This is a genomic window from Chryseobacterium sp. S0630 (assembly GCF_024158915.1).
Classification (GTDB): domain Bacteria; phylum Bacteroidota; class Bacteroidia; order Flavobacteriales; family Weeksellaceae; genus Chryseobacterium.
Genome location: NZ_JAMZGF010000039.1, coordinates 1 through 49,420 on the forward strand (window position 1 = coordinate 1; position 49,420 = coordinate 49,420).

The following is a 49,420-nucleotide window of genomic DNA, read 5'->3' on the forward strand; positions in this document are numbered from 1 at the left end:
AAAAAAAACAAATCAAAATATATAAAAATTATTTACTTTTTAACAAGAAAAACCGCCTCAGTTGTGAGACGGCTTCATTTGTTTTATAAAGAAATAGAATTTAGAAATCCAGTGTGATTGATGCTCTGGCAGCTGCTCCCATAATAGGTCTTGCCATAATGATTCCGTCTCCATTAGGTGACCCAGCTCTTGGATCTCCTTCTGTAATACCAATAGTGTTAAAGATATTGGTACCGTCCACTGCAAAGCGTATTTTTCCTAGCTGATAAGACATTCCCGCTCCAAATTCTGTAAAAGACGGTAAGGTCTGGACATTTTTCTCATCCTGGAAACGTTTTCCATAATAATTCATACTTACATAGGCTCTCCATGACTTGGTAATATTCACAGCCGGTGAGATATTAAAATAAAACTTCGGCATTCTTCTTACCACATTTCCTTCAAGTACACTTCCCGCTTCAAGGTTTTTATATTTTGGACTTTGAACGGTTCCGTTGAATGCAACTTCTAAAATATTATTGAATAAACGGGCATACCCTTCAAATTCAACTCCATAGTTTTGGGTATTCGCAAAGGTATTTTCAGATTTTCCATCAGAGAATATATCTGTAAATGACAGGTTATTCAAGGTAGAATAGAATGGAATCACCGCTATGTCAAAAGTACGCGAGTAATATTTATATCCTACTTCCAGCTGATTGGTGGTTACTGATTTTAAAGGTTTATCAGGGTTTGGAGTAGAGAAATAATTGTAATAAGCTTCTTCATTCGGAGATCTGAAACCATTGGAGAAACGGGCATACACTGCATTTTCTCTATTGATTTTATAATTGGCAGCTAATGTAAAAGATACTTTATCCACATTAAAGTTCCAATAGGTGTATTTATTTCCCAATACACTCATATTATCATCAGCCGTCGTGGTGTTGAAACCGTGAGTTCCATCAGTAGTTAACCCAGAATTATTTAAATTGGCAGTCGTCGTATTGACAAAATTTCCTTTATAGTAATCATGGCTGTAACGAAGACCTCCATTCACACTTAAAGCATCGGTAATATTATAGTCTAAGTTTACATACAGATCATTCAAACTTCCCTGAGTCTGAGTATCTCTCTGTAAAAATGTCATATTGGTAACTCCGTTATACGTTTTGGAATATCCAGCGTCTGAAGGACTTAAAGAAGTATCTACCAGATTCAGTAACTCCGGTCTGTCTGTAGCTGTAGTCAGGATATTACTCCAGTTCCAGTATTGATGGGATTTCCAGTTAGATTTATAAAAACCTGCAGTAATATTTCCCTGGTCAAATTTATAATTGAACTGCAGATCATTAACAAAATTATTCATCTGCTTGTCAATTGCCCAGAACCCTAGTTTCTGTACATATTCAGGATTAACCACAGCTCCGTTGCTCACCCGTGAATACTGATATTTGTTGCCGGCAATTCCGTTGCTTTTAGCAAATTCGGCCATTGTCTGCGGACCTCCTGCAGGGAAAATCCCTGTATAATTCATGTTGATATTGGTATATCTGGTCTTATTTAAAACGCTGAAATTGTTTCCAAGATCATATTTAAACTCAGCTCCCAATACATCTACTTTAGGATGGATTCCGTCTTCAAGATTCCTGTTGAAAAATCCGCCTCCGGCCTGTGGTATATTCAGCTGGCTGATGGCTCTGTAGCTGTATGTTCCGTAATTAGGATCAAAGCCCTGGAATCCTTTCAGCTTGTTGCCGTTTTGCACCAAAGGAATAGGAAGAAAGAATGTATTTCTGTCATCCAGTTTTTTGTAATATACTTTTACATAGCCTTTATCAAAGACATATTTCAGATTCATTCTGATTTGTCCTCCATTATTGGCTTTGAAACCTGTTTTTCTGATTCCGTCATCTGTTCTGTAAAAACCACCGACATTGAAAAACAATTTATCCTGAACCAAAGCTCCACCTACATTCACATCAGTTCGCATCAATCCATAGGTACTTGTTTCCAGTTTTGCCGTACCTCTGAAATCATTGGTTCCTTCTCTTGTAATAAAGTTGATCAAACCACCAGGAGAATTGGTTGCAAAAATAGAACCTGAACCTCCTCTCAAAGCTTCCATACGGTTTACCGAATTATCTACACGGAAAAAATTATCAGCATTAGCAAACTGAAGCGCTCCGTCTTCAAAAACCGGAAGACCGTCTTCCTGTACCTGTACAAATTCATAAGCTCCTGCGGAAGGAATTCCTCTTGCGAAAAGGTTGTTTCCTACTTCTCCTCCTGAAGTTTCCACCGCAAATCCCGGAACTCTCTGCAATAAAGCAGCCGCACTGATCGGGTTCTGTTTCTGAATTTCTTTGGAGCTAAATGTAGAAATTGCTGTACTGGATTCTATTTTTTTCTTAGGGCCGGAATTTCCGGTAATGACAATCTGATCTATAGAAGAAACCTTTGCAGAATCCTGCGGTGTTCCCTGGGCATAAGCATTATTAAAGTATAACGTAGCTGTTGCGGCGATTAAAAAGATCGATTTTTTTTTCATAGCCATATCTTTTATTGTTAGTTTCAGTTTTGTTGTAATTGTAAATACACTCCATTGGTCCAACCGAATCCGTCCTGATTAGGGTATTCCCCGCCGCCTGCTATTGTTTCTGTGTCTAATGCATTGTATTTTTCCATCAGTTTCCCGGTATTTTTGTAGACCCTTTCTACATTGGAACACCAGTTATTTTTAATTTTTTCTGCCAGCTCATCAAAGCCGTAATTTTTCATTGCTTTAAATCCTAACCATTGATAAGGAGCCCACGCATTGGGAAGATCCCACTGCTGGCCTGAGTTTTTGGTTGTCGTAACAAGCCCTCCCTGATAAAGGAATTTTTCGGCAATAATTTTAGCAACTGCCCCAGCCTGCTCCTGGTCTGCAATTCCTAGGAATAAAGGGTAAAGAGCAGCAATATGTTCAGACGGTGTTTTTGTGTTTTTTTTTGTGTGATAATCTTTATAATTGTTAGTATTTCCATCCCAGAAATATTTATTGATCATCTGTCTTCGGCTTGCTGCTCTTTCTGAAAAATAATTTTCTTTTTCACTCAGATTCTGAAGTGCTGATGATGTAGCCAAAGTGATTTCCAAATGCCACAAAAGGCAGTTCAGATCAACCTGTGCAAGGTTCAGCGTTTCTATCGTCTGTATATTTTCTCCGTCTGCAAACCATCTGCTGGAAAAATCCCAGCCGGATTCACAGGCGCTTCTTATATTTCTGTAGAATTCGTCTCCTGAAGTGGTCTCATGATCTTCAATATCAATGAGATAACTTTCGGGACGTGGTGCATTTTCTGCATCGTAATAACGGTTCAGGATATCTCCGTCTTTTGTTCTAACCACTCTTTTTACACTGGATCCGTTTTCAAGCCCTTCTTCACCATTCATCCAGAAAGCATATTCTTTCTCCAGTGTTTCGTGATATTTCGTATAAATTTCCTCATCTCCTGTGGTCTCAAAAAGAAGATCCAGCATTAATGAAAAATAGGGAGGCTGAGATCTGCTCAGGAAATGAGTTCTGCTTGCATTTGGAACAAATCCTACATTCTGGATCAGATACGAGCAGTTTTCAACAATGTTTTTCATCATTTCCACTCTGCCGGAAACCTGTAGTCCAAGCATGATAAAATAGCTGTCCCAATAGAAAAACTCATTGAAACGACCTCCCGGAACGATGTACGGCTTTGGTAATTTTAAAAGAGTTCCTTTTTCTTCATAGGCTGTACGGGTCAATTCGTCCCAGAGTTTTTCAATATGCTCACCAATCGGAAGCTGTTCTTCTCTGTGTACAGAAACTCTGGCTCCTAAAAAGTCAAAATGAGTCATCACAAAATCTTTCAGATCAAAACCTTCCGTATTTTTGGATTGTTCATAATCCTCATTGATCTTTGCAATTGGAAACAGAGGAACTGCATCCGTCATCATTTTCTGATCTTCAAAAATTTCAGATCTCTGTACCTCATCAAACAGACTTTGAATTTCGTTTATATAAAGCTGATTACTCATTGTTATTTTTTAGGATTAATTTTTAATTTATTCATGAAAACCGCGGAAGTGATCAGTAATGAAAGCGGAATCAGGGAAAGGTAAAATGCCTGCTGCCCACTAAACTCCTGAAACACAAAACCGGTAATAATAGAACCTATCGTTCCTCCGATTGCTGAGAAAACAACGATCAATCCTGACATCGCACTGTGAAGATATTTCGGAATTGATGCCAGAATCACAGAATTGATACTTGGATAAATAGGTGCCAGCAAACCTCCCATCAAAGGAAATAGATAGACAACTACAGGTGCATTCATCCAGTTTGTATTCGTATCAATATGAATATTATGGGTCAAGGGTAAAACCAACAGTAAACTAATGGCAAAACCCACCACACAAAAAGAAACTACATAGATCCAGCTGAATTTTTTAGAGAAGAATCCTGATAAAAATCTTCCCAACGCAAAAGCTCCTGCTAAAACCGCTCCCGCCTGAATACTCATGGAAGTAGGCACTTTTAAAATTTCTTTATAAAATGTTGGTGTCCAGGTCTGAAAACTTTGTTCCACCAGTACAAAAAGGAATGCACACAATAAGAAACACAAAACCTTTTTATAACTGAATAAACTCACACTATTTTTTAAATCTCCCAATAAATCTGTTTTTTCACTTTTAGCTTCCTGTTCGTTCAGTTTTGAAAAGAACAGAAACAAAAAAGATAAAGTTGAAAGTCCACCCAGCACCCAATACACATTCAGCCATTCTGTAGATTTCGGATTGTGATCATCAATATAGAGACTGAATAAAACATTGCCGGCCAGTACTCCAATCATGAAAAATCCTTCCAAAAATCCCATAAAGCTGGAATGTTCTTTATCTGTTTCCGTTACCAGCCCAATAGAAGTAAAAACTGATATTTTGATTAATGCAAAAGAAACTCCTACTGTTGCAAATAATAATTTGAATACCCAGAAGTCATTGGTAAACGGCATTACAAAACACATACAGCTTACCAGAAATAAAGCAATCAGCATTGATTTTTTGATTCCTATCTTCGGAAGAAATGAAGCCAGAATGAAAGAACATATGGCGATTGGAAGATCTTTGAAACCTTCCAAAACACTGGCCGAAGACTTTGAAATCCCAAAATTCTGCTGTACCTGTAGAATAACTGTTCCTACAGAATTCAGAAGAATGGCGAAGACAAAATAGTTTAAAAATAAAACGGCCTTGATGTTAAGATTTTTCATTCAGGTTATTTCTTGTGGCTAAGATAGAAGCATTTCTGTTAACGATAATTTAACACAGTAAACCAATATTTGAACTATATTAATATATTTAGTATTTTTAATGAATAAATATGATTAATTAGATGAAAGTTACTTTTGAAAGGGTTATCCCTAATGAAAAGAGTTCATTCCGTACCATACACAATAATTCTCCCATTTCAGAATTCAAGTGGGAATATCATTACCATCCCGAAATTGAGTTGGTATGTGTCATTTCCGGGAACGGAACCCGCCACGTGGGTTATCATAAAAGTAATTATACGAATGGCGATCTGGTGTTAATCGGTTCTAATATTCCCCACTCCGGATTTGGACTGAATTCTATTGATCCACATGAGGAAATTGTACTTCAGTTCAAAGAAGAAATCCTTCAGTTTCCTGAGCAGGAAGTAGAATCAAGATCCATCAAAAATCTGTTGGAACTTTCTAAATATGGGATTCATTTTCATCAAAAAGTTAAAAAAGTAATGCTTCCCAAACTGAAACTGATGTTGGAATCAGAAGGCTATAAAAGATACTTATTGCTGTTGGAAATTCTTTTTGAACTTTCGAAATGTGAGGATTATGATCTTTTAAACAAGGAAATCATGCCCTACACCATTATTTCTAAAAATAAAACCCGTCTTGAGAATATCTTCACTTACGTAGAACATCATTACGACAAGGAAATTGATATTGAAGAAGTAGCAAAACTAGCTAACCTGACTTTACCAGCTTTCTGTAATTTCTTTAAAAAAGCAACTCAGATTACGTTTACAGAATTTGTGAACCGATACAGAATTAATAAAGCATGTCTGCTGATGGCCCAAGACAGATCTATTTCAGAATGCAGCTATCAATGTGGTTTTAATAATGTGACGTATTTTAACAGGATGTTTAAAAAATATACGGGGAAGACTCCTTCTGAGTTTATCAGGAATTATTCTCATAATAAAGTGAGTGTAGATCTGAAGGTTGAAAAGGAGGTTAAAACCAAAGTAAGTTTTTAATAATTTGGCTCTTGTTTCAATTTCCGCGGTTATACTAAAGGTTCTATTTGTCCATTCCGTAGGAATCTAGACTTACTTTTCAGAAGTTTACAATAAAAGAATGCAAGTTGTGTTGAGACTCCTACGGAGTGACAAAGTGGATGGAGAAATTTATTAGGAATTAAAAATCTGCGTCATCTGCAAAATCTGCGAGAGAAAATAATCCAACAAAAAAGCCACCCTAAAAGAGCAGCTTTGTATTATTGAGTAAAAACCAGTAACTAAATAAACCAGTAATTATTTCCATTTAATATTGCATCCCATGCTAGGTCTCTGAATTTCTTCCTGAGCTTCCCCAGCCAAAAGATTTTCAAAAGCAATAATCAGATCCTCACCAGTTACATCTTTATTATTTCCAGGTCTTGAATCATCCATCTGACCTCTGTATACAAGATCAAGCTTATCATCAAAGAAATAAAAATCTGGTGTGCAGGCTGCATCGTAAGCTTTTGCTACTGCCTGGCTTTCATCAAAAAGATAAGGGAAATCAAATCTTCTTTCAATCTGGAATTCGATCATTTTTTCCGGAGAATCTGCCGGATATTTTTCAATATCATTAGCATTGATGGCGATGAATTCAATTCCGCGCTCGTTATAATCTTCGTATAGTTCATTGATCTTGTCAATGACGTGAAGAACAAACGGACAATGGTTACACATAAAGATCACCAAAGTACCTTTTTCTCCTTTCAGTTCATCCAAAGACTGAAGTTCATTCGTTTTTGACGGGTTAGGAAGTTCAAAAAACGGAGCTTTTGTTCCTAATGCCAACATATTTGAGGGAGTATTCATATCCTTATTTCTTTACTGGCAAAGATAATTATTTCTTTTGTTAATTAGGAAGAAGACATTTTCATTTTTAATAAAGTAAGGAGGCTGGAAGCTGGAGGTGGGAAGATTTTAAGCCCTCAAAAATAGTTATAGCCAAATTCTATTATTGCATTATTCAACCTTAAAAATAACTTCCAGCCCCCATTCTTCCTGCATCCAGCCTTTAATTTATTTTTCTTTAAATAATCGGCAGATCTATAAAACTCATAATATCCTTTGGAAGTTATAGTAAAAAGTTTGTAGTTTTGCTAACGCTGTTAGTAAATAAATATCATGGGTCTACATGAACGCCGTCAACGAGAAAAAGAATCCATCCGTGCAAATATTTTGCAGGCTGCTTTTACGTTGGCGAAAACTGAAGGCTGGGGTTCGCTTTCTATGCGTAAGATAGCAGATGCTATTGAGTATAGTGCTCCCGTTGTATATGATTATTTTGAAAATAAAGAAGCTATTCTATTTGAAATTTCTTTAGATGGCTTCCACAAGTTACATATAGAACTTTTAAAAGCTCAGCAAAAACACGATACTCCGGAAGAGCAACTTGTTGCCATTGTGGATGCGTACTGGAACTTTGCTTTTAAAAACAAGGAATATTACCAGCTGATGTTTGGTCTTGGAATGCAGTGTTGCGGAAAAGGTCAGATGAAAAAGGAATTCTCATCATTTCAGGAGCTTATCTATGAATGTACTTATGAGATTATTAAGAAAAACGGATCCAATCCTGACAATGCCTGTCATATGTCTCACGCTCTGTTTTCTGCCGTACACGGTATGATCTCTATTATGATGATGCGTACAGCTGATATCCCTTCAACAATGAATAAGACCACATTGGACGAAACTGTTTCGGCTTTTATTAAGTCTTTGTAATTTTTTTTTGAATTAAAAATTAACACCGTTAGGAAACTTAACACTGAATTAATATAAATGATTCTGTTATTCCTGATTAAAAACTCAATCTTTTATGAAACCATTCATCATATTCAGTTGTTAAAATTAGTCATTTTTTACTTATAAATTAACACTGTTAGTAAAATTAACACACCTTACACCAACATTATACACTTCAATACATTAAAAAACAATTTTCAATTATGGAAACAATCGACCTCATCGGACATTAAAAATTCTGTAATTTTTTTTGAACTAATTATTAACACTGTTAGGAAAAAATACAGCATTTATCAAAACACTTTACTTACCTCTAACACTTCATTAAAAAAATTAAACCAACAATGAAATTACCTGGAAAAACAAGGTTTATTGTACTTATTGCAAGTATAATTCTTTTACAGAGCTGCACAAAAGCCGCAGAAGGAACCAATGCCGCACCTCCAGCTCCAGAACTTCCGGTTTATACCGTTATCACCTCACCCGCTACTACATATCAGGAATTCCCAACTGCTCTGGAAGGGAAAAACAACGTAGAAATCAGATCTCAGGTAGATGGTTACCTGGATAGAATCTATGTAGAAGAAGGAGCATATGTAAGAGCAGGACAACCGTTATTTAAAATAGATTCAAGAAGTTACGGCGAACAGATGAATATGGCTCAGGCTAATCTTCAGGCTGCCAATGCCAATATCCAAAAAGCAAGAGTGGAAGTAGACAGACTTCAGCCACTGGTTGCTGCCAAAGTAGTTTCTGATGTACAGCTTAAAACTGCAAAAGCCAATTATGAAGCGGCTGTAGCAGCAGCTGCACAAGCGAGAGCCTCTGTAGGAAGCGCCAGAATCAACGTAGGATTTACCACCATTACAGCTCCTGTAAGCGGTTATATCGGAAGAATTCCTTACAAAAAAGGAAGTCTGATTTCAAGAACAGATGTAAATCCATTGACTTTATTATCTGATATCAGCGAAATCTATGCATATTTCTCTTTAAGCGAACTTGATTTCATTGCTTTCCAGAACAAATATCCGGGAGCAAGCCTAGAAGAAAAACTGAAAAATATGCCAATGGTAGATCTTGTGATTGCCGATAACAGTACTTACCCTGAAAAAGGAAGATTAAGTATTGTAGACGGACAGTTTGATAAAACTACCGGAGCTATCAGTGTACGTGCCGTTTTCCCTAATGCCAACGGAACTTTAAGAACCGGAAATACAGGAAGAGTACGTATGCCTCAACTGATCTCGAATGCAGTGGTTATTCCACAGGAATCAACCTTCGAAATTCAGGATAAAACCTATGTTTATGTAATGGGTAAAGATCAGAAGGTAACCGGAAGACCGATCAAAATATCAGGAAAAACGGATAGCTATTATTTTATTTCTGAAGGGCTTTCGCCTGGAGAAAAAATTGTATTCACAGGAATTGGAAACTTGAAAGACGGTGCTTCTATTAAGGCGAAAAATATTTCTTCCGACAGCTTATTAAAAGCAAAACCATTATAGTCCTTTCCGAATACAGAAGACTTAAAAAAATAAACTTCTTATGTTAAAACAATTTATAGAAAGACCGGTCCTTTCAACGGTCATCTCCATAATACTTTTATTATTGGGAGCTTTGTCTCTCTTTAATTTACCGATTGCTCTCTTCCCGGACATTGCTCCACCAAGCGTTCAGGTTACGGCATTCTATCCTGGAGCAAATGCTGAAGTGGTAGCACGTTCAGTGGCTACTCCTATTGAGGAAGCAGTGAACGGGGTTGAGAATATGACCTATATGACTTCCAACTCCAGTAACGATGGTACTATGACCCTGAGTGTTTTCTTCAAACAGGGTGCTGATGCTGATAATGCAGCGGTAAACGTACAGAACCGTGTATCGAAAGCGATGAGTCAGCTGCCTCAGGAAGTAGTACAAGCCGGGATTTCAACCCAGAAGGTTCAGAACAGTATGATCATGTTCATGGGATTAACCAGTGAAGATGAGAAACAATACGATGAATTATTCCTTCAGAATTACCTGAAAATCAATGTTATTCCACAGATACAGCGTATCCCGGGAGTTGCACAGGCTCAGGTATTCGGAACAAGGGATTATTCTATGAGAATCTGGCTGAAACCGGATCGTCTGGCTGCTAACAATCTTTCTCCACAGGAAGTTTTGGGAGCGATTAAAGATCACAATCTTGAAGCAGCCCCAGGCCGTCTTGGACAGGGAAGTAAAGAGACTTACGAATACATCCTTAAATATAAAGGAAAACTGAACAAGGATGAAGATTATGAAAATATCGCCATCAAAGCCAATAGTGATGGATCTTTCCTAAGATTGAAAGATGTTGCACGAGTAGAATTTGGTTCTTATACCTATACTGCGACCAACAGAGTGGACGGAAAACCAGTTGCCGGATTTGCTATTCTGCAGACAGCAGGTTCTAACGCCAACGAAATCCTGACCGAGATTGAAAAGCAGGTGAAAGTAATGGAAACCACTCTTCCAAAAGGAGTGAAACCGATTATCATGTATAATTCCAAAGACTTTCTGGATGCTTCTATCCATCAGGTTGTTGAAACGCTTGTTATTGCTTTCGTTTTGGTATTTATTGTAGTATTTATTTTCCTTCAGGATTTCAGATCTACATTAATTCCGGCTATTGCCGTACCGGTAGCGATTATCGGAACATTCTTCTTCCTGCAGTTATTTGGTTTCAGTATCAACATGCTTACCCTGTTTGCATTGGTGCTCGCCATTGGTATTGTTGTGGATGACGCCATTGTAGTGGTAGAAGCCGTCCATTCCAAAATGGAACAAACGGGAATGCCTGTAGAACATGCTACGATGCACTCAATGAGTGAAATTTCAGGTGCCATTATTTCCATTACATTGGTAATGTGTGCCGTGTTTATTCCGGTTGGATTTATGCAGGGACCTGCGGGAGTTTTCTACAGACAGTTTGCTTTCACATTAGCGATTGCCATCTTAATTTCAGCAGTAAATGCATTGACATTGAGTCCCGCATTATGTGCAATGTTCTTAAATGATCCTCAGGGAGAACATGGAGAGCACGGTCATAAAAAGGGTTTTGGAGCAAGATTCTTCAATGCTTTCAATGCCAGCTTCAACAGCATGACCAGAAAATATATCTATAGCCTTAAGTTTTTAATTAAAAACAAATGGGTTGCGATAGGAGGTCTTGTTATCATCACAGCAGCAAGTGTATTTTTGATCAAAAAAGCACCATCAGGATTTATTCCTACTGAAGATCAGGGATTCGTATTGTATGCCGTGAATACTCCTCCGGGAAGTTCATTAGAAAGAACACACAGAGCGACAGCACAAATTGATAAAATCATCAACGGGGAAAAAGCAACCAATCACCTTTGGGTAGCCGATGGGATGAACTTCATCAGTAATGCCAACGCTTCTCCATATTCTGCAGGTTTCATTAAGCTTAAAGATTATGACAAGCGTGGTGAGATGAAAGATCCTGATCAGATCGCAGCAACATTGACAGGTAAGGTAAGCCAGGTGAAAGATGCCAACGCATTCTTCTTCAACTTCCCTACTGTACAAGGTTTCGGTAACGTTTCCGGATTTGAATTCATGCTTCAGGATAAAACAAACGGTTCTTTTGAACAATTGGGAACAACCACTCAACAGTTCATTGGAGAGCTGATGAAAAGACCTGAAATTGCTTTCGCCTTTACAACCTATGCGGCAGGAAACCCTCAGTATACTATTGATGTAGATACGGATAAAGCCAACCAGCTGCGTGTTTCTGTAACAGAACTGATGCAGACCATGCAGATTTATTTCGGAAGTAGCTTTGTATCGGATTTCAACAGATTCGGAAAATATTACAGAGTAATGGCTCAGGCCGATATTCCTTACCGTACGGATGTTAATTCATTAGAAGGAATCTATGTAAAAAATAAATCGGGAGAAATGGTTCCTGCAAAAACTCTGGTAACGTTAAAAAGATCTTTCGGTCCTGAAACGGTAACAAGAAATAACCTTTTCAACGCCGTAACAATTAACGGAACACCAAAACCTGGTTACAGTACCGGAGATGCCATCAAAGCAGTAGAAGAAGTTGCTCAGCAATCACTTCCAAGAGGATACGGATATGAGTGGACAGGGATTACCCGTGAAGAAATTAAAACAAGCGGACAGACTGCCTTTATTTTCTTCTTAAGTATTCTATTCGTTTACTTCTTACTGGCAGCTCAATATGAAAGTTACATTCTTCCATTTGCTATTATTCTTACCATTCCTACAGGGATTTTCGGAGTATTTGCATTCACAGGATTAGCTGGAATTGATAACAATATTTACGTTCAGGTAGGATTGATCATGCTTGTAGGATTATTAGCGAAGAATGCCATCCTGATTGTAGAATTTGCCGTACAGAGAAGAAAAGCAGGTAAAACATTGATAGAATCTGCACTTCAGGCATCAAGATTACGTTTAAGACCGATCTTAATGACCTCTTTCGCCTTTATCGTGGGAATGCTTCCATTGGTATGGACGCAAGGTGCTTCTTCAAAAGGAAACCACTCTATCGGTTACAGTACCGTAGGTGGAATGCTTACAGGAGTAATTTTCGGGATCTTTATCATTCCGGTAATGTATGTAGTGTTCCAGTACCTTCATGAAAAAATGCCAAGCAGAAAAAAGAAAAGACTTCTGAAAAAACAAATGGAGGAAGAGCTTTTAGCTGCTAGTCACTAATAAAAATGAATAACAAAAACTTAGAGAAAATTTTAAGATCATAGGTTTACATATTTACCTGTCTGTTCTTAATGGTTTACAAAAGCTAACTATTTTTCTCCTACTAAAGACAATTTTTGCCTCAACAGAAACCTCTCTAAGTTTTGTATTCAATTAAAAGTTTAAAACTATGAAAAGAGTTAAAAATATTATTCTAACATTTGTGCTGGCCATCGGCTCTGTTTCGTGTGTGTCTAAACTGGCATACACGGAGCCTGAGCTTCCTCTTCCGGAAAAGTTCCAGTACACCGCAACTGCAGACACTGCCAGCATAGCCAATCTGGAGTGGAAACAGTTTTTCAACGATCCTATTTTACAGGGATTGATTGAAAAAGGAATTAAAAATAATTATGACCTTCAGATTGCCCTCAAGCAGGTAGCTGCTTCACAGGAAAAACTGAAACAGGCAAAATATATGCAATATCCGGACGTTGGTTTCGGAGTAAGCGGACAGATTTCAAGACCTTCCAAAAACAGTATGAATGGACAAAGCTTAAATTTATTTTTAGGTTCAAGCCATGTTGAAGATTATAATGCAGCCTTCAACCTTTCATGGGAAGCTGACATTTGGGGAAAGATCAAAAACCAGCAGGAAGTTTCAAGAATGCAGTATCTTCAGACGTATGAAGGTTCAAAAGCAGTTCAGACTCAGGTAGTAGCAGCCATTGCGCAGGGATATTATAACCTGTTGATGCTTGACAGACAATTAGCGATTGCAAAATCCAATCTGGAACTGAGCAGCAATACTCTGATGATTACCCAAAAAATGTGGGAAAGTGGTGATAACACTTCCTTAGGAGTACAGCAGGCTGCAGCACAGAAACAGGCTACAGAACTTCTGATTGCCCAACTTGAACAGAATATCGCTATTCAGGAAAATGCATTGAGTATTCTGACAGGTGAACTGCCTAATAAAGTAAACAGAACCATTGAAATGTCTGATACTTCATTACCTCAGAATATTACAGCAGGACTGCCGGCAGCTATGGTAAGCCGCAGACCGGATGTTCGCCAGCAGGAATTGGTTTTATTAGAATCCAATGCGATGGTAGGAATTGCTCAGGCCAATATGTATCCGGCACTGAAGATTACAGCTAACGGAGGAGTCAATTCATTTAAAATTGACAACTGGTTCCAAATTCCGGCTTCGTTATTCGGATCGGTTTTAGGAGGAATTACTCAGCCTATTTTCCAGAAAAGACAATTGAAGACAGATCTTGCAGTAGCAAAAATTCAAAGAGAAAGAAATGTTCTGGCATTCCGTCAATCGGTATTGAACGCTGTGGGAGAAATTTCTGATGCTTTGGTTTCCAATGAAAACTTAAAAGTTCAGGAACAGAAAGCCACAGAGCAATCTACCACGTTGAAAGACGGAATTAAAAGTGCACAACTTCTTTACAAAGGAGGTTCAGCCAATTACCTGGAAGTGATTACAGCACAGGGGAACTCCCTACAGGCAGAGTTGAATCTGGCTTCCATTAAAAGACAGAGATTAAGCAGCATTGTAGATTTATACAGAGCTTTAGGCGGCGGTTGGAAGTAGTAAATTAAATTATATTTGTTTTAAGATGCGGTTCTTTTCAGAGCCGCATTTTTTTATGATTTTATTGATGAAATGAATGATCATCGAACCATTAAGAACATTTAAGTTGCTAAGTTTAATTAAGAAAAATCAAATAGATTTTTAAGACAATACTTGATAAAGGCAAGTTAAAAGCAGTCTGCTTGTCATTCTGACGAAGGAAGAATCTCTTTAATTGTTACTGAGATTCTTCACTCCACTTTGTTCCATTCAGAATAACAAACTAAGCGCTTAGTTTTCCCGCACACTGTGTCATTTCGTAGGAATCTCTATTTTAAAAGCTGGAAGCAATTATTTTTCAAACTCCTCCGCAAGCCATTTCAGTAAATCTTCGTAGTCCTTTTCAGAATATCCTAATTGCAAATAATGAATATCATCAGCCTTTCTGTACCATGTCAATTGGCGTTTTGCATACCTTCGGCTGTTCTTTTTAATTTCTGAAACCGCAAAATCAAGATCCCACTCTCCATCAAAATATTTAAAAAGTTCCGCATAACCTACCGTATTTAAAGCCGTCAGTTCTTTGAATTTTTCAAGACCTTTTACCTCATCCAGCAAGCCTTTCTCCATCATAATATCCACCCTGCGGTTGATTCTGTCGTACAGCTCTTCTCTTGGAGCTTCAATTCCGATTCTGATTACATTAAAATCCCTTCCATTTTGAGAAACCGAAATATGTTCAGAATATTTTTTATCCGTTTGCCAGATAATATCAATGGCTCTCAATAGTCTGCGGTGATTGTGAATATCCACCACATTGAAATATTCAGGATCAAGTTCTTTTAAGATTTCCTGAAGTTTTTCAATTCCCTCCTGCTCCATCATATTTTGAAGCTTCTCCTGGTTTTCAGCATTGGCTTCCGGAAGATCATGCAGACCTTCTATCACAGCTTTTTCATACATCATGCTACCTCCAACAAGAATGACAGTATCGTGATTTATAAAAAGTTCATTAAGCTTTTGAAGAGCATCTTCTTCATACTGACCTATAGAATAATATTCTTCCACTGAAAGATTTCCGATAAAATGATGAGGTGCATCCGCCAACTCCTCTTCTGAAGGAGCAGCCGTTCCTATTTTCATTTCTTTAAAAAACTGACGGGAATCACAGGAAATAATCTCCGTATTGAAATGTTGAGCCAAATCAATTGCCAATTTCGTTTTCCCAATTCCGGTGGGGCCTACTACAGAAATTAAATTTTTCTTTTTCACAGCGCTAATTTACGAAAACGAGTTTATTTGAATTTTTATTTTTAAATACAAAAAACTACGGATTGTTTTGAACCATTAAGGATATTTAAGTTGTTAAGTTTAATTAAGAAAAAATCCAATAGATTTTTCGTAAGCATTATGCTAAAAGCGAAGCTCATCTTAATATTCTTACCTTCTTCATTAAAATCTTAATGGTTCAAAATAAAATTAAATACCCATAACGTATGTTGAAGTTTCATGGTATTATATTATACACTTAAATGTTTATCTTTGTAGAACAATAAAAAACTATGATTTTATCAATGACCGGATTCGGCAGAGCCGAAGATGTTTTTGAAGGAAAAAAAATTACAATTGACATTAAATCTCTGAATAGCAAGAGCTTTGATTTAAATATTAAAATTCCTTTACGTTATAAAGAAAAAGAATTTGAAATCAGAAAAATTCTTAACGATAGAATTATCCGTGGAAAAGTAGACTGCTACGTTAATATTGAGAATCTTGAAGAGTCCAATGATGTAAAAATTAATAAAAACTTAATTGACTCTTATATCAATGAACTTAAAAACATAGCTTCTGACGGTCCCAATTTCGAATACCTTAAAATGGCGGTAAGACTTCCTGATGCCATCACATCCAGACCTGACGAATTGACGGAAGGTGAATGGGAAGCTTTGGCTAAGATTGTCAATAATGCCGTAGACAGATTCGAAGAATTCAGAAGAACTGAAGGTAGTATTTTACACGAAGAATTAAACAGAAATATTCAGAATATTGACAAATACCTTGGTGAAGTAATTCCTTTTGAAGAAGAAAGAATTGTCAGCGTGAAAGAGCGTTATCAGAAATCTTTGAAAGAATTTGAAAACGTTGATGAAACACGTTTCTACCAGGAGATGGCCTATTTTACAGAAAAGCTTGATATTTCTGAAGAAAAAGTAAGACTTGGCCAGCACCTGAAATATTACAAAGAAGTAATGGACAATGAATCTTTCAATGGAAAAAAACTGGGCTTTATTTCTCAGGAAATTGGAAGAGAAATCAATACTCTAGGTTCTAAAGCCAATCATGCAGAAATCCAGAAACTGGTGGTGATGATGAAAGATGACCTTGAAAAAATTAAAGAACAAACGTTAAACGTATTGTAATGATAGCTACGAGGTACGAGATGCGTGGTTACCATTTCTAAAAAAGAAACCCGCAACTCGAACCCCGTAACCCGAAACCAAAAAAAATGGATAAAGTAATTATATTTTCAGCACCATCAGGGAGCGGAAAAACTACACTGGTAAAGCATTCACTGGAAACATTTCCTGAGCTGGAATTTTCAATCTCATGTACAACGAGACAACCGAGAGGAAGTGAAGTTCATGCAGTAGATTATCATTTTCTGACACCAGATGAGTTCAGACAGAAAATTTCTGAAGATGCTTTTGTAGAATATGAAGAAGTATATACTGACAAATATTACGGTACTTTAAAATCTGAAGTAGAAAAAATCTGGAATCAGGGAAAAGTAGTTATTTTTGATGTAGATGTAAAAGGAGGAATTTCTTTAAAAAAATATTTTGGTGAAAAGGCACTGTCTATTTTTATAGAACCGCCTTCCATTGAAGAATTGGAACGAAGATTGATCTCCAGAAATACAGATGATGCAGAAACCATAAAAACCCGTGTAGCAAAGGCAGAAGAAGAAATGACCTACGCCAGCGAGTTTGACAAGATCGTAATTAATGAAGATCTTGATGCAGCTAAAAAAGAAATAGAAAGTTTAATAAAAAGTTTTATAGAAAGAAACTAGAAGTTAGAAATTAGAAGTTAGTTTTTTAGTGTCAGGAAAATTATCCTCATGTTATACTAACCTCTAGTTTCTAATCTCTAACTTCTGTAAAAGAAAAATTGAGGTTGATATGAGTACCGAAACATTAGAAAAAGCTAAATCTGCAATTCCTGTCAGAGGATTTCTGGATATAAAAGATATTGCTATTCCTCAGGGAGAAGAATTGGTGAAAGCCATTCTGAAGCTTAAAGAGGAGAAAAACGCTGTTATTCTTGCCCATTATTACCAGCCCGGAGAAATTCAGGATATCGCTGATTTTCTAGGAGATTCTTTACAGCTGGCAAGACAGGCAAAAGACACCAATGCTGACATGATTGTATTCTGTGGAGTCCATTTCATGGCAGAAGCCGCTAAAATTCTGAATCCAACTAAAAAAGTAGTTCTTCCTGATACCATGGCTGGATGCTCTCTGGCAGACGGTTGTTCCGGAGAAGGACTGAGAAAAATGCGTGAGCAGCACCCGAATGCTTTAATTGCCACTTACATCAACTGTAATGCAGAAACAAAAGCAGAAAGTGATATCATCGTTACAAGCTCCAATGCTGAAACAGTAATTGAAGCCCTTCCAAAAGACAGACCAATTATTTTCGCACCAGATAAAAACCTTGGAAGATATTTATCTAAAAAAACAGGTCGTGATATGATCCTTTGGGATGGAAGCTGTGTAGTACACGAAGCATTTTCAATGGAAAGAATTGCCCAGCAATTGGCAGACAATCCGGATGCAAAACTGATTGCACACCCTGAAAGTGAAGAAGCAGTATTAAAACTGGCTCATTTCATCGGTTCCACTTCTGCTCTGTTAAACTATGTAGAAAAAGATGACTGTCAAAAATTCATCATTGCTACTGAGGAAGGAATTCTTCACGAAATGAGAAAACGCGCTCCTCACAAGGAACTGATTCCTGCATTGGTTTTTGATGAAAGCTGTAACTGTTCAGAATGTTTCTATATGAAACGTAATACAATGGAAAAGCTGTATTTATGTATGAAATATGAGCTTCCTGAAATTCTTATCGACGAAGAATTAAGATTAAAAGCATTGAAACCTATTGAAGCCATGCTTGATCTTTCTAAAAGTATAAAATAATTGAAAAGCACTGTTTTTACACAGTGCTTTTTTTATTTTTAGTCAGCAGTAATTGCAACAAAGCAATCCATGCTTACCACGACACACATTCTGCAGTTTTCAGACAGATTCCAATAGGCCTCGCACGAAGGATCACTGGAAGAGCCTGGTCCAAAAACCAGATGAGTAGGACAACCATCACATCTGGAAATAGCTGATCCATTCACCTGCTCCAAATCTCTCCTGCTTAATTTTTTAATTGTTTTCATATTTTAAAATTTTAAGACACTCCTCCATCTACACATGACATATCAACAATCACGCACATTTTACAACGATCGGGAAGCATTTGAAAAGCCTCACAAGGAGCATCGCCAGGATTATTTCCGTAAGTAGTATTCTTAGGACATCCTGTGCATGTAACAGGACCTGCTCCCTGCAATGTTTGAAGTTCTTTTCTGTTTAATTTCTTTAAATTTTTCATAGTTGTTTTAATTAATTTTTGATTTTTTTACTAAGCTTCTAAAATTGGGCAGCTACCCGGGATGGATGGATCATACGGGAAAAGATAAAGACAAACTTTACGTCCTTTAAAATCTGTACATACCGCACAGCCTTTTGGTCCACAGTCAAGATCTACAGCGCACTCGTCTCCTCCTCCTCCCATAATAGCTCTTAAGCTTTCTCTGTTTAATTTTTTTGAATTTCTCATAGTAATTAAGTTTGATTAAGATGTATTGAAATAATTAAATCTTATCTTATTATAACATAGGTGCATAACAAGTACCTCCCGGCTTTAGCCAGCATCCCCACTTTCCACCTCCGCGGAAACAGACAAATTGCTCACCTCCGCATGCTTCAATCTGAATATCAGTGAAACCACCCTTGATATTTTTTTGATCTTCTCTTGATAATTTCTTGATTGTTTTCATAGTGTAATAATTTTAGTATTCTGTAATAACAATAAATTGATCATGTAAATCAGTAAGGGCCGAAGCATTCAAAGCTTACTAACACTCTTCCTTTACAGCACTCCGGTAATGCATAATAATCAGCACATGATCTTGGTTCACCAGGTCCGTAGGGTCCGGCAGGACAATTCTCAAAACAGTTATTCACATCTCCTCCACTGATTGATTTCAGATTTACTCGGTTTAATTTCTTTAAATTTTTCATAATTATTTCGTTATGAGTTAACATTATAAATGTAAGATTTTTAATCAATTACACCAAATATATCTCTTAAAAAGGAAATATATTTTATGATGTTAAACACTTGCCTGTTTCAAAATAATTTGTACATTTGTTCTGTTACAATGAATCTTTTAAGAAACATATCTGATATTTCTACCCTGAAATCACTTATTTCAGGCATATCTTCTGTTTCTACATTCACAACTACAACAATTACCCCATAACGGGGTAGATTTTCACATATTATTTCCGGTACCCGTACTCTTTTTTTAAAGAGTAATCATTTCTATTTGCCCAACTTCAAAAAAATAATTGATGAAAGTTTTAAAATTCGGCGGAACATCAGTCGCCCATTCTCAGAATATCTTACTGGTGAAAAAAATAATAAAAAGAGAATCTTTAAAAAGCAGGGTTGTTGTTATTGTTTCAGCACTTCACGGTGTTACTGACCAACTGATCAAAGCAGCAGAATATGCTTCTGTAAAAGATGAAAATTATATTCAAACAGTTCAGAATCTTGAAGAAAAACATATCAGTCTGGTAAAAGAACTTTTCCCAATCTCAGAACAAAGTTCATGGTTAAGTTTCGTAAAAAAACATTTCAATGATATCGAAGAGCTCTGCACAGGAATTGCAGTTCTTGGTGAATTAACAGACAGAATTAAAGATAAAATTGCTTCTTACGGAGAATTTATGTCTTCAAATATTATTGCAGCAAGACTTCAACAAGAAAAATCAGACTGCGTATGGATGAATTCTGCAGAGCTGATCAGAACAGACAGTAATTTTACTCATGCAAAAGTAGATTTTAAATGTACGGATAGCAATATTGCTAATTTCCTGAATAAAACCCCCAACCGCATTATTTTAGGTCCTGGGTTTATCGCTCATGATGAAAAAAATAATACAACCACATTAGGAAGAGGCGGTTCCGATTATACGGCTTCTATTATTGCAGCTTCTATTGATGCAGAAGAACTTCAGATCTGGACAGATGTAAGCGGGATGATGACCGCTGATCCACGTCTGGTTTCCAATGCTAAACCTATTTCAGAAATTTCTTATCATGAAGCGATGGAACTATCACATTTTGGAGCAAAAGTGCTTTATCCACCTTCCATTCAGCCTGTGATGGTAAAAAATACAAACCTGATCATCAAGAATACTTTTGATCCGGATGCGCCAGGAACTTTAATTTCTCATCAACGGAGATCTTCCGAAGATGAAAAGCAGATTGCAGTAGGAATTTCAAACATGAACAATATTGCCCTGCTTACCCTTGAAGGCAGTGGAATGGTAGGAATACCCGGAATTTCAGCAAAATTATTTCAATGCTTAAGTCATGAAAAAATAAATGTAATCCTTATTACACAAGGATCTTCAGAGCATTCTATCACCATTGCTATTGAAGAAAAAGAAGTTTTGCGTGCCGAATATGCCATCAACTCTTCTTTTGCAGATGATATTAACCTGAAGAGAGTGTATCCTGTAAAAATTGAAACAGGACATTCCATTGTGGCTCTGGTAGGAGAAAATATGAAAAGCAGAAGTGGTGTGAGTGCAAAAATGTTTGGATGTCTCGGAAATAATGGGATCAATATTAGAGCAATTGCTCAGGGATCTTCAGAAAGAAATATCAGCATTGTGATTTCAGAAAAGGATAGTAAAAAAGCAGTTAACGTGCTTCATGAAGAATTTTTTGAATCTGAAATAAAGCAAATCCATCTGTACATCTGTGGAACAGGAAATGTAGGTTCAAAACTGATCCAGCAGATTTATAGCCAAAATGATTATTTAAAAGAAAACTTTTTGATCAACCTGAGAATTGCAGGGATGTCCAATAGCCGTCATATGCTGTTTTCAGATCAGGGAATATCAAAGGACAGCTATGCTAACTGGGAACAATATGGTGAAAAAGCCTCTGCCAGAGAATTTGCAGATGAAATTATCCGCAGAAATCTTAGAAATTCGGTTTTCGTTGATGTAACGGCAAGCGCTGACATTCCTGAAGTGTATGAAAGCTTATTAAAAAGAAGTGTGAACCTCGTAGCCTGTAATAAAATTGCAGCTTCTTCAGATTTCAAAAAGTATAAAACTTTAAAAAATACTGCAAGAAATCACAGCTGTAATTTCTATTTTGAAACCAATGTAGGAGCGGGGCTTCCGGTAATAGGAACCATTAATGATCTTATCAAAAGTGGAGACCGAATTCAATCTATTAAGGCTGTATTGAGCGGAACATTGAATTTTGTATTTAATGAGTATGATGGCAGCAGAACGTTCTCCGAAGTAGTAGCTCAGGCTCAGAAGGAAGGATATACAGAGCCGGATCCAAGACTTGATCTGTCCGGAAAAGATGTAGCAAGAAAAATTTTAATTCTGGCAAGAGAGGCAGGATATCCGCTTCAGTTTGAGGAAATTGAAAATATAAGTTTTCTGCCTGAAGAATGCATGCAGGGAAGTGTTGAAAACTTCTACGAAAAGCTTACAGAGTATGAAGATCATTTTAAAAACTTATTGATTAAAGCTAAAAACGAAGACAAAATATTAAAATATGTCGCAGAATTTGAAGACGGAAAAGCTAAAGTAGGGCTACAGCATATTGCTCCGGATAGTGACCTGTTTCACTTATATGGAAAGGACAATATTGTCATTTTTAAAACTCTAAGATATTCAGAACAGCCATTGGTTGTAAAAGGAGCCGGTGCCGGCGCAGATGTAACGGCAAGTGGAGTTTTTGCAGATATTATCCGTTCTATTTAAAAATACAATTATGAAAAAAGTAAAATTAAAAGTACCGGCCACTGTTGCCAATCTGGTTTGCGGATTTGATATTTTAGGAATGGCTATGCACGATCCTTATGATGAGATGGAATTCCGATTACTGGAAACCCCAGAAATTATTATAAAACATACAGATTCTTTCGGACTTCCTGAAGAGCCTTCCAGCAATGTTGCCGGTATTGTTCTCTTAAAAATTCAGGAATATTTTAATCTGAAAAATGGTTTTGAAGTCATTATCCATAAGCATATAAAGCCTGGAAGCGGGCTCGGCTCCAGTGCGGCAAGTGCCGCCGGAGCCGCCATTGGTGCCAATGTGTTATTAGGAAACAAACTTTCCAAAGAGGAAATGGTTCATTTTGCCATGTTTGGAGAAGAGCTGGCTTCAGGAGTAAGGCATGCAGATAACATAGCTCCCTGTATTTATGGAGGAATTACGCTGGTAAAATCTACCAACCCCATTGATATCATTCCTCTGAACAGTCCTGATTTATTTGCAACGGCCGTACATCCGCAGGTGGAAGTTAAAACTTCAGATGCCAGACAGATTTTAAAGAAAAATATCACTTTAAAAAGCGCTGTTGAACAATGGGGAAATATAGCTGGGCTCGTAGCCGGGATTCAGAAGAATGACTTCGCTTTGATTGGCAGAAGTTTAAACGATGTCATTATTGAACCTGTGCGAAGTATATTGATACCAAAATTTAACGAAATCAAAGAAAAAAGCTTGCAATTAGGAGCTTTAGGTGGTGGAATTTCCGGATCTGGACCTTCTATTTTTATGCTGTCTGAACAAAAAGAAACCGCAGAAAAAATTGCCCAAATGATGAAATCAGTATATGATGAAATTGAAATAGAAAGTTTTGTATATGTTTCAAAAATAAATCCGGCTGGTATTCAAATCATTGAAGAAGCTTAATCATAAAAAACAAAAATGAAATATTATAATTTAAAAGACCATCTGGAAAAAATTAATTTCAGAGAGGCAACCATAAAAGGTCAGGGAAAAGAAAAAGGGTTGTTCTTTCCTGAAAACATTCCCCGGTTTAATGAAGAATTTATTCAAAATCTTCATCAGTATTCCAATGAGGAAATCGCATATCAATGCATGAAAGATTTTGTAGGAGATGAAATTCCTTCGGAAATACTCAAAGAAATTGTAGCAGAAACCGTGAGTTTTGAGATTCCTTTAGAAAAAATTAATGAGCAGATATCCATATTAGAACTGTTTCATGGCCCTACTCTAGCTTTTAAAGATATTGGTGCGAGATTTATGAGCCGTTGCCTGTCTTATTTTCTGAAAGATCAGCAGAAAAAAGTAACTGTTCTTGTTGCCACTTCCGGAGATACCGGAGGCGCTGTTGCCCATGGATTTTATAAAATTCCGCAGATTAATGTAGTTATTTTGTATCCTAAAAACAGGGTAAGTCCGGTTCAGGAGAAGCAGCTGACCGCATTGGGAGAAAATATTTCAGCATTAGAAGTCAATGGCAGTTTTGATGATTGTCAGAATCTTGTCAAGCAGGCTTTTTCAGATGAAGAAATCAACAGTCAGTTATTTTTGACGTCTGCCAATTCTATCAACGTGGCAAGATGGCTTCCCCAGCAGATTTATTATTTAATAGCATTAAAACAATGGATTCAGCAGCATAAAGAACATCCTGTAATCTGTGTACCAAGTGGTAATTTCGGAAATATCTGTGCCGGACTTCTGGCTCATTTCAGAGGATTGTCTGCCAGTCATTTTATTGCGGCCTGTAATGCCAATCATGTAATTCCGGATTATTTTACAACTCAGAACTACCAACCACAAAAAGCGATTGCTACGCTATCCAATGCGATGGATGTAGGAGACCCTAGTAATTTTGTACGAGTTCTGGAGCTTTTCGGGCATCAGTTTGAAACAGTAAAAAATAAAATTTCTGCCTATTCCATTGATGATGATGAAACAATGAAAACAATAAGTAAAGTTTATGAAAAATACGGATATATTCTGGAACCTCACAGTGCCGTAGCCTTTGCTTCAATGGAAAAATATCTGCAGGAAAATCCAGATCAAAAAGGATTTATCCTGGGTACTGCTCATCCTGTAAAATTCCCTGATGCAGTGGAAAAAGCGATTCATACTCAGATTGAAATTCCTGAATCATTGAAGGAACTCATGAAAAAGGAGAAAAAAACTGTAGAAATAAATTCAGATTTTGAAGAATTAAGACGATTTTTGCTTCATAAAATCTGATGCAATGAGCAAAATATATCTTGAAGATGTAAGAATATATGCGTACCATGGTGTACTTCCTGAAGAAAATATCATCGGTACCTATTATATTCTGAATGCAGAACTTCATACCGATCTGTGGAAAGCAGCCACTTCCGACGATTTGCATGACACCATAAGTTATGCAGATATCAATGATATCCTTCACGGTGAAATGAAAATAAAATCCAAATTACTGGAACATGTAGCAGGAAGAATCATCACAAAAATTCATGACAGCTTTCCACAGGTTGATTATATTAAATTAAAAATCACCAAAACAGCTCCACCTATGCAGGGAGAAATGAAAGGTGCCAGCATTGAGTTGGAAAAAAGCTTTAAACCGGAAAATTAAAATCCTTATTTTCGTTTCATTAAAAAAACATACAAATTGAAATTCGTTAAAATATTATTTTTAGTAGCGGGAATCAGCATTTTTGGCCAGGCCGGCGTTGATAATCAGTTGGCGGCTTATAACTTTCCGAAGATCAGATCCAGTATTACAATGCCTGTAACCATTCCCCTTTCGGAACTGAGCAATATGATCAATGCTTCCGTGAAAGATCTTGTATATCAGGATGATTCTTATACAGACAATAACAATGATCAGTTTAAGGTAAAAGTTTGGAAGACCAGACCTATCCGCCTTGTAGGAGGAACCAGCCAGAATCTGCTGATTGAAGTTCCTTTAAAAATATGGGCAGAAAAAGGAATTGGTACATTAGGAGTATATACCTATCAAAATACTACTTTCGAAACGGTAATGTCTTTCAATACCACCGTTACTTTTAAAAATAACTGGACCATTACTACGAATACCAGGCCCAATGGCTTCAGATGGGTAACAAAACCTGTTCTGGACTATGGAAGAATACAGATTCCTATTACTACCATTGTTGAAAAAAGTTTAAAGGAGCAACAGGAAAAATTCTGTAAAACTATTGATCAGCAAATGGCTACACAGCTGAATTTCCAGCAATATGCCTTAATGGCCTGGAATACTTTCCTTCAGCCCTTCAATATTTCTGAAGAATATAATACATGGCTGAAAGTAAGCCCTGTGGGAGTCAATATCACTCCTTTGAAATTTTATGGAAATCAGATCAATGCTACCCTTGGTGTAGATATTTTTTCTGAAACTTTTACAGGAAATAAACCTGCCGCTTCTTCACCAGTAACCAGTGTTGCCAATTTTAATACAACACCTACAGTTGCTGACAAATTTATTCTGCAGACGACAGCCAATATTCCTTTTACAGAAGCGAGTAATATGGCGAGAAAAACTTTCCTGAATAAGGAATTTGATATTCGCGACTCCAAAGTAAAAGTAACAGATATCAGAGTGTACGGTGTTGATGACAGAGTAGTTATTGAGGCTCAAACTGATGGTTATATCAAAGGAACTTCTATTATTTCAGGAATTCCGGTGTATGACGAAACAAAAAGAAAAATTGTTTTATCAGAAACCAAATTCAAACTGAAAACTACCAATATTCTTCAGAAAACAGCTTCTCTCCTGTTTCAGGGGAAAATCGTAAAAATGATTGAAGAAGAATATGGTATCCCAACTCAGGAACTGGAAGAAACTTCAAGAAAAAGTATCGAAGAAGCTTTCAACAAAGAATATTATAAAGGATTAAAGATGAATGGAAAAGTTTTCAATCTTAAACCTAGTAAAATTCTGCTCAGCAATACAGGTATTACAGCGGTTATTGATACAAACGCCTCCTTAAAGCTACTTGTGAACGGATTTTAAAGACTAAATTAAAAAACTAATAACTGACTATGAAAAGAATTCTAAATGTTGTTGAATACAATAAAGCCTCGTCATGGACAAGGCTTGCTAATAATTTACTCGATCTTATCGTAATATATGCTATTAATTATCTCCTCTCTATTATGTTTAATTTACTGTATGAAGTAACTTCAATTGAGTTTTTCTACTTCTATAGTAATGGAAATATAATATGGCAGCTCTTTATTGGAAATTTCAATTATTGTGTGTATTACTTTTTGATGGAAAACTTTTTAGATGGAAGAACCGTTGCAAAGTATATTACCGGAACCAAAGTAATCAGTACAGACGGTACAAAGCCAACTACCCAGCAAATTTTTTACAGAAGTCTTTCCAGAATTGTTCCTTTTGATGGGATATCATTTCTTGGTGTAAACGGATGGCATGACAGCTGGAGTGATACAAGGGTAATTAACATCAAAAATTATCAGGCTGAGATTCAAGCAAAAAGAGAAATTGAAGATCTTGGAAAGAAAGAAATTGCTTAAAAACTTTTGTTCATAAAGAAATTTTACTATATTTGCACACCTCAAAAATGGTAAAAATGGTACTTTGGCCGAGCGGCTAGGCAGTGGTCTGCAACACCATCTACAGCGGTTCGAATCCGCTAGGTACCTCAAAAAAAACCTCTAAGTTATTTAGAGGTTTTTTTGTTTTTATACTTTCAGCTTTTTTAATATTCCATTCTTTTTTATTATCAATATTTACGCATGAAAAAATTACTATTCTTCTTCATCATTTCATTTTCTCTTGCTCTGTTGAATGGATATTTTTTTAATTATATAAATGATATCTATTTTCATTTCGATGTCAATCAAAGTAGGTACAACAATATTTCGAAAGAAGAATTAAACTTCATCGCAATATTTATCGCTCCTTTTCTGGAGACTTTTCTATTTCAATATCTCCCTTACCTGGTTTTAAGCAAATGGATGAGAATCAATAATAGAATACTCTGCATAATCATTATGAGCAGTATTTTTGCCTCTATGCATTATTATAATGGGCTGTATATTGCTATGACATTCTTCGGCGGTATTATTTTAAATAATCTTTACATCTATTACAACAAACACGCCTACCAATACAGTTTTATTCTAACAGTACTTTTCCACGGGCTATTCAATCTTTATGGCTTTTTATTCATAATGTAATATACTATTCATAAAAAAAAGCTCTTCCAGATCAAAGAAGAGCTTGATAAATAATGTAAAAAGTAATGATGGATAGAAAATTATCTCGTTCAAAAATAGAAGTTTGATCCAACACACTTTTATGAGTAGCGTCATATCAGGATAAAAAAAATCCCCGGAAATTCCGAGGATAAAAACTAATAACCATGAAAACTCAAATTAAACATGAGTTACATTTCTATATTGAAAAATCGTGCCAAGAATAACGATTTTGAGAAAAAAAGTCATTTTCTTGTTGTGGCACCATTTTCACCAATTCAACATTTAAAACAGATTTTACTGATACCTTAAAAACCTCTTCATAATTACCTTTAATAGTTTCAGATAAATCCAATGCTCGGGCAAAAGTATTAAAAAAAAAATAATTTACATTTTAATAAAATAAAATTTACATTCAGGACATAAAAAAATTTAAAAGAGCTGATCTGCCATAAAAAGTATTTTCAATAACAAATTGGCACACTCGCTACATCCGTCAGAAAAATATTAATCATGACACAAAAAAGTTATGAAAAATTCCATGAAGATCAACATAAAATATCATATAAATCCTTTATATAAAAAGCCCCCAGAAATGGAGGCCTCAAAAAACACAAATGATGAAAAAAAATTTTATATCAGAGATAAAAATTATTTTATCTATTAATTCTTAGCCAAAGATATACCAGTCTTTTTTTTTATTTTATGAGTATAATCATAAAATTATTATTTCTTTTAAATACCGAATTCTCAGGCCATCTACTTTATTTCTCAAAAAAAGACAATAATCAAAATCTATATGATTATATTTCTTAGTGTTGGTGAAATATCTTATTCTTAAAAAAGCACAACACACTTCACAGTGTGCTAAATATAAGAAAAAAATACTAGATATATAATGATTGAGATTATATTTTCAGTATATATTATTTTATAATTTTACACTATTAATTCAAAAAGACCGTGACAAATTTTTCTATACTTATAGCAAACTATAATAATGGAAAGTATTTCAAGGAGTGCTATCATTCATTAATCAATCAAACCTATGAAAACTGGGAGGTAATTATTATTGATGATGCCTCTACAGACGATTCGGTTGAGATTATAGAGTCTCTGATCAAAAATGACTCCCGTTTTAAGCTTTATCATAATGCCCTTAATGAAGGCTGTGGATCTACGAAAGCCAAATGCATGAAATATGCTCAGGGAGATTTATGTGCATATCTTGACCCTGATGATGCTCTTCATCCTGAGGCACTGGAAAAAGTAGCGCTGGAATTTGTGAACAGAGATGATCTTGCTGCCATATATTCTCAAATGATACTTTGCAACGAGAACCTTGTTCCGGAAAAAATTTATACGGGTACTAAACAAATTTATAACAATCGTTATTTCTTCAACTACCCTATTCAGTTTGCCCACTTTTTCACCTTTAAAAGAGAGGTTTATTTAAGAACGACAGGAATTAATCCCAATCTGAAAAATGCGGTAGACCAGGATCTTTATCTGAAAATACTGGAACAGGGAGAAGTAAAATACCTCAAAGAACCTTTGTATCTCTACAGACTGCATTCCAATGGAATTTCTCAGGATAAAGCAAAACAAAGTGCAAAAGAATCTTTTGCAAGAATAATCCATGAAACGATGCAAAGACGAGGAATAAAAACCATTAACCACAAAATCGTTCCTGAGGTTTTCACCAGTTCAAATGAAATTTTTAATCTTCTGAATTACCAGACCAACAGAATGCATCGCATCATTAGCAAAATAAAAGTTACCTTAGATAATATATAAATAAAAGGCTGTTCTATTTGAGCAGCCTTTTATTATAAAATATGGAATGAAAATGTTTGTAATAAAAGTATCAGTTTTTGAACAATTATTATATGCGTAAAATCATAAAAAGCATTCAAAAGAAAAGGCCTCCTGACGGAGGCCTAAAAAACACAAATGATGAAAAAAATCTATTTAGAAAAATCCAAACAGAATATTGTAGAATCATTCAGCATGACTAATATATTTTACATTTTCTAAACAGAAAATGTAACCCAATATCACAACAGAAGAATGAATACTTTCTATAAGAATCAAGCTGCCTCGCTGAAGACTATCAAAAATAATTTGCATTACAAAATGCTTTATAGGTTATATTTAATCTAAAAACCATATATAATTATTGAATGATGGAAACATCTTCATCTCTGGAATGGGTAAATTTAGCTAAATATTTGTTTGCTCACAAGGCTTATTCTTCCCAAATAATCGGAATATATACGGTGATATATCCATCAGAATCTACCTGTGCATCAGAAACTGTTGCAACTACTGTTCCATAGCCAACCCATCCTCCCTGTCCCTGCATTGCAGAAAAAATATAGGTTCCTGCAGGAAGCGCATCATAATATTGTGGAACAGATTGAAATCCACCACCATAATAAGTATCATACACTTCTCCAGTCGTCATATTTTCAGCAAGGAAACTTCCTACATCATAATTTCCTGAAAGAATTTTTGTTCCGTTTTTTGAAAGAAGACCATAACGAATCTTATAGGTCTGAGTTTCGGGTGTTTTGTCAGCTATTTCTGAACTGACTTTATGTGGTTCTGCTATTTCCCTGGAGGAAAAAGAGGTAGCAACAGTCAGCAATCCTATCAATGCTGATACTGTAAAAATTGATTTTTTCATATTAAAAAGTAATTTGGTATTCAAAAATACTCAACTTATATGAATTTAATAAAAACTATCAATGAAATAAAATTTACAAATACTTTTAAAAACAAACAGAGAACAGGGAATATTCAGCTAACATTTAATTCAATTTATTTTATTTTCACCTATGAAAGCATATCATTAAAAAAAGCTGCCTTTATTCTTAAACCTTCGGAATGTACCATCAACAGTATAAAACTGATCATCTTTTAAAATTAACTCTCTTTTTAATTATCACTTTTAACACTTATTAACTAAAATTTGGCTTCATAATTGAAAATAGAATTAAAATCAAAGTCATTTTGGCTTTATCGTATTAAAATTTGAATTATGAGAAAGATAGTATTAGCAGGTTTTTTATCCGTCTTTTTAATGACGGCCTGCAAGAAAGATGACAGCGTTGCTGAAAAATCATTGGAAGCACAGAAACTTGAATTTCAGGCCAGACAACTTGAAATAGAAAAACAAAAGCTGGCTATTGAAAAGGAAAAAATGGTATATGAAGCTCAAAAAAAAGCAGATAGTGTATCAGAAAGCAAAAAAGCGAGAGCTGCTGCTGAAAATAATTCAAAACCACAGGTGATCAGAGAAACACGAACAGTATATAGAGACCGAAATTCAAATTCTGGCTCAGGAAGTAGCAACGGAAGTTATGCCAATAACGGAAGTGGGACTTCACAGGGAACTACTCAGAAAAAAGGATGGAGTAAAGCTGCCAAAGGAACCGTCATTGGTACTGTAGGTGGAGCTGCTGCCGGAGCACTAATCGCTAAGAAAAACAGAGGATTAGGTGCTGTAATTGGTGGTGTTGTAGGTGGTGCAACCGGATATACCATTGGTAGATCACAGGATAGAAAAGACGGAAGGGTACAACCCCGTTAATAAATATTTTTAATGATAAAATATAAAGATTGCTTACTTTTAAGCAATCTTTTTTTTATGATATTGATTCTGTTTTCTTCCATTTTCATCATACCTGTCCTGATGGGCTGGGGAAAGATCATGGAAAATATGTGGGGAATTTTATTTCAGGGAATCTCTGGAAAAATTTTATCCGGAATCCTTGGAATAAGCCTGATATGGACAATTATTTCTTTTTTCATTCCCTTAAATATCAATGTGGAAGCACCTTCAATACTATTGGGATTATTTTCTTTCTTTAAAAATAAACTTTACCAGGAATTCCATCAATTTTCAAAGAAGGATTTTATAGTATTAAGTGTAAGTTCTCTGACTGTTATATTCGCCGGTTCTTTCTATCCTTATATATTGGATCATTTCGGGTATTATATTCCTACATTGAAATGGCTTACAGAATATGGACTTATAAAAGGCATCTCGAATGTAGACCTCACCTTAGGACAAATGTCTGTCTGGCATATTTTTCAGGCAGGGTTTTCCAATTTCTCAGACCCATTTTTAAGAATCAATTCTATACTGCTTATCATCTACGGCATGTATAGTATTGAAAGAAAAAACTGGATCCATCTTTGTTTTCTGCCGATATTACTACTGTTTTCCCAGTCTCCAAGCCCGGACCTTCCTGTTATTATCTTTTCATTGATTATTTTAAATGAAGTTATAGCCGGAAACAGAAATACCACGCTCCTATTTGCGTATTCAGTTTTTGTCTTTACGATAAAACCTACGATGATATGGCTGCCCATACTGGTTTTCTTAAGTTCTGTTTTTATTTTCAGAAGTCACTTTAAACAACTTCTTTTAGGGAGTTCAATACTATTTTTATTCTTCGTTAAAAATATCTGGACATTCGGATATCCGGTTTTTCCGATAGCAATAGGTGATATAGGAGTATCCTGGAAGCCTGATCCGGAGATTTTAAAAATTTCTTCACAATTTGCCATCATGAAAACCTATGATATGCAGTATACCTATGAGGAAATTCAAAAATTCTCGACTGCAGATTATATCAAAAACTGGTTTTCTCTGGAAGGGATCAAATCCAAAATTAATATTCTCTTTGTTCTGAGCTTAATTATTTTCATAGTATTCGCCTGGATAAAAAAGAAAAAACTTATCACTCTGATCTGCATTTCATTGTTGATAAAAAGTATAGTAGTTCTTGCATTTTCAGCCCAGTACAGGTTTTTTACGGATGTCTTTTTCGTGGTATTCTTTATTTTATTTTATGAATATTTTGATCAGAAGAAATCCATTATTGTCTTTTCAGCACTCAGCTTATTTTTTATTTCAATATTATCTTTTCCGGGAATTATTCAAAAATATATTCCAAGTTTCCGGGTGGGAAGTTTTATGACCGGATTTGAAAAAGAGCAGATATACAAGCCTTCAACCTATGAATATCAGCAGTATAACTCATTTAAGGTAGGAAATTTAAAGTTTAATGTTTCTCACCATTATCCCTATAGTTTTGATACTCCACTTCCGGCAATTACTCCGGCTTATCTTTTTGATGATGTGAAGGCAGGTATTTTTCCACAGCTTTCGGACAAAAATGACATCAAAAAAGGGTTTATCCCGAAAAAAATGACCTCAGAAGAAAAAGAGGAAGCCCAAAAGGTTATCAATAATATCAAAAACACTGATAAATAGAACAAATCCAGAAACTTTATTATCTGAAGAAAAAAAGGTAATTTTGTATCATGTTCAACACATTAGGTAATCTTCTTAGTCTTACAACATTTGGAGAAAGTCACGGAGTGGCTTATGGCGGTATCATCAATAATTTTCCGGCTGGTTTAGCGGTAGATCTCGATAAAGTTCAGTACGAACTGAACCGAAGAAAACCCGGCCAGTCAGCAATCGTTACACAAAGAAAAGAAAGCGACACAGTAAAGTTTCTTTCCGGAATCTTTGATGGCAAAACAACAGGTACGCCCATTGGTTTTATCATTGAAAACGAAAATCAGAAATCGAAAGATTATGACCATATCGCAGGAGCCTATCGCCCAAGTCATGCTGATTTTACTTATGATCAGAAATTTGGTTTCAGAGACCACCGTGGTGGTGGAAAATCTTCTGCAAGAGAAACCATGAACTGGGTAGTTGCCGGAGCACTTGCCAAACAACTTTTACCCAATATTGAGATCAACGCTTACGTATCTTCCGTAGGTGATATTTTCTGTGAAAAACCTTATCAGGCATTAGACTTTTCTCAAACAGAAAGCAATGATGTGCGTTGTCCGGATGCTGAAACGGCAGAAAAGATGATTGCAAGAATCAAAGAGATCAAAAAAGAAGGGAATACCATCGGAGGAACCATCACCTGTGTGATTAAAAATGTTCCTGTGGGAATTGGTGAACCCATCTTCTCAAAACTTCAGGCTGAGCTGGCAAAAGCTATGCTGAATATCAATGCCTGCAAAGGTTTTGAATATGGAAGCGGTTTCTGCGGAGCTAAAATGACAGGAAAAGAGCACAATGATGCCTTCAATACAGATTTTACGACAAAATCTAACCTTTCCGGAGGTATTCAGGGTGGAATTTCTAACGGAATGGATATTTATTTCCGTGTAGCATTCAAACCTGTAGCTACTATTCTGAGACCACAGGATAGTATTGATAAAGACGGAAATCCTGTCATCGTAGAAGGAAAAGGGCGTCACGATCCTTGTGTAGTTCCAAGAGCTGTTCCGGTAGTGGAAGGCCTTGCTGCATTTGTACTGGCAGACCTGTTTTTGATCAATAAAACAAGAAACATCAATAATTTTTAACATAAATATTTTTGGTAATGAAAAATTACTGGGATCAAGGAATTTCGTTTGAAGAATATCTTCAGATTGCAAAAGAAAGATTAGAGAATCCTGCCAACCAACAGGAAGCTGACTATAAACAATATTATGAGCTGGGACTTCACAGAATGGACAGAACGGTAAAAAAATACGTTCCGGATGAAGATCAGCTGAAAGAACTTGCTGCCAAAAATTTTGACGGAAAGATTTTAATTATTTCTGAAGCATGGTGCGGAGATGCAAGCGCAACAGTACCTGCTCTTTTCAGATTTTTTGAAGGGCATAATGAAGTAAGAGTTTTCCTTAGAGACAGTGATAAAAGCTTAATCAATCAGTTTTTGACCAATGGTACGGAATCTATTCCTAAAGTAATTATCCTTGATAAAGATCTGAATGTAAAAAATTCATGGGGCCCACGTCCCAAATATGGATACGAACTCCTGATGAAATATAAAGCCGATCCTGAAGCCTATCCAAAAGATACTTTCTATAATGATCTGCAGATATATTATGCCAAAAACAGAGGAAAAGATGCTGTTCAGGAAATTTTGGATCTTCTATAAAAAAGAGATATGAAAAAAAGTGTCATTTATCTTGTAATTATTGTCATTATTGCTGGTGTTGCTTTTATACCAGGAGTAAGAAACTTTCTAAAGGATACATTCTTTCCGGTAGCCACTATAGAAAATGCAGTTCATATCAGTGAAGAGGATTATGATATAGAACTTAAAGGAATTAATGCACCAAGCACTAATCTTAAAAACTTTAAGGACAAAGGTATTTTCCTTAACTTCTGGGGAACATGGTGCCCGCCTTGTAGAAAAGAATGGCCTTCTATTCAGAAACTGTATGATACCAGAAAAGATCATGTAGATTTTGTTTTGATTGCCATGAATGATAAGGAAGAGGATGTAAGAAAGTTTTTGAAAGAAAATAACTATACCGTTCCTGTATATATTGCTCAAAGTCCAATTTCTGAGAAAATTCTTCCAAAGGTATTTCCTACCACTTTCCTACTGGATAAGCATGGAAGAATCCTTATTAAAGAGGATGCTACAAAAGACTGGAACACAGAGACTGTGCATCAGTTCATTGACAATATTATCAAGTAATATTTTAACTAAATTTTATAATTTGTTGGTACAGGATTTGCGAAATTTATAGCATTGAAAAATTTATTAAATCCAAACACAAAATGAAATATTCAAAATTAAATCTTGCAAAAGAAGCCATCAATCATAAGGGCTTTATCAAAAAGATCCCTGATATTTTCAGAATGGTCAAAATGTGGAGAAAAGGAATTTATCCAATGAAATCCATAGACATTATTCTTCCTTTACTGGGAATTTTATATGTACTCTCTCCTATTGACCTCCTTCCTGAATTTGTGATACCGGTTCTGGGAGTTATGGATGACCTGGCAGTATTGTCGCTTACCATTCCTAAACTCATCAAAGAGGTTGACAAATTTTTATTGTGGGAAGCCCAGCAAAAATATAGCGGCGCTCAAGTCATTGATGCTGAAATCGTAAAATAACAGTTTATTATATTTTTCACACCATCCTGTTCCATCCGGGGTGGTTTTTTTATATCACTACATCATTTCTTTTTTTATTTTTGTTTTTGAACCAACACAAAAACACAATGAAAAAAAATGTAATCCAATATGGAGGTATAATCCTTCATCCTCTCCTGCAATCTGCTCTGAAAAGTAATATCTGTCAAAATAGTTTCCAGCCGGAAGTTATTTATAAATTATATTAGCCATGGCAGGAAATATTACTGGAGATCAAAATCCTCAGGTAGGAAAAACATATTCCTACGAAGTAAAACCTTCTATCCTTTCATTTGGACTCAAAGGTGAATATGAATGGTATATTTACAAGAAACAAAAAACCGGACTATGGAAAGATATTACCGTTAAGCCAAAAACCGGTCAAAAAGTAACTTACAAATTTGGAGAAATAGCACTGGGAATAGAATTTCAAATGGAAGTCTATGAAACTAAAAAAGGAATTTTACCCGGGCTTCCTAATTCCAAAGAGCTGGCAGGTACTCTTCCCATTATCCCTACCAGAAACAAGGTTCCAAAAATAGATAAAGTAGTACTTTTTAACAGAGGAGCAAAAGATATCAATAAAGCCAGTTACCGCGATATTCTGATTGCGCAGGCTCACTGCATCGCCATGTTTAATAAAGAGATAGAATTCCATCTTTGGGAAGATGATGCTCCGGGAAAAGGACATAATCCTGTTATTAACAAAAATAACCGACATACATGCAGCTACAAAGCGAGAGTGAATGCAAATGGTATTGCAGAAGTACAAATACCGCTGATGTCGGATGAAAAAATTCTTCGTCAGATTGCCAATCAGTTTATGATGAAAGATGACAAAGATGAAGGAGTTAATCAAGAGTATTATATTACCGCAACGTATTCAGGGGAGATTCAGGGGTCCAGCCAAGTGAACGTAGATGTAACCAATCCAGATTATAAAGGCCAAAATCAACCCAAACCTAAGCCACAGCCTGAGAAACATACGCCAAAATTTCCGGTCAGACAAGGAGGTGTTCCGAAACAGCCTGATCCTAATGGTAATATTATAGAAGCTGTTTTCATTGATAATACAGGAAAAGAGCTGTCCAAAGTAGCCGTTGGTGATAAAGTAAGGGTAAGAATTCACTCCAAGAATATGATGGGAAAGCACATTCAATATGTCATCTGGGAATCTGACTCAGTATTCCACGATGAAGTCTACCGAAGTAGAATGATTAAAATTCCTGCCGATGTATATGACACTTCAGGATTTATCATTACTAAAGATATTTTTGAAAAAGGAATAGACTCTCGTATCGGTGATCTGGATTCATATAAACAAAACTATTTTATAGAAATTATCTCCAAGTATCTTTCTGCGGAATCTCAGAAATTTGGGGTAAATTCGGAAGGTTTGGTAGAAGTGGAGAAGGTGAAGAGTGCGGTAGGGGTGGAAAAGACACAACCTTCTAATAAATCAAAAGATGAAAAAGTGTGTGAATGTGAAGCAAGAGTAAGAGCATTTATCAGAATGTTACGAGTAAAAGAAGGTACAGATACAGAAAGAGGTTACACTACTCAATATAGTGGAAAACAGTTCTCAGATTTAAGCAAGCATCCTGAAGAAGTAATTACATCTGGCAAATATTCATCTTCAGCTGCAGGTGCATATCAAATAATGACAGATACATGGAAAAATTTAACAGGACATTATCAGGACAAAAATAAAAATTGGAATTATTCTGAAAAGTTGGACTATTCAAAAAAATATAATATCACTAGCTTTAATCAAGAATCTCAAGATAAATTCTGCTTAGTAATTATGAAGCACAATTACATCCAAGACCGCTCAGATAGTTTCTATAATCCTGTCGTGTGGAAAGATAAAAAAAAGAAGATTCGTGATACAGTAAAAGAAGAAAAATTAAAAGAATGGAGAAAAAGATTTAAAGGAAAACAAGGAGATATCATCCAAATGATTATTGATTATGATATCAAAAAAGCTGCTCTTATTTCTAGCTTATGCTGGGCAAGTTTGCCAGACTCGCCTTATGGACAACAAAGTCCGTCATATACTTTTGATATGGTAAAGACCATTTACGAGAAAAACCTTAAAGAAGAATTAATTGAACCAAGTAAAGAACTACATTTAAAAAAAGGGTTTTTAAAAGAATTTGGATATGGATGTTGTGAATCGAATGATAATAAAGAACCTCAATCCAAAAATGAATGTCCAGAAGATTGTTCACAATGTTTTGATTATGCTGATGTATGGGAAAATCCCGAGATAAGTTCAGATAATGGAGGAAAAAATAATAATAGATTTGGATATAATTCTGAAAGAGGGCATAAAGGGATAGATATTCTTTCAGGTCCAACATATAAAGATGTACATTCTCTAATGTGTGGCGAAGTTACAGCTGTAGTAAATACTTTTAAAACGAACGAATATAGGTATAAAAGTTTAGGTAATACTTTAATGATAAAATCTAAAGACAAAGATGGGAAAACTGTATTTATCTTATATTGTCATCTTAATAAAATATATGTTAAAAAAGGGGAAAAAGTAAAACATGGCCAAAAAGTAGCCCAATCAGGATCGACAGGAAATGCTTCAAGCAGTGAATTTCCAAATGGAGTAAAAGGCTCGGGAATTAACAAAAAATACTGGCATTGCCACATTGAGGCAGCAACAAAAGGTGATGGTTTCAATAATTTCCGTGACCTAGGTTCATACAGAGTAAAAGCAGAAGATTATATGAAAACAAAATTTGATAAAAATGGTAACCCGATTAAATAGTATAGTAACAATAATAAGTTTTTTATTTCTATTAGTATCATGTAGAAATGATGCAAAAGAAAAAAATATAACGACAAAAGTTATTAATAAAGAAATCACTCAGATTGATTTTCTTAATAAGAAATATTTCAAAAGATATTCGATGTCTGTTGATGAATCAACACCAGCTGACCATCCTCATTACAATTATTTAGATTGTGAAAAAGAAGGTTATTTCTCTGTTCATTTCATTCCAAAAGATAAAACGCTTATTTCTTTTTGGAAAGATCAATATTTCAAGGAAAATAAATATGAATATGATGATTGGGAAACTGAAAATAAAATTGTTTCTAAGCTTTTGAATGGCAATTATGACTTATATAATATTTTTTGTTTTCAAATAACAAAAAAGTACTTAGATACATCTTCTGGTTGCACAGAAGAAAGTATTAATATAAAAAAAGAAAGTATTGCTGACTTATACCTTTATAATTTAAAGACAAAGAAATGGGATTTTTTAAAAAAACTAAAAGTATCAATTTTACCACCTTTTGCAGATAATAATTTTTTCATAAAAAACTTTCCGGATCTTACTCATCAAACTGAAAATCAACCATCAACAGTAGTAAAAGAATCAGATTCTATAACGATTACCCAATCTTCTATTTGGGCAACAGACTGTAAAGCTGATAAATTCATTAGTATTAAAACAAACATTAACAATATACAGTTTACAATACCTGGCAGATTTTCAATGAATGCTCAATTAAAAAAAGTGAGTAATAATAAATATGAATTTTACTTTACTGACTTTCCTTCAATTATCCCACTTCCAGATGAAATGCAGAATTGGGATAATTTAGATCATAAAAAAGCAGTTGGCCATTTTGAAATAATTGATGATTCTAAGATAATTTTAACATGGTCTGGTTTTTATGATAAGACTGCAAAGAAAAATATACAAACTAAAAACCCTTTTAATAATTTAAATAATAGCCCTGCAAGTCTTATCAGATGTTCTGAGTAATTACAACACAAAGTATTATAGGATGTTGTCATATTAATGTAAATAAATATAAACTTAATTCTAATGGAAATTGGGATATTTCTTCAGAACAGAAAGAATTAAAAAATAAATAAAAGCACAAAAGAAAAAGTAAAATTAAATAATAGGGATTAGAAAGAAAAAACATTCCCTCCAATAAAAATGTACAATTTCACACCATCCTGGTCCATCCGGGGTGGTTTTTTATTGACAAATGAGCGATAAATTTTTAAGCCTTATTTCAATTCCTTAAATTTGCAATATCTAATAAAAAATAATGGAAAGTAAAAAAGAATTCTTCTTAGAGTGCTACAAACTAGGAATCATTAAATTCGGAAGGTTTACCCTGAAAAGTGGTATTGAAAGTCCTTTTTATGTAGACTTGAGACCTTTGGCTTCAGATCCTAAAATTTTAAAAAATCTTGCTAATTATTTACTGGAAATGCTTCCATTAGATAATTTTGATTTAATCTGTGGAGTTCCTTATGCTGCTCTTCCAATGGCGACTGCAATGTCTCTGGAAAGCTATATTCCATTAATTATTAAAAGAAAAGAAGCGAAAAGCTACGGTACAAAGAAGCTGATTGAAGGAATTTACCAGAAAGGACAAAACTGTCTTTTGGTAGAGGATGTGATCACTTCTGGAAAATCTTTGCTGGAAACTATTCCTGAAATAGAACAGGAAGATCTTAAAGTTTCTGACATTGTGGTGGTACTTGACAGAGAACAGGGAGGAAAACAATTATTGGAAAGTAAAGGCTACAGAGTACATACACTTTTCAATATTTCGGAAGTATGCAATATTCTTCAGGAAACCGGAGAATTGTCTGATGAAGAGGTAAAAAGAATTCAGGATTTCCTTCAAGGGAATCACATTCAGTTTGAAGAAGAAACAAGATCTTCTTATGAGCAGAAACTTCAGTCAACACAACATTCCGTTTCAAAAAAATTACTGGAAACTGCTTTAGCAAAAAAATCAAACCTTATTGCTTCTGCTGATGTTACAACCACTCAGGAGCTATTGGAACTTGCTGAAAAAGTAGGCCCACATATTATTGCTTTAAAAACTCATATCGATATTATCTCTGATTTCGAATATGAAAAAACAATTACTCCTCTGAAAGCAATCGCTGCAAAACACCAGTTCTTACTGATGGAAGACAGAAAATTTGCTGATATCGGAAATACACAGGAACTTCAGTTTACAAGCGGAGTTTTCAAAATTACAGATTGGGCTGATTTTGTAACGTCTCAGGTGATCGGAGGTTTTGAATCATTAGACTGTTTCAAAAATGTAGGAGTGGTAGCCATCGTCGGAATGTCTTCAAAAGGTGCTTTAACCACAGCAAGCTATCGTGAAGAAGCTTTAAAAGTAGCTTTATCTCACCCTAACGTTATTGGTGGTGTATCTCAGAATAAAATTCCTGAGGATCTGTTATTATTCACTCCGGGAGTAAACCTTGCAGATTCAGGAGATGGTAAAGGACAGCAGTACAACACACCGGAACATGTTTTTAAAACACTTCATACAGACTTTATTATCGTAGGAAGAGGAATCTACAAATCCAATGATCCTGAAGCATCAGCAATCACTTATAAAACAGAGGGATGGAATGCTTATATTAATTCTTTGGAAAAAAAAGCAATTCAGGGTTAAAATCCTATAAAGTATATACAAAATAAGTTATATTTGGGCTTTATCACGAATATTTGAAAAAGATCAGCCTTTGCCTTATTTTGTTATGTGGAGTTGTACAGGTTTCTGCACAGACAGACAGTATATACATTGAAACAAAACTGTCTCCTGACAAAAAGAACCTTGATGTCCGCCAGGAAATTGTTTATTACAATCACTCCGGAAAAGACCTTCAAACCGTAAAACTCCTGAATTGGGTTTCCGCGTACAATAAACGGGGAACTTCTTTAGTCTACAGAAAACTGGAAGACCGAAATAATGATTTGCATTTTGCAAAAAATGATCAATTGGGGAAACTTCTTGAACTGAATATTAAAAATTCTGACAATGAAGCTCTTCCCATCAATACACTCTCAGATGAAAATCTTTTTATTCCTCTGAAAAATGTATTAAAACCTGGCGAAAGCGTCACTTTACAGTTGCAGTACAGGATGCAGCTTCCCGATAAAAATTTTACGGGATACGGAACATCCGCTCAGAATACTGTATTAAAATATTTCTTTATTGTTCCGGATCATTTTGATCCGGACAATATTTCCAAAAGAAACTACCACGATATTGAGGAACAGGTAAGTTTTAATACTTTCTGGACCATCAATTTTGACATCCCTGTCAATAGTTTTGTTGAAGGTAATCTTCCGCAGGTTCAGATGAATTCATTTAAGGGATATCTTGATTCAGACCCTGAGTTTTTGATTTCTCCAACAGAGTTTCAATCCATCAAAACCAATGTTGATGGAGATGAAATCGAAATCAAATTTGGATATAATCTTAAACCGGAAGAAAAACAAAACCTTGAGTTTTATCTTCCTTTACAATTAAAATTCATTAAGGAACGCATCGGATTTCTTCCGAAAAGCATTTTTATTTCAGATAAATTCAGAGCTAAAGAAGACTTTTTCGGAAATAATGATATTACTTTCTGGAAGTTTAAATTCCGTCTGTTTACCGATACAGAAAAGACTGATCTGGATTATTTTGGAATCATTGCCAAGAAAATTCTTGATGAAGGCGTGATTGCGGATAAAGAAAAAGATCACTGGTTTAAAAATGGTTTAAAATCTTATCTTGAAATTCAGTATCTCAAAAAATTCTATGGTGATACGAAACTTTTAGGTACACTTCCTGAGACCAGAATCTTTGGGCTTAAACCTTTAAAGTTATTCCATGCATCCAAAGTAAAACTTCTGGATCGCTATGGACTTTCATACCAGTATATCATGCTGCAAAACCTTGATCAGAAGATCGATGAACATTTCCCTGTTTTGAGTAATTTCAATGATATGGCTATCAGCAGTTTTGAAACGGGAAGTCTTTTCAACTACTCGGCAGACAAAATGGGATATGACCAATTCAATGGGATTCTAAAAAATTATATTTCTCAGAATTCCGGAAAAAAAATTAACCCTGATGAGTTTCTGGCTTCTCTTTCTGAAAACAATAAATCAACAGCCTATCTTTCTGACTTTTTTAAACAGAAAAACAGGGTTGATTTTAAATTAAAAAATATCAGAAAGGAAAATGATTCACTACAAATAAAAATTGTTAGGAATACCGATATTTCCATTCCGGTAAAACTGGAAACAGAAACCAAAGAAGGAGAAAAGAAGGCTTACTGGATAGATACCGAAGAAAATGAACGTACTACCAGTCTATCTCTTCCTGCATCAGAAAATATTTACAAAGTCACCTTAAATAGTGGCTATACTTTCCCTGAATCCAATTACAGAGATAATTTCTTATATGCGAAAGGACTGTTTTCCAATGCAAAAAAAATTAAACTTAAACTAATAAAAGATATTCCCAATCCGGAATACAATGAAATTTACATCAGCCCAAGAGTGCGTTTCAACAATACGTATGATAAATTTCTTTTGGGAGCCAATTTTAAAAATCAGTCTTTCTTTGATCAGAAATTCCTGTATTCAGTAACTCCAACTTATAGTACAGGAACAGGCAAACTGACCGGTTCAGGAGCTGTCTCCTATTCTATTCTGCCTGCAGAAAGTATTATCCGAAGTCTGACATTTGGACTTTCAGGCTCTTATTTCCATTATGATTATGATCTTGCCTACAGAAAAACCTCAATATCATCGTCCATTAACTTCAGAAAGAACCCAAGAAGTACAGTAAGCAGAGGCCTTGGAATTTCCTATAATTATTTTGAAAGGGATCTGAGTCCTAAAATGATCGCCAATAATGACTACCAAAAATATAACCTCTGGAGTATCGGATATGGTTATAGCGATAGCCAGATGATTCATGAAAAAAGCTTCAGCTTAAGCACCCAGGGAATGGAAGATTTCAATAAAATAACAGCTGAAGGTTTCTACAGATGGGAATTTGCTCCTAAACAAAAACTGAGCTTACGTTTATTTGCCGGATACTTCTTAAGAAACAATACCCGAAATAACCTTTTCGATTATGGAATTTCAAGGGTTTCCAATTATTCATTCTCCTATACCCTTTTGGGAGAAAGTGCCAGCAGTGGCCTTCTTTCTCAGCAATTTATATTAGCTGATGGTGGTTTTAAATCTTTTCTTCCGGGAACAGTGAACCAATGGATCACTTCTGCCAATGTAGATTCAAGTGTCTGGAAAATATTCCACGTATACGCAGATGCCGGAGTTTATAAAAACAAAGATCTTCCTGCCAAATTCATCTGGGACACCGGAGTTAAAGTAAGAATCATTCCAGATTTTCTGGAAGTTTATTTCCCGATACAGTCTTCTTTAGGATTTGAACCTTCATTCAAAGATTATGGAAAGCGTATCAGATACACTTTAATTCTTAATCTCGGATCAATTATTAATGCAGCAAGAAGAGGCTGGTATTAAGATTCTGAAAAATAAAAAATAAGGACAGCCTGTTATCGGTTGTCCTTTCTTATTTAAAACTAATCTTTTATAATTTTCTGCGAGATAGGAATATTGTTAATCGTTCCTGTAACAATATAAGTTCCTTTTGGAAGCTCTGCGATATCAAGAGTTGAGGCCAGTTTAGTCGGTGATTTTTTAACAACCTGCCTGAATGTATCATACACTTTCACATCTTTCACCTCAGTTCCGAACACTACTTTACTGTCTTTTATAAAAGGATTCTGCACAAAGCCAGATTTCACGCTGCCTTCAAGAGAAAAGTCTGTCATATTATCATTACTGCCTACCAAAGTTCTTTTGATAGCTGTAGTTGTAGTGGGAGAAGGAGCTGGTCCATCTCCTTTAAACTGATCTGCATTGGATCCGTACCCTACAAAATCCAGTACATTGGATGCAGAAGGTCCTGCCACCTGAACTATATTTCCGGCTAAAGCTACTTTTCCTGATACACTGGAGATTTTCAGTCCGGAAGATGGATTAGGCGTTCCGTCAAAATTAGTTATTGTGGTGGCAATAAAATCTGGTGTTGGTAGATTTTCAACACCTCCTTCAATTGCTGATTCCTGAATTAAATAGGTTTCGTCCGGTCCTAAAGTAAAATCCGGCAGCGTATGATATTCTGTAAAAGCACCTATTGCCGGTGCATATTGAATACTTGCTCCCGTCAAGGAAACTAAATTAGTTCCGATATTTTTAAGGACGATATAATTATTCTTCAGTACAGCCCCTGAGTTGGCATTACCTCCATAGATTTCATTGATCACAATCTGGGCATTGGAAAAAGAAGTTAAGAATACAAATCCAACAAGAGTAAAGATTTTTTTCATCGTAATAATTTTAAGAAATGGAATAAAAATAAAACATCAAAAACAATACCACCAAATTAAGAAATATATGGAATACAAAAATCTAAAAATCAGTAAACAATCACAAAAAAACAGCCGCTTCGTTGAAGCGGCTGTTTATATTTTTATTTAAAAAAGATTAGTCTTTAAGTACTTTCTGAGAAACCGGCTGGTTATTTACTGTACCTGTAACGATATAGTTTCCTTTTGCCAATTCAGCAACACTTACAGATTCGTTTTGTCTTACTGAAGCTTCTTTTACAAGTTGTCCGAACATATTGAAAACTTTCACGTCTTTTACATCAGCTCCAAAAATGATCTCATTATTTTTAACGAAAGAGTTTTTTACAAAGTTTCCTGACTTTGTGTTTTTAGCATCAATAACCGCTAAAGAAGCAGTAGACGAAGTAATTGTCAAAGAAATATCATCTATTCTCCAGTTGGCAGTACCAAGAGATGGAGTTCCTGTACCAGGGCTATCACTTCCATAAATTCTTAAGGTAACCGGAGCTGATTCTGCCCCTACTAAATTAGATCCTGAAAAAGCGATGTTATTCAATGTCCATGTACTATTATTGTTAACAATTACAGTACCTATCGCTGTTGCATAGTTATCAATACTGGAATATACAGTAATTTTTCCAGGTCCTGTAGAAGTTCCTCTGGATCCTAAGTTTAAAGAATTTAAAGTTACTTTATTACCGGCAACAGGAGTAACAGTTACACTAAAATAAGTACTTGTAGCAGTTGAAAGAACCTCTTTAAAAGCTGCAGCACCAAAATTGCTGGATCCACTTGCCCCCGTATATCCTGAAGACACAGATGAAGTAGTAATTAAATTAGTAGTACCATTATTATTTCCCTGAGTTGCTGCAAATGCTACACTTGAAATATTAGCATTTGTACCAGAAATAGGATTTACAGAACTCCCATCCCAAAGGTAAGTTGTTTGTGCAAAAGCAACTGCGCTCATCACAACTGTTGCAAAAAGAGAATAAAGTTTTTTCATGATTTAATTTTTTTGTTGTTAATAATTTTCTTTCCGTAACAAAACTACATTCTAATTTTTTTTTGGGGACAATAAAGAGGTTAAGTTTTTGTTAATTATAGTTGACCTCTTAATGTTAACATTTTTTAATTATTTTTACGAATTATTTTTAAAAGTTGCGGAATTTTGTCATTCTATTCGTTTTGTTCTTCTTAGGCATATTTTCAGGAAATGCTCAGGTCTTTTCGTGGAAAAATCCCAACGTCCCGGAAGACAGCATCAAAAGAGACAGTATTCTTGCAGCAAAGCTGGAACAGGACATCTTTGCAAAGGACACTCTTGATTTCATAAGAACGCATAATAAGATCATTATTGATGAAGCAGTATTGGCCAAGAATGATAAAAAAAGATTCTTAGGAGAACTTAATTCAAAAGGTTCTATTATCCGAGGGATTACTTTTGGTAATAATCAGGGGCAATCTGTACAGAGTTCTATGGATCTTCAGATTTCGGGACGGTTATCAAAAGATGTGACTATTTTAGCGAGTATTTCAGATCACAACCTCCCTATTCAGGCTGATGGTTATACCCAGACTTTAGAGGAGTTTGACAAAATTTATATGCAGCTTAATATTAAAGATAAGTCTATCCTCAGGGCGGGACATCTTGATCTTGTAGAAGCTAAGAATTATTTTGCCAAATACCAGAGAAGAAGTATGGGACTTCAGTTCCAGACAGAATTCGGTAAAGAGAATAAGACCTTCGTAGATATCTCCGCAGGGGTTGCCCGAAGTGAATTCCACAGAATACGTTTTCAGGGGGTTGAAGGTAACCAGGGACCTTACCGTCTGACTGGTAAGAACGGAGAACAATTTATCACGCTGATCTCGGGTTCTGAACAGGTTTTCATTGATGGAATTTTAATGAAGCGTGGTGAAAACCAGGATTATATTATCAATTACAATACAGGTGAAGTTACCTTTACCAGTTTCCGTCCTATTTTCCAGCAGAATTTCATTACCATTTCTTATAACTACGCCAACAGAAATTATTCAAGGTATTTGTTTACAGGGAAGCTTGAGCATCAGAGAGAGAAATTCAAAGTAGGATTAAACTGGTTTATGGAAAATGACAACAAAAATGCACCTCTTTCTCTAAACCTTTCTAAAGAAGATGAACAAATTCTTGCCGAAGCTGGAAATAATCCTGATCTGATGTATGCACCTTCAGGAGTGATAACGGAATATGATGTCAATAAAATTTTATACAAATTAAGTCCCGCAGGAAATTTCTATGAATATTCTACAGATTCAGGTTTAACGCTTTATCAGGTTTCTTTTACCTATTTCGGAGTTAATCAGGGAGACTATAAAATAGCACAGACCACTAACAACGGACGTGTTTTTGAATATGTGGGCCCTAATGCCGGAGATTACAGAGCCGTAAGAAAACTACCTTCGCCACAGAAATCGCAGGTATACTCTCTGAACTCTGAATATCTTTTAAATGAAGGAAAAATAGGAGCTGACATATCTCTGAGTAATTATGATGTCAATTTATTTTCATCAAAAGATTCTGATCAGAACATGGGGTATGCATGGCGTATTTTTGGAAATAAAAGCTTCACAAAGAACACATGGAGAGGAACTCCAAGCTTTGAATATCAATATATAGACAGACAGTTTCATATTCTTGATCGTATCAATGATGTGGAATTCTCCAGAGACTTCAACCTTACACAGGAATTCAATAAAAAGACCCAGAACAGATTTACCTTCAGCTTCCTTAATAAATGGAATAATAAATCTACGCTGAATTACCGCATCAATTATCTGAATGAACAGGATTCCTACAAAGGGATTAAAAATGACCTTGACTTCGGCTGGCTGACGGGAAAATTCTTTACGAAAGGAAATCTATCTTATCTGAGTACCAATGCTACTCTTCAGGATACGAAGTTCATCCGTGGTGGAGTTTCAACAGAGTTTACAGGTAAAAAAGGAAGCTGGGCCATTGGTGGAAGCATGGAGCATAACGAGAAAAAGTACAATGATACTCAGCTTTTGGATGTCACAAGTTTCAGCTGGAAAGAAATCTTCTTGCAAAAGAAAATCGGTGACAGTACAAGAACCAAATTATTGGCGAAAGTATATATGAGAGATAATGACTCAGTACGTGATAACAGACTTCAGAATATGAACAATATTTTGGGGATCATGGCTGAAAGTCAGATTATCAAGACCGAAAGAACTAGTTTAAATGCTCTGATTCACTACCGAAAATTCTTCTATGCAGGTGCAGAAGGTGAAGTAACCCGTAATAATGATTTTGTTGTTGGAAACATCTTATACAACCAACAGCTGTTCAGAAATGGTATGCGTCTTCAGGCTTTCTATGAATTGGGGAACGGACAGGAAGCCCAGAGAGAATTCCAGTATATCAAAGTAACAGATGGACAGGGTGTTTATAAATGGACCGATTATAACGGAGACGGTGTTCAGCAGCTGGACGAATTTGAAATCGCTGAGTATTCAGATCTTGCCCAATACATCCGTGTATATACTAATTCTGTAAGATATATTCCGTCCAATAAAAATAAATTGCAGTTGGCTCTATTTGTCAATCCGGCCATTGTTTTCAACTCTGAAAATGGATTTTTAAAACGTTGGAATTTCAATATTTCATTAAATTCTCAAAACTCATTCTACAAAAAGGAAAAAGTACTTGTTCTGAATCCTTTTGAAAAGAACAGTGATCAGATCCTTAAAAATCAGAACATTCTTGCTTCCGTGCAATTTAATCCAACCGATAAATCAGGCTGGAACGGAAATTACAGATTCATCACCAATGATAATCTCATCAATGCCAATTTCAGTAATGAAGAACGTGAACAGACTTCTCATTTTCTGAATATAGGGTATTGGTTCAATAAAGAGTTCAGAGTGGATTGGGAAAACTCGGTGCACGATATTCAAAACTCTTCACAATTATTTAAAACCAGAGATTATCGTCTCAATAATTTTGAAACCAAGCCAAAAGCAACTTACAAATTTACAGATGCTATCCAGGCTGAATTATCTTCTGCTTTCCGTCAGAAACAAAGATTGGATGGCGAAGAACTTCTTAAAGCATTTGATGTTACGGGAACAATTCAGTGGGAGCGAAGAAAAACGTCTATCCGTGGAAACTTCTCATTCATCAGTAACAACTTTACAGGAAACAATTTCAGTATTGTAGGAAACCAGATGCTGGATGGGCTTAAACCTGGAAAAAACCAGGTATGGAGTGTGTTTATTCAACAGGCTATCAACTCGTTTATCCAGCTGAATCTTAATTACGAAGGAAGAAATTCCGGTGACAGAACTATTCATATCGGAAGTATGCAGGTAAAAGCAAGTTTCTAATAATGACGTTATTTTTTACAATAAAAAAGAAGCCGTCTCATTTTCCTTGAGGCGGTTTTTGTTTATAAACTACCCATATTATTTTTTTAGGATGAT

General features: G+C 35.5%; 41 protein-coding genes and 1 tRNA gene. 29 read left to right on the forward strand and 13 right to left on the reverse strand.

Annotated features, from left to right (window positions below):
- Window positions 1–100 precede the first annotated feature (100 nt).
- From NK356_RS16155 to NK356_RS16165, 3 genes are read right to left on the reverse strand one after another with little or no spacing between them, the layout of a single operon-like run.
- Window positions 101–2,530: a TonB-dependent receptor gene (locus NK356_RS16155; RefSeq protein ID WP_253317456.1), complete on the reverse strand. Its 2,430-nt coding sequence runs from the start codon at window positions 2,528–2,530 to the stop codon at window positions 101–103.
- Window positions 2,531–2,553: 23 nt separating this feature from the next.
- The gene (locus NK356_RS16160) at window positions 2,554–4,035 is read right to left on the reverse strand and encodes a trehalase family glycosidase (RefSeq protein ID WP_253317457.1); all 1,482 of its coding nucleotides are present in this window, start codon (window positions 4,033–4,035) and stop codon (window positions 2,554–2,556) included.
- A 2-nt stretch (window positions 4,036–4,037) separates the two neighbouring features.
- The gene (locus NK356_RS16165) at window positions 4,038–5,267 is read right to left on the reverse strand and encodes a sugar MFS transporter (protein WP_034694946.1); all 1,230 of its coding nucleotides are present in this window, start codon (window positions 5,265–5,267) and stop codon (window positions 4,038–4,040) included.
- Between the two features lie 122 nt (window positions 5,268–5,389).
- On the opposite strand from NK356_RS16165, the gene NK356_RS16170 reads away from it, so the two are divergent.
- Entirely contained in the window at window positions 5,390–6,295 is a 906-nt protein-coding gene (locus NK356_RS16170; RefSeq protein ID WP_034694945.1) for an AraC family transcriptional regulator, read from the forward strand.
- Between the two features lie 276 nt (window positions 6,296–6,571).
- Here the strand turns inward: NK356_RS16170 and NK356_RS16175 are convergent, their stop codons facing one another.
- The gene (locus tag NK356_RS16175; protein ID WP_034694944.1) at window positions 6,572–7,126 is read right to left on the reverse strand and encodes a thioredoxin family protein; all 555 of its coding nucleotides are present in this window, start codon (window positions 7,124–7,126) and stop codon (window positions 6,572–6,574) included.
- Between the two features lie 312 nt (window positions 7,127–7,438).
- Between NK356_RS16175 and NK356_RS16180 the strand changes: the two genes are divergently transcribed.
- From NK356_RS16180 to NK356_RS16195, 4 genes are all read left to right on the forward strand, one after another.
- Window positions 7,439–8,035 carry a TetR/AcrR family transcriptional regulator gene (locus NK356_RS16180; RefSeq protein WP_034694942.1) on the forward strand — a complete coding sequence of 199 codons (597 nt, stop codon included), beginning with the start codon at window positions 7,439–7,441 and terminating at the stop codon, window positions 8,033–8,035.
- A 365-nt stretch (window positions 8,036–8,400) separates the two neighbouring features.
- Window positions 8,401–9,561, forward strand: coding sequence for an efflux RND transporter periplasmic adaptor subunit (locus NK356_RS16185; protein ID WP_034694941.1), 1,161 nt, complete (start codon window positions 8,401–8,403; stop codon window positions 9,559–9,561).
- Between the two features lie 40 nt (window positions 9,562–9,601).
- Entirely contained in the window at window positions 9,602–12,784 is a 3,183-nt protein-coding gene (locus NK356_RS16190; protein ID WP_253317458.1) for an efflux RND transporter permease subunit, read from the forward strand.
- 169 nt (window positions 12,785–12,953) lie between these two features.
- Window positions 12,954–14,366, forward strand: coding sequence for an efflux transporter outer membrane subunit (locus tag NK356_RS16195; RefSeq protein WP_253317459.1), 1,413 nt, complete (start codon window positions 12,954–12,956; stop codon window positions 14,364–14,366).
- A 330-nt stretch (window positions 14,367–14,696) separates the two neighbouring features.
- On the opposite strand, the gene miaA is transcribed toward NK356_RS16195, so the two are convergent.
- The gene (gene miaA / locus NK356_RS16200; RefSeq protein WP_034694938.1) at window positions 14,697–15,617 is read right to left on the reverse strand and encodes a tRNA (adenosine(37)-N6)-dimethylallyltransferase MiaA; all 921 of its coding nucleotides are present in this window, start codon (window positions 15,615–15,617) and stop codon (window positions 14,697–14,699) included.
- A gap of 290 nt (window positions 15,618–15,907) precedes the next feature.
- Here miaA and NK356_RS16205 point away from each other — a divergent pair, with 290 nt between their 5' ends.
- From NK356_RS16205 to nadA, 3 genes are all read left to right on the forward strand, one after another.
- Window positions 15,908–16,765, forward strand: a complete 858-nt coding sequence (locus NK356_RS16205) for a YicC family protein (RefSeq protein WP_081906419.1) — start codon at window positions 15,908–15,910, stop codon at window positions 16,763–16,765.
- Between the two features lie 86 nt (window positions 16,766–16,851).
- Complete coding sequence (gmk, locus tag NK356_RS16210; protein WP_253317460.1) at window positions 16,852–17,418, forward strand: guanylate kinase; 567 nt, start codon at window positions 16,852–16,854, stop codon at window positions 17,416–17,418.
- Between the two features lie 109 nt (window positions 17,419–17,527).
- Window positions 17,528–18,547: a quinolinate synthase NadA gene (gene nadA, locus NK356_RS16215; protein ID WP_034694934.1), complete on the forward strand. Its 1,020-nt coding sequence runs from the start codon at window positions 17,528–17,530 to the stop codon at window positions 18,545–18,547.
- A 38-nt stretch (window positions 18,548–18,585) separates the two neighbouring features.
- On the opposite strand, the gene NK356_RS16220 is transcribed toward nadA, so the two are convergent.
- The 5 genes from NK356_RS16220 to NK356_RS16240 are packed head-to-tail and all read right to left on the reverse strand — an operon-like array spanning window position 18,586 to window position 19,702.
- Window positions 18,586–18,795, reverse strand: coding sequence for a hypothetical protein (locus NK356_RS16220; RefSeq protein WP_034694933.1), 210 nt, complete (start codon window positions 18,793–18,795; stop codon window positions 18,586–18,588).
- Window positions 18,796–18,806: 11 nt separating this feature from the next.
- Window positions 18,807–19,010, reverse strand: a complete 204-nt coding sequence (locus NK356_RS16225; protein WP_253317461.1) for a hypothetical protein — start codon at window positions 19,008–19,010, stop codon at window positions 18,807–18,809.
- 30 nt (window positions 19,011–19,040) lie between these two features.
- Entirely contained in the window at window positions 19,041–19,238 is a 198-nt protein-coding gene (locus NK356_RS16230) for a hypothetical protein (RefSeq protein WP_034694931.1), read from the reverse strand.
- Between the two features lie 49 nt (window positions 19,239–19,287).
- Window positions 19,288–19,458, reverse strand: a complete 171-nt coding sequence (locus NK356_RS16235) for a hypothetical protein (protein WP_156106417.1) — start codon at window positions 19,456–19,458, stop codon at window positions 19,288–19,290.
- 49 nt (window positions 19,459–19,507) lie between these two features.
- Window positions 19,508–19,702 (reverse strand): hypothetical protein, encoded by a 195-nt coding sequence (locus NK356_RS16240; protein ID WP_034694929.1) that lies wholly within the window; start codon window positions 19,700–19,702, stop codon window positions 19,508–19,510.
- Window positions 19,703–20,035: 333 nt separating this feature from the next.
- Between NK356_RS16240 and thrA the strand changes: the two genes are divergently transcribed.
- The 9 genes from thrA (at window position 20,036) to NK356_RS16285 (ending at window position 29,522) form a co-directional block, all read left to right on the forward strand.
- On the forward strand, window positions 20,036–22,483 hold the full coding sequence (thrA, locus tag NK356_RS16245) for a bifunctional aspartate kinase/homoserine dehydrogenase I (protein WP_253317462.1): 2,448 nt from the start codon (window positions 20,036–20,038) through the stop codon (window positions 22,481–22,483).
- A 10-nt stretch (window positions 22,484–22,493) separates the two neighbouring features.
- Window positions 22,494–23,420, forward strand: coding sequence for a homoserine kinase (locus NK356_RS16250; RefSeq protein WP_253317463.1), 927 nt, complete (start codon window positions 22,494–22,496; stop codon window positions 23,418–23,420).
- Between the two features lie 15 nt (window positions 23,421–23,435).
- Window positions 23,436–24,740, forward strand: coding sequence for a threonine synthase (gene thrC / locus NK356_RS16255; RefSeq protein ID WP_034694923.1), 1,305 nt, complete (start codon window positions 23,436–23,438; stop codon window positions 24,738–24,740).
- Window positions 24,741–24,744: 4 nt separating this feature from the next.
- Window positions 24,745–25,113: a dihydroneopterin aldolase gene (gene folB / locus NK356_RS16260; protein WP_034694921.1), complete on the forward strand. Its 369-nt coding sequence runs from the start codon at window positions 24,745–24,747 to the stop codon at window positions 25,111–25,113.
- 36 nt (window positions 25,114–25,149) lie between these two features.
- A complete protein-coding gene (locus NK356_RS16265) occupies window positions 25,150–26,514 on the forward strand; it encodes a DUF4403 family protein (RefSeq protein ID WP_253317464.1) in 1,365 nt (454 codons plus the stop codon).
- Between the two features lie 29 nt (window positions 26,515–26,543).
- Window positions 26,544–27,041, forward strand: coding sequence for an RDD family protein (locus tag NK356_RS16270; RefSeq protein ID WP_081906418.1), 498 nt, complete (start codon window positions 26,544–26,546; stop codon window positions 27,039–27,041).
- 58 nt (window positions 27,042–27,099) lie between these two features.
- Window positions 27,100–27,170: transfer RNA gene (locus tag NK356_RS16275), tRNA-Cys, on the forward strand.
- Window positions 27,171–27,263: 93 nt separating this feature from the next.
- The gene (locus NK356_RS16280) at window positions 27,264–27,707 is read left to right on the forward strand and encodes a CPBP family intramembrane glutamic endopeptidase (RefSeq protein ID WP_253317465.1); all 444 of its coding nucleotides are present in this window, start codon (window positions 27,264–27,266) and stop codon (window positions 27,705–27,707) included.
- 981 nt (window positions 27,708–28,688) lie between these two features.
- The gene (locus NK356_RS16285; RefSeq protein ID WP_034694917.1) at window positions 28,689–29,522 is read left to right on the forward strand and encodes a glycosyltransferase family 2 protein; all 834 of its coding nucleotides are present in this window, start codon (window positions 28,689–28,691) and stop codon (window positions 29,520–29,522) included.
- A 451-nt stretch (window positions 29,523–29,973) separates the two neighbouring features.
- On the opposite strand, the gene NK356_RS16290 is transcribed toward NK356_RS16285, so the two are convergent.
- Window positions 29,974–30,414 carry a hypothetical protein gene (locus NK356_RS16290; RefSeq protein ID WP_253317466.1) on the reverse strand — a complete coding sequence of 147 codons (441 nt, stop codon included), beginning with the start codon at window positions 30,412–30,414 and terminating at the stop codon, window positions 29,974–29,976.
- Window positions 30,415–30,453: 39 nt separating this feature from the next.
- Between NK356_RS16290 and NK356_RS16295 the strand changes: the two genes are divergently transcribed.
- The 11 genes from NK356_RS16295 (at window position 30,454) to NK356_RS16345 (ending at window position 44,045) form a co-directional block, all read left to right on the forward strand.
- The gene (locus NK356_RS16295) at window positions 30,454–30,651 is read left to right on the forward strand and encodes a hypothetical protein (RefSeq protein WP_253317467.1); all 198 of its coding nucleotides are present in this window, start codon (window positions 30,454–30,456) and stop codon (window positions 30,649–30,651) included.
- Window positions 30,652–30,768: 117 nt separating this feature from the next.
- Window positions 30,769–31,320 (forward strand): YMGG-like glycine zipper-containing protein, encoded by a 552-nt coding sequence (locus NK356_RS16300; RefSeq protein WP_034694911.1) that lies wholly within the window; start codon window positions 30,769–30,771, stop codon window positions 31,318–31,320.
- Between the two features lie 57 nt (window positions 31,321–31,377).
- The gene (locus NK356_RS16305) at window positions 31,378–33,012 is read left to right on the forward strand and encodes a hypothetical protein (protein WP_253317468.1); all 1,635 of its coding nucleotides are present in this window, start codon (window positions 31,378–31,380) and stop codon (window positions 33,010–33,012) included.
- Window positions 33,013–33,062: 50 nt separating this feature from the next.
- The gene (aroC, locus tag NK356_RS16310; RefSeq protein ID WP_034694909.1) at window positions 33,063–34,133 is read left to right on the forward strand and encodes a chorismate synthase; all 1,071 of its coding nucleotides are present in this window, start codon (window positions 33,063–33,065) and stop codon (window positions 34,131–34,133) included.
- A gap of 17 nt (window positions 34,134–34,150) precedes the next feature.
- A complete protein-coding gene (locus NK356_RS16315) occupies window positions 34,151–34,714 on the forward strand; it encodes a thioredoxin family protein (RefSeq protein ID WP_253317469.1) in 564 nt (187 codons plus the stop codon).
- A gap of 9 nt (window positions 34,715–34,723) precedes the next feature.
- On the forward strand, window positions 34,724–35,263 hold the full coding sequence (locus tag NK356_RS16320) for a TlpA disulfide reductase family protein (RefSeq protein WP_034694906.1): 540 nt from the start codon (window positions 34,724–34,726) through the stop codon (window positions 35,261–35,263).
- Window positions 35,264–35,346: 83 nt separating this feature from the next.
- Window positions 35,347–35,688 carry a YkvA family protein gene (locus NK356_RS16325; RefSeq protein WP_034694904.1) on the forward strand — a complete coding sequence of 114 codons (342 nt, stop codon included), beginning with the start codon at window positions 35,347–35,349 and terminating at the stop codon, window positions 35,686–35,688.
- A 229-nt stretch (window positions 35,689–35,917) separates the two neighbouring features.
- Window positions 35,918–38,488: a peptidoglycan DD-metalloendopeptidase family protein gene (locus NK356_RS16330; RefSeq protein WP_253317470.1), complete on the forward strand. Its 2,571-nt coding sequence runs from the start codon at window positions 35,918–35,920 to the stop codon at window positions 38,486–38,488.
- A complete protein-coding gene (locus tag NK356_RS16335; protein ID WP_253317471.1) occupies window positions 38,469–39,494 on the forward strand; it encodes a hypothetical protein in 1,026 nt (341 codons plus the stop codon). Before NK356_RS16330 ends, NK356_RS16335 begins: the two co-directional genes overlap by 20 nt.
- Window positions 39,495–39,789: 295 nt before the next feature.
- Window positions 39,790–41,169 carry an orotidine-5'-phosphate decarboxylase gene (gene pyrF, locus NK356_RS16340; protein WP_034694901.1) on the forward strand — a complete coding sequence of 460 codons (1,380 nt, stop codon included), beginning with the start codon at window positions 39,790–39,792 and terminating at the stop codon, window positions 41,167–41,169.
- 53 nt (window positions 41,170–41,222) lie between these two features.
- The gene (locus tag NK356_RS16345) at window positions 41,223–44,045 is read left to right on the forward strand and encodes an aminopeptidase (protein ID WP_253317472.1); all 2,823 of its coding nucleotides are present in this window, start codon (window positions 41,223–41,225) and stop codon (window positions 44,043–44,045) included.
- 59 nt (window positions 44,046–44,104) lie between these two features.
- Here the strand turns inward: NK356_RS16345 and NK356_RS16350 are convergent, their stop codons facing one another.
- Both NK356_RS16350 and NK356_RS16355 read right to left on the reverse strand, forming a co-directional pair.
- A complete protein-coding gene (locus tag NK356_RS16350) occupies window positions 44,105–44,914 on the reverse strand; it encodes a T9SS type A sorting domain-containing protein (protein ID WP_034694899.1) in 810 nt (269 codons plus the stop codon).
- A 157-nt stretch (window positions 44,915–45,071) separates the two neighbouring features.
- Window positions 45,072–45,941, reverse strand: coding sequence for a T9SS type A sorting domain-containing protein (locus NK356_RS16355; RefSeq protein ID WP_051934289.1), 870 nt, complete (start codon window positions 45,939–45,941; stop codon window positions 45,072–45,074).
- A 155-nt stretch (window positions 45,942–46,096) separates the two neighbouring features.
- On the opposite strand from NK356_RS16355, the gene NK356_RS16360 reads away from it, so the two are divergent.
- The gene (locus NK356_RS16360) at window positions 46,097–49,324 is read left to right on the forward strand and encodes a hypothetical protein (protein WP_081906417.1); all 3,228 of its coding nucleotides are present in this window, start codon (window positions 46,097–46,099) and stop codon (window positions 49,322–49,324) included.
- The last annotated feature ends 96 nt before the right edge of the window (window positions 49,325–49,420 follow it).

Coding starts and splice junctions, on each gene's coding strand:
- NK356_RS16155 (WP_253317456.1), bottom strand. CDS start 2,530: ATGAAAAAAAAATCGATCTTTTTAATCGCCGCAACAGCTACGTTATAC.
- NK356_RS16160 (WP_253317457.1), bottom strand. CDS start 4,035: ATGAGTAATCAGCTTTATATAAACGAAATTCAAAGTCTGTTTGATGAG.
- NK356_RS16165 (WP_034694946.1), bottom strand. CDS start 5,267: ATGAAAAATCTTAACATCAAGGCCGTTTTATTTTTAAACTATTTTGTC.
- NK356_RS16170 (WP_034694945.1), top strand. CDS start 5,390: ATGAAAGTTACTTTTGAAAGGGTTATCCCTAATGAAAAGAGTTCATTC.
- NK356_RS16175 (WP_034694944.1), bottom strand. CDS start 7,126: ATGAATACTCCCTCAAATATGTTGGCATTAGGAACAAAAGCTCCGTTT.
- NK356_RS16180 (WP_034694942.1), top strand. CDS start 7,439: ATGGGTCTACATGAACGCCGTCAACGAGAAAAAGAATCCATCCGTGCA.
- NK356_RS16185 (WP_034694941.1), top strand. CDS start 8,401: ATGAAATTACCTGGAAAAACAAGGTTTATTGTACTTATTGCAAGTATA.
- NK356_RS16190 (WP_253317458.1), top strand. CDS start 9,602: ATGTTAAAACAATTTATAGAAAGACCGGTCCTTTCAACGGTCATCTCC.
- NK356_RS16195 (WP_253317459.1), top strand. CDS start 12,954: ATGAAAAGAGTTAAAAATATTATTCTAACATTTGTGCTGGCCATCGGC.
- NK356_RS16205 (WP_081906419.1), top strand. CDS start 15,908: ATGATTTTATCAATGACCGGATTCGGCAGAGCCGAAGATGTTTTTGAA.
- gmk (WP_253317460.1), top strand. CDS start 16,852: ATGGATAAAGTAATTATATTTTCAGCACCATCAGGGAGCGGAAAAACT.
- nadA (WP_034694934.1), top strand. CDS start 17,528: ATGAGTACCGAAACATTAGAAAAAGCTAAATCTGCAATTCCTGTCAGA.
- NK356_RS16220 (WP_034694933.1), bottom strand. CDS start 18,795: ATGAAAACAATTAAAAAATTAAGCAGGAGAGATTTGGAGCAGGTGAAT.
- NK356_RS16225 (WP_253317461.1), bottom strand. CDS start 19,010: ATGAAAAATTTAAAGAAATTAAACAGAAAAGAACTTCAAACATTGCAG.
- NK356_RS16230 (WP_034694931.1), bottom strand. CDS start 19,238: ATGAGAAATTCAAAAAAATTAAACAGAGAAAGCTTAAGAGCTATTATG.
- NK356_RS16235 (WP_156106417.1), bottom strand. CDS start 19,458: ATGAAAACAATCAAGAAATTATCAAGAGAAGATCAAAAAAATATCAAG.
- NK356_RS16240 (WP_034694929.1), bottom strand. CDS start 19,702: ATGAAAAATTTAAAGAAATTAAACCGAGTAAATCTGAAATCAATCAGT.
- thrA (WP_253317462.1), top strand. CDS start 20,036: ATGAAAGTTTTAAAATTCGGCGGAACATCAGTCGCCCATTCTCAGAAT.
- NK356_RS16250 (WP_253317463.1), top strand. CDS start 22,494: ATGAAAAAAGTAAAATTAAAAGTACCGGCCACTGTTGCCAATCTGGTT.
- thrC (WP_034694923.1), top strand. CDS start 23,436: ATGAAATATTATAATTTAAAAGACCATCTGGAAAAAATTAATTTCAGA.
- folB (WP_034694921.1), top strand. CDS start 24,745: ATGAGCAAAATATATCTTGAAGATGTAAGAATATATGCGTACCATGGT.
- NK356_RS16270 (WP_081906418.1), top strand. CDS start 26,544: ATGAAAAGAATTCTAAATGTTGTTGAATACAATAAAGCCTCGTCATGG.
- NK356_RS16280 (WP_253317465.1), top strand. CDS start 27,264: ATGAAAAAATTACTATTCTTCTTCATCATTTCATTTTCTCTTGCTCTG.
- NK356_RS16290 (WP_253317466.1), bottom strand. CDS start 30,414: ATGAAAAAATCAATTTTTACAGTATCAGCATTGATAGGATTGCTGACT.
- NK356_RS16295 (WP_253317467.1), top strand. CDS start 30,454: ATGAATTTAATAAAAACTATCAATGAAATAAAATTTACAAATACTTTT.
- NK356_RS16300 (WP_034694911.1), top strand. CDS start 30,769: ATGAGAAAGATAGTATTAGCAGGTTTTTTATCCGTCTTTTTAATGACG.
- NK356_RS16305 (WP_253317468.1), top strand. CDS start 31,378: ATGATATTGATTCTGTTTTCTTCCATTTTCATCATACCTGTCCTGATG.
- aroC (WP_034694909.1), top strand. CDS start 33,063: ATGTTCAACACATTAGGTAATCTTCTTAGTCTTACAACATTTGGAGAA.
- NK356_RS16315 (WP_253317469.1), top strand. CDS start 34,151: ATGAAAAATTACTGGGATCAAGGAATTTCGTTTGAAGAATATCTTCAG.
- NK356_RS16320 (WP_034694906.1), top strand. CDS start 34,724: ATGAAAAAAAGTGTCATTTATCTTGTAATTATTGTCATTATTGCTGGT.
- NK356_RS16325 (WP_034694904.1), top strand. CDS start 35,347: ATGAAATATTCAAAATTAAATCTTGCAAAAGAAGCCATCAATCATAAG.
- NK356_RS16330 (WP_253317470.1), top strand. CDS start 35,918: ATGGCAGGAAATATTACTGGAGATCAAAATCCTCAGGTAGGAAAAACA.
- NK356_RS16335 (WP_253317471.1), top strand. CDS start 38,469: ATGGTAACCCGATTAAATAGTATAGTAACAATAATAAGTTTTTTATTT.
- pyrF (WP_034694901.1), top strand. CDS start 39,790: ATGGAAAGTAAAAAAGAATTCTTCTTAGAGTGCTACAAACTAGGAATC.
- NK356_RS16350 (WP_034694899.1), bottom strand. CDS start 44,914: ATGAAAAAAATCTTTACTCTTGTTGGATTTGTATTCTTAACTTCTTTT.
- NK356_RS16355 (WP_051934289.1), bottom strand. CDS start 45,941: ATGAAAAAACTTTATTCTCTTTTTGCAACAGTTGTGATGAGCGCAGTT.